A 48,139-nucleotide genomic window follows, 5' to 3' on the forward strand; every position below is an offset into this window, starting at 1 on the left:
CAACCGCGCGCCGCGCCGCCATGACGGCGACCGGCCGTTCAGCGCTCCGTCCGACGAGCGCCGCCCGCACCGGCACGGTGAGGGTGAGCGGCCGTTCGGGCGCTCGCAGGAGCCCCGCACGTTCAGCGACGATCGCCGGCGCGAGGGGCGCGGCGGCCGGGGCGGCTACCGCTCCGACGACCGCCCGCTGCGCCAGGACGACCGTGGCCCGCGTTACGGCTCCGACCGTGGCCGCCCGTTCTCGGGTGACCGCGACCGCGGCTACCGTTCCGACGACCGGCCCGCCGGTTACCGCTCCGACGACCGTCCTGGGGGCTACCGCTCCGGGCGTACCGACGAGCGCGGCAACGGCGGCTACCGCCGCAACTCCGGCCGCCGCTACGAGCGCTGACCGGTTGGGGTACCCGACCGGCCCCCGCCGCACCCCCGTGGTGCGGCGGGCGACGTGCTTTCCGCGTCCGCCCTTGAGGCCGCTGAGCAGGGCCGCTGGTGGCGCACGCCGCGCCGAGGAACGCGAGCAGGATGGCGCTGCCCGCCGGTTCGTCGGTTCGGGACGGGACGAAAGCAGCCGTCCGATGTGTCCGGACTCATGACCAGGTGATGACGGTCGTCTCGCGTGGCGGACGCCGGGCGGCGTCACCCCGTGACGCAGACTAGGCTTAGCAGGCACGCCAGCCGAACGACGAGAGAGACCATGAAGACCTTCGAAGAGCTGTTCGCCGAGCTGTCAGAGAAGGCCAGGACCCGGCCCGCGGGCTCGGGCACCGTGGCCGCGCTCGACGCCGGCGTCCATGCCATCGGCAAGAAGGTCGTCGAGGAGGCCGCCGAGAGCTGGATGGCGGCCGAATACGAGTCAGACGACAGGGCAGCGGAAGAGATCTCGCAGCTCCTCTACCACGTCCAGGTGCTCATGATCGCCAGAGGCATCGGCCTCGACCAGGTCTACAAGCATCTCTAGGGCGCCACGGCGCCCGGCCACCGCGGAGAGACCATGAGAGCGAGACACGTAAGGACCTGACATGCTGCGTCTGGCAGTACCGAACAAGGGCGCGCTCAGCGAGGGCGCCCAGAGCATGCTCAAAGAGGCCGGCTACCGGTCGCGCAGAGACAGCAAGGAGCTCGTCGTCGTCGACGAGGCCAACGGCTGCGAGCTGTTCTTCCTGCGTCCCCGAGACATCGCCGTCTACGTCGGCGAAGGCACCCTCGACGTCGGCATCACCGGCCGCGACATGCTGATCGACTCCGGCGCGCCGGTCGAGGAGATCATGCCGCTCGGCTTCGGCGGCTCCACCTTCCGGCTGGCCGCCGCGGCGGGGGCGATGACCTCGGTCGCCGACCTCGACGGCCGCCGCATCGCCACCGCCTATCCTGGCCTGCTCGACAAATATCTGTCCGACCAGGGCGTCGACGCCCGGGTCATCAAGCTCGACGGCGCCGTCGAGACCGCCATCAGGCTCGGCGTCGCCGACGCCATCGCCGACGTCGTCGAGACCGGCACCACGCTGCGCAACGTCGGGCTCGAGGTGTTCGGCGAGCCGATCATGCGTTCCGAGGCCGTGCTCATCAAGCGGCAGGGCGCGCCGGAGTCGCCCGGCGCGGGCCAGCTCGTCCGCCGCTTCCAGGGCGTCGTGCACGCCCGCGACTTCGTGATGATGGACTACGACATCCGCGCCGAGCGCATCGAGGAGGCCATCGCGCTCACCCCCGGCATGGAGGGGCCGACGGTCTCGCCGCTGCACCGCGAGGGCTGGGTCGCCGTGCGGGCCATGGTCCGCCGCAAGGGCCACCAGCAGGTGATGGACCAGCTCTGGGACATCGGCGCGCGGGCCATCCTGGTCACCGACATCTACGCCTGCCGCCTCTGATCTGACGAATGTCACGGCGAAGGCCGGAGGGAACGCACTGCTCGGCCCCTTGGCGCCCTTGGGCGGTGGGTCAGGTTCTGGCTGTCAGCTGTCTGATCAGGTCGGAGATGCGGACGATGCCCAGGCAGCGGTTCAGTTCGTCTGTTACCACCAGATCGTCGTAGACGCGGGTTGCGTCGCGGCCGGCGGCTTGCATGGCGGCGACGGCCGGAGTCGTGCGGGGGACCGTGCGTGGGGGGTCGGCCAGGCGGCGGGCGGGTTTGGAGCCGTGCAGGGCGTGGCCGTAGCGGGCGGCGATCGAGAGCAGGAAGCGGCTGCGGTCGAGGCTGCCCGTCGGGCGCTGGAACTCGTCCACCAGGATCACGCTGGTGATCGTCGGCTCATGGCCGAAGGCGGCCACCGCCTCCTCCGCCTTGGCCTCGGCGGGCAACGTCACTGCGGGCAGCAGCAGGTCCTGGACGCGGGGACCGAGCATCGCTGAGGTGGGGGGCTCGTCGGTGAGCGGTAGCGGGACACGTACCTTGCCGTCTGGGCCTGGAGCGAGCAGTGGGCCGTGCGCCAGCCGGACGCCCAGCCCGCGCATCACCGCCGCCTGCTGCTCCCGTTCCACGCCCGGCGCCATGACGTGTGCGCCGATGCCTCGTGCCAGCGTGACCACCGCCCGCGCCACCGCCGTCGCCCGGTGGTCCCCTGGGATGCGCGCCACCACCTCGGGGTCCAGGGCCAGCAGGTACGGGGCCGCGCCGGCCACCAGGTCCAGGCTCGGGCCCGCCGCGCCCATGTCCGCGAAGCCCAGCAGGTAGCCGATCGACCGCAGCCCGTCGATGCCCACCTTCAGCAGCGGCCGGTCCTGTTCGCGGCACGTACCGGTGAGGAGGAGGATCGCCTCGCGCGGATGCCGTCCCGCTCGCCGCAGCGCCTCGTGCAGCGGGGCCAGCGCGCCCGCGCCCGACAGCACCACCCCGATCGGCAGCTCCAGCACCATGGGCAGCGGCGTGGCGCGCAGGACACCGGAGGGGTCCACGACGGCGGAATGCGCGATGACGGCCCCGGTGTCGAGATCCACCAAGGGGCTGGTGAGCAGGGAGGACACGTAAGGAATGGTGGTCCTTTCGCAGCTCCCGCCAGAAGACCCGAAAAGGAGAATTCACCGGCATTTCGGTTGAGGTTCTCGGGGGCGGGGGAGAGCGACCGTCCCTCAAGGTCTCGCGGGTGGGAGCGCGAGGGACCGTTCCACGAGTCGGCGTCCCGCGCTGCTCCGGGTGGGGTGGTCGAGGGGATGGGGGTTGTTCGGTAAGGTTCGCGGCATGGGCGGGCGTCCGGCGAAGGGCGGCGGCCGGTGGGTCTGCGTGCCGCCGGAGCGCCTGCACCCGTGGATCGACGGGTTCGCCGGGCGCCATGGGCCCTTCTCGGCGAGCGGTGATGGCCGCGTCGTCCGGCTGGTGGCCGGCGATGGGGCGCTGGCCGAGTGCCAGGTGCCTTTTCCGCCCTTGGCGCCGCCTGGGCCGCCGCACGTCACTCGGCTGGTCGCCCATGCGCGGGCCGCGCGGCGGGTCGGAGTGTTCCTGGTGCGGCTCGGTGGGTACGCCGCCGGGGTCTTCCATGGGGACGAGCTGGTGGTGTCCAAGGTGGGGTCGCGGCTGGTGCAGGGGCGTACGGCGGCCGGGGGATGGTCGCAGCAGCGCTACGCCAGGCGGCGGGCGAACCAGGCGGCGCGGGTGTACGACGACGCCGTGGAGACGGCGGTGCGGGTGCTGACGCCGTGCCTGGGGGAGCTGGACGGGGTGGTGTTCGGCGGCGACAGGCGGGCCGTGGACGCGCTGCGGCAGGACCGGCGGCTCGCCCCGCTGCTGGCTCTGGAGCGGGAGCCGTTCCTGGTGGTGCCGGATCCGCGGCTGGCGGTGTTGCGGGAGGCGCCCGCGCAGTTCAGGGCCGTACGGATCCGCGTGGTCGATCCGGGGTGACCTCTCCATGGCTGAAGGCGGGGGTGTGGTCGGTGAGGTCCTTGACCGTCGGGTGCGGCGGTGGGTGCGGGGCCGCGTACCGACACCGTGACGATCTGCGCCGCGCCGGCGCGCGCGGCGAGGTCGATGACCGGACGGTACACTATACGGAATCGAATCGTCCACTTAGGAGCCGGTACGTGCGCGCCGACGCAAGACGGAACCTCGGCAAGATCATCACAGCCGCCGCCGAGGCCATCGCGGAGCGCGGCGTCAACGTCCCCATGGAGGTCATCGCCCGGCGCGCGGGCGTCGGCGTCGGCACCCTCTACCGGCGCTTCCCCGACCGCCACGCTTTGATCGCGGCCATCGGCGAGCACTACGTGCACACGATGACCGAGGCGCTCGACACCGCCACGGCGGACAACGGCGACGCGTGGAGCGCGATCCGCGCCTTCGTCTCATGGGCCTCCGAGCCGGGGCGCACCGCGCTGTCCACGACGCTCGCCGACCTGCCCGCCGAGGTGATCGTGGGGCGGGCCGAGTTCAGGCGGGCGCGGGAGGAGTGGGTGGAGCGGCTCGACCACCTCGTACGCCGGGCGCAGGCCGACGGCTCGATGCGGCCGGACGTCGGCGTGGACGACCTCGTCCACCTCCTGAACGTCTTCACCTGCCACCCCGACCATCTTCCGGCGCCCGTGGCCGCCGATCCGGGCCGGTACCTGGGGCTGATGCTCGACGGCATGAGGTCAGGCGTCCCGAACCCGTGAGCATGAAGCTCTTGAGACGATTCAATAGTTTGCCGCTATGATGAGCCGAGTTCTCGGTGAACCGCGTTCTGCGGCACACCGGACGACACCGGGTCACGCCTCTCGCCGGTGCGCCGCATCAGGCGGGCACCCAGGGGGCGCACCCGCACCTTCAGCAGCACGGCCTCGTGAGGATCGATGGCGACCACGAACATCAAGGAGGTCGCGCAGCTGGCGCGCGTCTCGGTCGGCACGGTGAGCAATGTGCTCAACCGCCCCGAGATCGTGTCCCCGGCCACCCGCGAACGCGTCTTCGAAGCGATCAAGAAACTCGGGTTCGTCCGCAACGAGGTGGCCCGCCACCTGCGGGCGGGCCGCAGCCGTACGGTCGGGCTGGTCGTCCTCGACGTCGCCAACCCGTTCTTCGTGGACGTCGCCACCGGCGCCGAGGCGGTCGCCGACGACCACGACACGATGGTGGTGCTCTGCAACAGCGCCGGCGACTCCGGCCGCGAGCGCCGCCACCTCGACCAGCTCGAACAGCAGCGGGTGATGGGCGTGCTCATCACGCCCGTCGAGGCCGAGCCGCCCTGGCTCGAAGAGCTCGTCGCCCGCGGCACGCCCGTCGTGCTCGTCGACAGTCCCGCCACCGGGCTGCAATGCTCGGTGGCCGTGGACGACCGGCTCGGCGGCCAGATCGCCGGCGCCCACCTCATCGAACGCGGGCACCGGCGCATCGTCTTCGTCGGCGGGCCGCCGAGCATCAAACAGGTGGCCGACCGGCAGGCCGGCGTGACCAGCGCCGTCGCCGCCGCCGGTGGGGCCGTCGAGCTGCTCACCGCCACCTCGCCCACCCTCACCGTGGCCGAGGGGCGGGCCATCGGCGAACGCGTCGCCGCCCTGCCCCCCTCCGAACGCCCCACCGCCGCCTTCTGCGCCAACGACATGATGGCGCTCGGGTTTCTGCAGGCCATGGCCTCTAACGGGCTGCGGGTGCCGGCCGACATGGCCATCATCGGCTACGACGACATCGACTTCGCCGCCGCGGCCGCCGTCCCCCTGTCCTCGGTCAGACAGCCCCGCGAGCTGCTCGGCCGCACCGCCATAGACCTGCTCCTGGAGGAGGTCTCGGAGCCCGAGGAACACCGCCACCGCCAGGTCATCTTCCAGCCCGACCTCGTCATCCGCGACTCCACCGCCCCCCACCGCCCCATCTGACCCGCGCCCCGCGCCCGCCCTTCGCGTCCGCGCCCTGTGCGCGTCCTTCGTGCTTCTCGCGCGTGATCTGGGTTGGTGCCCAGGCGCCGGGGGGATACGGGGCCGAAGTCGTGGGTGGCGGCTTCGGGGTGCGCCCTGAGCGGGCGGGTGAGCGGGGATGAACGATTCGGTCTCGGGGGTGCGGGTTGCAAGGGTTCGGGCCGGGCTGAGGATGGCTTCTGCCTGTGATTGGGAAATGTCGGATGTTTGCGTCATTGACTTTGAGTCGATTCAACACTAATTTCGCACCAACCGCCGTTCACTGCCTTGTAACTGGGCAGGAACCACGGTGCAACACTCCACCCCCGCATTCGTGCACGTGCCACGAGAAGGTGGTGCCGGATGAACCATCCCGCCATGTCGATCAGAATCCAAGCTGCCTGCTCAGAGCTCATCTGGGTGGTGCGGCTCAACCTGATGTGGCTCGTCTTCACCCTGGCGGGAGGCGTGGTGCTCGGGCTCGGGCCCGCCACCGTGGCCGCGTACACGCTGGCCCGGCGGCACGCAAGGAATGAATCGTTTCAGGCGTGGGTCGAATTCTGGGCCGCCTACCGGCGGGAGTTCGTCCGCGGCTCGCTGCTCGTCCTGCCGCCGGCGGTGCTCGCCGTCGTCCTGGTCGGCAACTACCTGTACTTCTCCGTCCTCGGCCAGGACGCGGGCGCGCTGCGGGTCACGACGTTCGTGGCGCTGCTGGCGCTGGCCGCCGTCGGGGCCTACGTCGGCCCGCTCTACACGCACTACGAGCTGCCGCTGTGGGCGTACATCCCGAAGGCGTCGCTGCTCGCGCTGACCCGGCCGGCCTCCACCGTGCTGCTGATGTTCGCGCTGTGGGCGATCGTCTACGCGACCTCGCAGTTCCCCGTCCTGGCGCCCCTGATCAGCATCGGCGCGTGGATCTCTGTCAACACCTGGCTCTGCCTGCGCTTCTTCGAGGAGAACGAGGCGCGCCTGCATTCGGAAGGAAACCCATGAGCGCATCCCGTAGTCGCTTCCTCGCTGGAGCGTTAGCGCTGACAACCGCCCTGGTGGCCTCCGCGTGCTCCGGCACCGGCGCCGGCGGCGGTGGAGGCCAGGCGGACGACGGCACGATCACGTTCATGACGCAGCTGTTCGGCACCGCCCCCGACCCCCAGGGTGAGCTGCACCAGGCGGTCGAGAAGTTCCTGGGCAAGAAGATCAAGGTCACCTGGGTGCCGAACGCCGAGTACTCGGAGAAGGTCAACGTCACCCTGGCCTCGGACAACCTGCCCGACGTCATGGTGGTCGACCCGAAGTCGCCGGCGTTCGGCAAGGCGGCGGAGGCCGGGGCGTTCTGGGACCTCACCGAGAAGATCAAGAACTATCCGAACCTCGTCGGTGACCCCAAGGTCCTGCTGAACTCCTCGATCAACGGCAAGGTGTACGGCATCTACCGCATCAGGCCGCAGCTCCGCTCCGCGGTGATGATCCGCAAGGACTGGCTGAAGAAGGTCGGCCTGGAGGCGCCCAAGACCACGGACGACCTCTACAAGATCGCCGAGGCGTTCACCAAGAAGGACCCGGACGGCAACGGCAAGGACGACACCTACGGCCTCATCATCCCGAAGTGGCCGGGCGTCACGTTCTCCGCCTCCAGCCCGTTCAACGTGATGGACGTCTGGTTCGGCGCACCGAACAACTGGGGCGAGCGCGACGGCAAGATCGTGCCGGAGTTCGACGTGCCCGAGTTCTTCGAGGCGAACCGCTTCATGAAGAAGATGATCGACGAGGGCCTGGTCAACCCGGACTGGAACACCCTCGACACCGCCAAGTGGAACGACCCGTTCGTCCAGGGCAAGGGCGGCATCATCATCGACGTCGACGTCCGCACGACGCAGCTGCTCGACCTGCTCAAGGAGCAGGACCCCGAGACGTACGGCGACAAGGTCCTGACGGTCGGCAACCTGGCCCGCCCCGACGGCAAGAAGTTCTCGCTGCCGTTCACCGGCTACAAGGACGTGCTGGCCATCTCCAAGCAGCGCATCCGCACCGAGGCCCAGCTGGACCAGCTGCTCACCACGCTGAACAAGCTGGCCACCAAGGAAGGCCAGGTGCTGCTGTCCAACGGCATCGAGGGCCGCAACTTCAAGGTCGAGGACGGCGTGGCCGTGCTCATCAACCAGGACGACCCGAAGGTCAAGCAGCTCCAGGACGACGTGGACAAGGCGTTCATCCAGCTCGGCACGCAGGCCAGCACGGGTGTCGGCGGCGTCGCCTACCCGCGGGTGCCGCCGGAGGAGCCATACCGCAAGGACCTCGAGGAGCGCGCGAAGCGCGTCGAGGAGGACCTGAAGACGGCCGTGTGGGACGTCAGCGCCCCGGTGGTCTCGCCGACGGCGGTGGAGAAGGGCGCGACGCTCAACCCGATCGTCACCGACGCCCGGGTCAAGTACCTCGCGGGCCAGATCAGCGAAGACCAGCTCAAGGCTGAGATCAAGCGCTGGTACGACAGCGGCGGCACGCAGATCGCCCAAGAGATCCAGGACCTGGTCTCCAAGCTCGGCCAGTGACGCAAGCAGGGAGGGGCCCGGCCGGGCCCCTCCCATGGAAAGGAGGCCGAGTGGCCACCGACCTGGCGACGCCACCGGTCAAGACGGCCAGGACGCCCGGGAGCCCGCCCGGCGTGGCCCGCCGGCTGTGGCGGTTCCGATGGTTGTACCTGATGCTCGTCCCCGGGCTGGTGTACTTCCTGGTCTTCAAGTACGTCCCGATGCGCGGCCTGCAGATCGCCTTCCAGGACTTCATCCCGTTCCTGGGCTACAACGGCAGTGAATGGGTGGGCTTCAAGCACTTCGCGGACCTGTTCACGGGGCCGGACTTCAACCGCCTGATGTACAACACGCTGTTCCTGGCGCTGCTGAACATCATCTTCGTCTTCCCGGCGCCGATCATCGTCGCGCTGATGCTGAACGAGCTGCGGATCAACATCCTCAAGCGTTCGGTGCAGTCGCTGATCTACATCCCGCACTTCCTGTCGTGGACGATCGTCGCGTCGCTGACGTACATCCTGTTCTCGGTGGACTACGGCGTGATCGCCGGCTGGATCCACGAGGTGGTCGGCGGCACCAAGGTCGACTATGTGGCGCAGCCCGAGTGGTTCAGGCCGGTCATCATCCTGCAGACGCTGTGGAAGACGACCGGGTGGACGACGATCATCTACCTGGCGGCGCTCGCGGGCGTGAACCACGACCTGTACGAGGCGGCCAGGATGGACGGCGCCGGCCGCTGGCGGCAGCTCTGGCACGTCACGCTGCCCGCCATCCGCCCGACCATCGTCGTCATGGCCATCCTCATGTCGGGCAACCTGCTCGACATGAGCTTCGAGCAGATCTGGCTCATGACCAACAACCTCAACCGCGCCACCGCCGACGTCTTCGACACCTTCGTCTACTACGTGGGCATCAACCAGGGCGCGTACAGCTACGCCACGGCCGTCGGCCTGTTCAAGGGCGTGGCGGGAGTCCTGCTGATCTTCGGTTCCAACTGGCTGGCCAAGCGCCTCGGCCAGCGGGGCCTGTTCTAGGAGCGCCGCATGTCCGTCAACCAGTACCGCTCCACGGGCAGCCGGATCTTCGACGCGATCAACATCATCCTGCTGACCGGGCTGGGTCTGATCACGCTCCTGCCGCTGCTGTACGTCCTCGCCGGCTCGTTCGCCTCGGAGTCGGAGATCGCCTCGCGGACGTTCTTCCTGTGGCCGCACAAGTTCGTCACCAGCACCTACGAGTACATCTTCGCCACCGACGTCTTCATCAGGGCACTGCTGACGACGGTCGGGGTGACGCTCGTCGGCACGGTCGTGCAGCTCATGCTGACGCTGACCATGGCGTACCCGCTGGCCAAGCGCTACCTGCCGGGCCGGGCGCTGGCGCTCAACCTGGTCATCTTCACGGTGGTGTTCAGCGGCGGCATCATTCCGACCTACCTGGTGGTCCGCGACCTGGGGCTGCTCAACAGCTACTGGGCGCTGATCCTGCCGCTCGCGATCAACCCGTTCTACCTGCTCATCGTCAAGAGCTTCTTCCAGGAGCTGCCGGAGGCGCTGGAGGAGGCGGCGCGCATCGACGGGTGCACCGAGATGGGCGTCTTCTTCAGGATCGTGCTGCCGCTGTCCAAGCCGATCATCGCCACGTTCTCGCTGTTCTACGCCGTGGGCATCTGGAACGACTACATGTCGCCGCTGCTCTACATCGACGACTCCAGCAAGTGGACGCTGCAGGTGCTGGTCCGCCAGCTCACCGGCGCGGACGCGCAGAACGCGCTGTCGGCCCTCGAGTCGGTCTTCTTCCCCACCCAGGGGCTGAAGTTCGCCGTCGTGGTCATCGCCACGCTGCCGATCCTGTGCTTCTACCCGTTCCTGCAGAAGCACTTCGTCAAGGGCGTGCTGATCGGGTCGGTCAAGGAATAGGGAAGGGAAGGACCTCACATGACCGAGCTGCGCTGGCTGGACCGGCCCGGCGACCAGGGAACGACCTGGGGAGTGCCCTGGCCGCGCGGCGCGGTCACGTCCGGCACGCCGTTCGCGCTGGCCGACGACCAGGGGCGCGCGGTGCCGGTGCAGAGCTGGGTGACCGCCACCTGGCCGGACGGCTCGATCAAGTGGTCGGCGCACACGATCGGGGCGGGAGAGTGCGCGCAGGCGTACCGGCTGGAGCAGGGACGCGAGCCGGCCGCCCCCGCGACACCCGTCACGGTCGCCCGCGAGGGCCGCGAGCTGGTGGTGAGCACCGGCGTGATCGCCTGGCGGATCGGCGGCGGCACGCTGGCCAGGTCGGTCACGCGCGCAGGCCGCGAGATCGCCAGGGACGTGCGCCTGGTCAGCCTGCGCCAGCGCGAGGCGGCGCCCGACGAGGGCGGCCACGTGGCCCGCGAGCGGGCGGCCGGCGTCGTCGAGAGCGTCACCGTCGAGCAGGACGGGCCGGTGCGCGCGGTCGTGCGGCTGGAGGGCAGGCACGGCGACTGGCTGCCGTTCACCGTGCGGCTCTACTTCCACGCCGGCGCCGAGCACGTACGGCTGATGCACACCTTCGTCTGGGACGGCGACCCCGACCACGACTTCCTGGCCGGGCTCGGGGTGCGCGCCGACGTGGTCATGCGCGACGAGCCGCACGACCGGCACGTCCGCCTGGCCGGCGCCACGGGCTTCCTCACCGAGGCGGTACGCGGGCTCACCGGCCTGCGCGTCGACCCGGGCGAGGCGGCCCGCCGCAACCAGGTCGAGGGCCGCCCCGCCGGGCCGCTCGCCCCCGGGGTGGCCACCCGGCTGCACCTCATCCCCACCTGGAGCGACTACACCCTCGACCAGGGCTCGGCCGACGGCTACACGCTGCGCAAGCGCACCAAGGACGGCCACGCCTGGGTGACGATCCCGTCGGGGACGCGCTCGGCCGGCTACGGCTACGTCGGCGGGGTGAGCGGCGGCCTCGGCTTCGGGCTGCGCGACTTCTGGCGCCTGCACCCCACCCGCCTCGACGTCAGGAACGCCGCCACCGATCTCGCCACCGCCACCGTCTGGCTCTGGTCGCCCTCCGCCCCGGCCATGGACCTGCGTTTCTACCACGACGGCATGGGCCAGGACACCTTCGCCGAGCAGCTCGAAGGGCTCGAGGTCACCTACGAGGACTATGAGCCCGGGTTCGGCGACCCGCGGGGCATCGCGCGTACGCATGAGCTGAGCCTGCGCTTCCACGAGAGCACGCCGGCCGCCGGGGAGCTGGCCGCGCACGCCGCCGCGATGAACGAGCCCGGCCTGCTGACCGCGAGCCCCGAGCGGATCCGCGAGGCGGGCGTGTTCGGCGTCTGGGAGCCGCCCGACCGCTCCACCCCCGCCCGCGCCGCCATCGAGGACCGCCTGGACTTCCTGTTCGACCTGTACGCCCGCGAACGCGAGCAGCGCCGCTGGTACGGCTTCTGGGACTACGGCGACGTCATGCACACCTACGACGCCGACCGGCACACCTGGCGTTACGACGTGGGCGGCTACGCCTGGGACAACTCCGAGCTGTCGCCCGATCTGTGGCTCTGGCTGCAGTATCTGCGCACCGGCAGGGCCGACGTCTTCCGCTTCGCCGAGGCGATGACCCGCCACACCGGCGAGGTGGACGTCTACCACCTCGGCAGGTGGCAGGGCATGGGCAGCAGGCACAACGTGCAGCACTGGGGCTGCAGCTGCAAGCAGGTGCGCATCTCCAACGCCGCCTACCGGCGCTTCCACTACTACCTGACCGCCGACGAGCGCACCGGCGACCTGCTGGACGAGCAGAGCGCGCCCGAGCGGACGTTCCTCGCCGTGGACCCGCTGCGCAAGGTGCGCGACGACGTCTACACGCCCGACCCTTCCGCCCTTTCCGTCGGGCTCGGCACCGACTGGGGCGCGCTCGCCGCCGCCTGGCTCACCCGCTGGGAGCGGCACGGCGACGAACGCGCCCGCGACCGGCTGCTCGGCACCATGGCCGGCATCGCCGCGATGCCGCGCCGTTTCCTGACCGGGGAGGGCCGGCTGGACCTGGAGACCGGCCGCTTCGACACCTCGCGCGACCAGATCTCGATCTCGCACCTGTCGTCGCTGTTCGGGCTGCCGGAGATCTGCGCCGAGCTGATCGGGCTCGGCCTGGACGTGCCCGGCTTCGAGGCGGCCTGGCTGGAGTACTGCCGCCTCTACCTCGCCACCCCCGAGCAGCAGGAGGCGGAGGTGGGCCGGCCGCTGACCGGGATCTCGCTGATCGAGGCGCACAGCAGGCTCACCGCGTACGCGGCGGCGCGCACGGGGGACGCGGGGCTCGCCGCCTGGGCGTGGCGCAAGTTCTTCACCGGCGAGGGCGACCAGCTCAACGACAACCCGCTGACCGAGCAGAAGGAGTGGGCGCTGACGACGGTGGACGGCCCGCGCGTGCCGCACGCGGTGCGCGAGGCGGCGTTCGTCAGCACCAACAGCGCGGCGCAGTACGGCCTGGCCGCGATCCACAACCTGGCCCTGATAGGGGAGCACCTGCCGGAGAAATAGCAGAGGTGGAGCCCCTGCTGGGGGCTCTACACTGATCGGTATGCATACTCCCGATTGACCGGCGTCGCACGCCCAATCCTCGTTTCCTAGCTCGGGAGTGTCCGGTCACATGATCATCGCCAATGATATCGAGCTGCGCGCGGGCGCGCGCCTGCTCATCGAAAAAGCCTCCTTCCGGGTCAACCCCGGTGACAAGATCGGGCTCGTCGGCCGCAACGGCGCGGGCAAGACCACGCTGACCAAAGTGCTGGCGGGCGAGGGGCTGCCCGCCGCAGGCACGGTGACGCGCACCGGCAGCGTGGGCTACCTCCCCCAGGACCCGCGCACCGGTGACCTGCAGGTGCTGGCCCGCGACCGCATCCTGTCGGCGCGCGGCCTCGACGAGGTCATCCGCGAGCTGCGCGAGGCGGAGCTGGCCATGTCCTCCGCCGACGACCGCACCAGGGAGAAGGCCGTGCGCCGCTACGGGCGGCTCGAAGACCAGATGCACGTGCTCGGCGGTTACGCGGCCGAGTCGGAGGCGGCCTCCATCGCCTCCAGCCTCGGTCTGCCCGACCGCGTGCTCGGTCAGCCGCTGCAAACGCTTTCCGGCGGTCAGCGGCGCCGGGTGGAATTGGCGCGAATTCTTTTCAGCGGGGCGGAAACTCTCCTTCTCGACGAGCCGACAAACCACCTAGATGCGGACTCAATCGGGTGGCTTCGTGATTTTTTGCGCAGTCATCAAGGTGGCTTGGTGATCATCAGTCACGACGTCGGCCTTCTTGAAGCCACGGTCAACAAGGTCCTCCACCTCGACGCCAACCGGGCCGCGATCGATCACTACAACGTCGGCTGGACGGCCTACCTCGCCCAGCGCGAGACCGACGAGAAGCGCAGGAAGCGCGAGCGCGCCAACGCCGAGAAACAGGCGGGCGCGCTGCTCGCGCAGGCCGACAAGATGCGCGCCAAGGCCACCAAGGCCAAGGCGGCCCAAGACATGATGCGCCGCGCGCACCGGCTGCTGGCGGGCACCGAGGAGGAGCGCAAGAACGACAAGGTGGCGAAGCTGCGCTTCCCCGACCCGCAGCCGTGCGGACGCACCCCGCTGACGGCGCAGGGGCTGTCGAAGTCGTACGGGTCGCTGGAGGTCTTCACCGACGTCGACGTGGCCATCGACCGAGGTCACAGGGTCGTCATCCTGGGCCTGAACGGCGCGGGCAAGACCACGCTGCTGCGCCTGCTGGGCGGCCTGGAAAAGCCCGACACCGGGGAGCTCAAGCCGGGGCACGGGCTCAAGATCGGTTATTACGCCCAGGAACACGAGACCCTTGACGCCGACCGTACGCTATTGGAGAACATGCGTTCGGCCGGTGGCGAGTTCACCGACACCGAGTTGCGCAAGGTGCTCGGATCGTTCCTGTTCACCGGCGACGACGTCGACAAGCCCGCCGGGGTGTTGTCCGGTGGCGAGAAGACCCGTCTCGCACTTGCGATCTTGGTGCTCTCCAGCGCTAATGTCCTGCTTCTCGACGAGCCCACGAACAACCTCGATCCTGTCAGCCGCGAGCAGGTTCTCAATGCTCTGAGGTCGTATTCAGGAGCAATCGTCCTAGTCACACACGACGAGGGTGCCGTTGACGCCCTGTCACCGGATAGGGTGATCTTGCTACCTGACGGAACTGAAGACGCATGGAGCGACGAATTTTCCGATCTTGTGGCACTCGCCTGATCTTAATTTGAGTGGGTACGGATCTTTTCCCGTGGAGTAGGTAGCCGATCCCGCTGAAATGACTGATCATGGCGGAGTAACGCTGCGGAAGTCCGGCACTACAGGAGGTACTCGTGGCCGAGACACTGAAGAAGGGCACCCGGGTCACCGGGGCCGACCGGGAAAAACTGGCCGGCGATCTCAAGAAGCGCTACGCCGCGGGTGAGAGCATCCGCGCCCTGGCCGCTTCGACCGGTCGGTCCTACGGGTTCATCCACCGCATCCTGAGCGAGTCCGGCGTGACTCTGCGCGGGCGCGGAGGGGCGACCCGAGGCAAGTCCAAGCGCTGACGGCCGCCTCGGAACGTGCGACCGCAGCCGCCCGTCCCAAGTCAGCCGGCGTCGCGCCCGAGCCAGAATCATATTCTGTAGGCTCGGGCGCGACGGTCAGCACTCCGGACATTCCGGAAGCGGAGGGAGCGGGCGATGGCGGAAGCGCAGGCGCGACAGCGCGGGGGGAATGCGGGTGACGGCTCCGCTGCGGCGGAGGACGGAGTCCGCTACGAGGTGGACGGTGAGATAGCGACGATCACGCTGGCCCGGCCGGACAAGCGCAACGCACAGACGTTCGCGACATGGTCGGCACTGGCTCGCATCGGCGAGAGCCTGCCCGAGCAGGTGCGCGTCGTCGTCGTGAAAGGTGAGGGACCGTCCTTCTCGGCAGGCATCGACCTGCGGATGTTCACACCTGAGGGGGTTCCTGGACAGGGCTCGTTCAGTACGGCGGTCAAGATCGGCGACGCCGGCTTCGAGCAGCGCATCAGACAGGCCCAAGCGGGGTTCCTGTGGTTGCGCCGCCCGGAGATCGTCTCCATCGCGGCGGTGCAGGGGCACGCGATCGGCGCGGGGTTCCAGCTCGCGCTCTCCTGCGACCTCCGGATCGTGGCCGAGGATGTCGCGTTCTGCATGAAAGAGCCCGCACTGGGACTGGTGCCCGACCTGACCGGGACGAAGCCCCTGGTCGACCTGGTCGGCCTGGCCAAGGCCATCGACATCTGCCTGACCGCCAGGACCGTGCACGCCGACGAGGCCATGCGCATCGGCCTCGCGGAGCAAGTGGTCGCCCGTGGCGACCTGGAGCAAGCGGTACAGGACAAGATCGCCCAGCTGCTGTCCACCAACAGGGACGCGGCCGCGGCGACGAAAAGGCTCCTCCAGGGCGCGAGCCACCGCACCCTGGAGGAGCAGAGTGTGGCCGAGGGCATCGAACAGGCCGCACGCATCAAGGCGCTCTTCGGCTGAAGCAGGCTCGGGAGCCGGACCCGCGATCGGGGTGGGGTCCGGCTGAGCCGGGGATCAGTGCCGGCTGAGCCGGTGATCAGGGTCGCCCCCGCTGACGTGCGTCGCCCGGCGGGGACGGCGGCGCCCCGGCGCGCTCTGAGCCGTTGTGAGGCGTTCTGAGGGGGCGAGGTGGCCCCGATGGTCCGGAGAGGCCGTCACGGGCGCTCAGCGGCACACAGAGCGGCGATCAGCCCCGGTTCACGGCGACCCGTCCAGGTTTGGATCCATCGGAAGGCGCGGGGAGGCGGGCCGGGGACTCGGGCAGTCGCGTCGCTGCTTCGCGCTCCGAAAAGCGCGGTGGTCGGGTTGCGCGGATCGCGAGGCGCGGGGGAGGGCCGGGCGGAGGCCCGGGTGCCGTGAGTGGGTTTCGGGGGTGGGTTTCGCGGTGAGCTGAGCGGGGAATCTCCGGGCGCCGCCGGAGCGCTGTCTTCCGCGGAAGAGGAGGGATCTGCCGGATGGCGATGATGGGTGGCGGCTTCGGGCCCCAGGTGTGGGCGTCCTTGCGGCGCGACGGCTCGGTCACCAAGCAGCGGCTGCGCCCCGGCATCGCGCGGCGCATCGCCGGCTACGCCCGTCCCTACACCCGGCAGATCGTCGCGTTCCTGCTGCTCGTCGTGGCCGGCGCGGTCATCGTGGTGGCCAACCCGCTGCTGATGAAGGCGATCATCGACGACGGCATCCTCGTCCAGCGCACCGGCGTGGTCATCTGGCTGGCGGTGGCGATCGCCGCGCTCGCGCTGGTCGACGCCGGGCTGACGCTGGTGCAGCGGTGGTTCTCCGCCCGCATCGGCGAGGGCCTCATCTACGACCTGCGCACCGAGGTGTTCGACCACGTGCAGCGCATGCCGGTGGCGTTCTTCATGCGCGCCCAGACCGGCGCGCTGGTCAGCCGGCTCAACACCGACGTGATCGGCGCCCAGCGCGCGCTGACCAGCACCCTGTCCTCGGTCGTCGCCAACGTGGTCAGCCTGATCCTGGTGCTGGGCGCGATGCTGGCGCTGTCGTGGCAGGTGACGCTGGTCGCGCTGGTGCTGCTGCCGATCTTCATCGTGCCCGCGAAATACGTCGGCCGCCGCATGTCGGCGCTGACCCGCGAGCAGATGCAGCTCGACGCCGAGATGAGCTCGGTCACCACCGAGCGTTTCAACGTGGCCGGCGCCACGGTCGCCAAGCTCTACGGCCGCCCCGAGGACGACGCCGCCATGTTCGGCGCCAGGGCCGCCAGGGTGCGCGACGTGGGCGTCACCGTCGCCATGTACGGCACGGTCTTCCGCGTCGCGCTCGGCCTCATCGCCGCCCTCGCCACCGCCCTGGTCTACGGCATCGGCGGAGTGCTGTCCGTCTCCGGCGCGTTCGAGCTCGGCACGCTGGTGGCGCTGGCCGCGCTGCTGATGCGCCTCTACGGCCCGCTGACCTCGCTGTCCAACGTGCACGTCGACGTGATGACCGCGCTGGTCAGCTTCGACCGCGTCTTCGAGATCCTCGACCTCAAGCCCATGGTGGCCGAGCGGCCGGATGCCGTGCGGGTGCCGGGCGGGCCGGTCACCATCGAGTTCGACGACGTGCACTTCCGCTACCCGGCCGCCGAGGACGTCTCGCTGGCCTCGCTGGAGTCGGTGGCCGGGCAGGACACCGGCCCCTCGCACCCGGTGCTCAAGGGCGTGTCGTTCACCGCCGAGCCCGGGCGGCTCATCGCCCTCGTCGGGCCGAGCGGCGCGGGCAAGACCACGATCACCTCGCTGGTGTCGCGGCTCTACGACGTCAACGAGGGCGCCGTACGCGTCAACGGCCTCGACGTACGCGACGCCACGCTCGCCTCGCTGCGTGACACCGTGGGCGTGGTGATGCAGGACCCCCACCTCTTCCACGACACGATCGAGGCCAACCTGCGTTACGCCAAGCCCGAGGCGAGCGAGGCGGAGATGTGGGAGGCGCTGCGGGCGGCGCAGATCGCCGACCTGGTCGCCGCCCTGCCCGACGGGCTGGAGACCGTGGTGGGCGATCGCGGCTACCGGCTGTCGGGCGGCGAGAAGCAGCGGCTCGCGCTGGCCAGGCTGCTGCTCAAGGCGCCGCGCGTGGTCGTGCTCGACGAGGCCACCGCGCACCTCGACTCCGAGTCGGAGGCGGCGGTGCAGGTGGCGCTGAAGACCGCGCTCGAAGGCCGCACCTCGCTGGTGATCGCGCACCGGCTGTCCACGATCAGGGAGGCCGACGAGATCCTCGTCGTCCAGGACGGCCGCATCGCCGAGCGGGGCAGGCACGAGACGCTGCTGGCCCGCGGCGGCCTCTACGCCGAGCTCTACCGCACCCAGTTCAGCTCCTCCGACAGCAACCCGGCCGCCTGACGCCTCTGGGGTCAGGAGGGCAGGTAGCCGAGGCGGGTGAGTTCCTTGGCGGCGACCTTTTCGACCAGCTCCAGGTGGTCGGGGGCGAGGGCGGTGCGCCAGGCGCCGACCTTCGGGACGGCGGGGTCGTACATGACGACCTTGGACACGCGCGTCTCCAGGAACTTCGCGAGCGTCGCGACCGCCTGCCGCGGCCTGCCGACCAGCTCCTCGTAGCGCAGCGTCAGCAGTTGCGTCGCGGGCAGGGTGCGGCGCAGCTCGGCGCTGACCCGGACCGCGCTGCGCCAGCGCAGCGCGCTCTTGCCCGCCGCCGGCATGGCCTTCCAGCGCTCCAGGTGCTCCTCCTTGGCGACGCCGAGGAACGCGCTGGGGAACTCGGTCCGCTCGGCCAGCATGGCCGGCCTGAACCAGGCCAGGCAGGCGGGGTCGGCCAGCATGCCGGCGACGGCGTCCCTGCCGTCGCGGATGAGCTGCACGAACCGGGCGTCGGGGAACGCCTGCAGCAGCACGGGAGCGCTGTAGAGCAGGTCGGGGCTGCCGTCTCCGAAGCGGGTGACGTCGGCGGCGCTGACGCATGGGCCCGCCCCGGTGACGCCGCCCGCGTCCCTGCACGGTTCGGCGCACTCGCCGCACGAGCGCGGCAGCACCTGCCACGACTCGGCCAGGGCGTCGCGCAGCACGCGGACGGAGCCGGGCGTCGCGGCGAGCGACGGCTTGCGGGCGAAGGCGTGGACCACGTGCGCCACGCTCGCGCGGCCCATCGTCACGTGGAAGCCGGGGGACCGTTTGAGGGCGCGGGCGAGCAGGTCTGCACCGGAATGCGGCGCTCCGAGCAGGAAGACCGGCCGGCGGACCTTGATGCCGTTGACCACGAGGATGTGGGGCGGAAGTCGCATACAGCAGCCAAGTGTGACACCGTTTGCCAGGTGAACGCGCCATCCTCAGTGTCGGTGCTCACCGGAGCGGGTGTGTCCACCGATTCCGGCATCCCCGACTTCCGGGGGCCGCAGGGCGTGTGGACGAAGAACCCGCGCGCCGAGGCCGACGCGACGATCGACCGCTATCTCGCCGACCCCGAGGTCAGGCGGGCGAGCTGGCGTTCCAGGCGCGATTCGCCGGCCTGGCGGGCGCAGCCGAACGCCGCCCACCAGGCGCTGGTCGAGCTCGAGCACGCCGGGCTGCTGCGCGCGCTCATCACGCAGAACATCGACGAGCTGCACCAGCGCGCCGGTTCGTCGCCGGAGAAGCTCATCGAGCTGCACGGCACCATGCGCCGCGCCGAGTGCCTCTCCTGTGACCTGATCACGCCGATGGAAGAAGTGCTGGCCAGGGTGGACGCGGGCGAGGACGACCCGCCGTGCCCGCGCTGCGGCGGCATCCAGAAGGCGAACACGATCTCGTTCGGGCAGTCGCTCAAGCCGGAGGTGCTGGGCGCGGCGCTCGACGCGGCCCGTACGTGCGAGCTGTTCCTCGCGGCCGGCACGTCGCTGACCGTGCACCCGGCCGCCGGGCTGTGCGGCGAGGCGCTCGACGCGGGCGCCCGGCTGGTGATCGTGAACGCCGAGCCGACCCCCTACGACCCCTTCGCCGACCGGGTCATCAACGAGCCGATCGGCCAGGCACTACCCGCGCTCGTCAAGGAGTTGATCGATGCGGCAAGGTGACACCGTCGCCATCGTCTCGCCGTCAGGACCGCCCGATCCGGAGCTGCTGCGCCGCGGCGTCGAGCGGCTGGAGGGCCTGGGCCTGAAGGTCGTGGTCGGGGCGCACGCGCTCGACCGGCAGGACCTCGACTACCTGGCGGGCGCCGACGCCGCCAGGGCGGCCGACCTGCAGGAAGCCTGGTGCGACCCGGCCGTCTCGGCGGTCTTCTGCTGCCGCGGCGGCTACGGCGCAGGCCGGCTGCTGGAACTGCTCGACTGGGACGCCATGCGGGCGGCAGGGCGGGCGGCAGGGCGGGCGGCAGGGCGGGCTGCGGGGCAGGCGGCAGGGCGGGCTGCCGGGCCCAAGACGCTGCTCGGGTCGAGCGACATCACGGCGCTGCACAACGCGTTCGCGATCGAGCTGGACGTGCCGACCCTGCACGGGCCGATGATCGCCTGCGACGTGATCGCCGGCGACGACGATGGGCCCGAGCCGCTGACCTGGGAGAGCCTGCGCGAGGCGCTGTTCGGGCCGGACGAGGCGGTGACGCCGGTCGCCGGCGACCGGGTGCTGGCGCCCGGGCGCGCGGAGGGCGTGGTACGCGGCGGTAATCTGTCGTTGCTCGCCTCGATGTGCGGCACCCGGTGGCAGCCGTCGTTCGCCGACGGGATCGCGTTCCTCGAGGACGTCGGGGAGGAGCCGTACCGCATCGACCGCATGCTCACGCAGCTGCTGCAGGCGGGCGCGTTCGACGGCGTGCGGGGCATCGCGCTCGGCTCGTGGGTGGGCTGCGGCGACCCCTACCCGGTGCTCGAAGACCGGCTGCGCCCGCTGGGAGTGCCCATTGTCGCCGGGTTGCCGGTGGGACACGGGACACCGCAGATGAGTGTGTGGTTTGGGGCACTTGGTGTTATCGATACCGAATCGTGCTCCCTGACTGGCTCGTGGGGAATCGGAGAGCAGGCAAGGTAGAGGGACGAATCCGACAGAAAGGGACACAGCGGCGTGAATTGGTACGAGCGTGACCGCGAGGCCCCGCGCCGTCCGGTCGAGGACGTCGATCTCGACTCGCTGCTGGCCCTCGTCGCGGAGTCCCTCGGATACTCCTTCGCCTTCTCCGGCGACGGCTCCCTCCTCACCCTTGACCGTGCCGGGCAGCCCACCCCCGAGCTGGTCGTCAGGCTGACCGGGCTGCGCCGCGAGGCCGCGCGCCGGGCCAGGGAGGACTGGCCGGTGCTGGTCTCCGAGCACCTGGCGCACGCCGTCGCCACCGCCGGCGAGCGCGTTGACGTGACCGACCTGGAGCAGGCCGGGCCGCTGCTGCGGATCAGGGTCGAGTCGGTGGACGCGGTGCCCGACCTGACCCGCGTCGTCGGCCGCCATCTCAACGCCGACCTGGTCGAGCTGCTCACCGTGGGCGCGCGGCTGGTCAGGCCGGAGGAGTCGGGCTGCTGGCCGGTCTCCGGCGGGCAGGCGCTCGACCGGGCGGTGGCCAACGTGCGCAGGCACGGCTCGCTGACGTCCGAGAACATCGCGCTGTCCGGCACCCCGATCATCCGGCTGACCGCCGAGAGCCCGTCGGCCGCCACCCACCTGCGCTGGCTGCAGGAGCACCTGACCGTGCCCGCCGACGGGGTGCTCGTGGTGCTGCCCGACCCGTACACGCTGCTCGTGCACCCCGTGGACGGGATCGGCGTGGTACGCGCGCTCGAACGGCTGCGCGTGCACGCCGTCCGCACCGACGGTCTCAGCCCGCAGGTCTACTGGTGGCACGACGGGCAGCTCACGCTGATCAGGGCCGACATCGTCGCCCAGGACGGGCAGACCAGGCTGGTCGTGGCGCCGCCGCCCGAGTTCGCGCGCGTGCTGGCCCGGCTCGCGGTCTGAGACCCGCGGTCTGACCCGCGGTCTCAGACCGGGCGCCGGGCCAGCGCTCAGCTCATGCCGACGTAGTCCCGCAGGTGGACGGCCGTGAGCGAGGTGCCGGTGGCGACCAGCTCGCCCGGCGTCCCGGCGAAGACCACCTGACCGCCGTCGTGACCGGCCCCGGGCCCGAGGTCCACGATCCAGTCGGCGTGCGCCATGACCGCCTGGTGGTGCTCGATCACGATGACCGAGTTGCCGTCGTCCACCAGCCGGTCGAGCAGCGACAGCAGCTGGTCGACGTCGGCCAGGTGCAGGCCGGTGGTGGGCTCGTCCAGCACGTACGTGGTGCCGTTCTTGGCCATGTTGATGGCCAGCTTGAGCCGCTGCCGCTCGCCGCCCGACAGCGTCGTGAGCGGCTGCCCCAGCCCGAGGTAGCCGAGCCCCACGGCCACCAGCCGGTCGAGGATGACGCCCGCCTGCCCCTTCGGGAAGAACGTCCTGGCCTCGGCGATCGGCATCTCCAGCACCTCGCTGATGTTCTTGCCGTGCAGCCGGTACGTCAGCACCTCCGGCGTGAACCGCCGGCCCTCGCACCGCTCGCACACCGAGGCCACCCCGGCCATCATCGCGAGGTCGGTGTAGATGAGGCCGATGCCCTTGCAGGCCGGGCAGGCGCCCTCGGAGTTGGCGCTGAACAGGCCCGGCTTGACCCCGTTGGCCTTGGCGAACGCCGCCCTGATCGGGTCGAGCACCCCGGTGTAGGTGGCCGGGTTGCTCCGGCGCGAGCCGCGGATCTGCGACTGGTCGGCCACCACCACGCCGTCGCGGCCCGCGACGTAGCCGTGGATGAGCGAGCTCTTGCCCGATCCGGCGACGCCGGTGACCACGGTGAGCACGCCGAGCGGGAGGTCCACGCTCACGTCGCGCAGGTTGTGCAGGGTGGCGTTCCTGATCGGCAGCTGCCCCGTGGGCTTGCGCACCTCCTCGCGCAGGCCCACCCGGTGGTCGAGGTAGCGGCCGGTGAGCGTGCCCGAGGCGCGCAGGCCCGCGAGGTCGCCCTGGTAGCAGATCTCGCCGCCGGCGGTGCCCGCCCCCGGGCCGAGGTCCACCACATGGTCGGCGATCGCGATCAGCTCGGGCTTGTGCTCGACGACGAGCACCGTGTTGCCCTTGTCGCGCAGTTGCAGCAGCAGGCTGTTCATCCGCTGGATGTCGTGCGGGTGCAGCCCGGCGGTCGGCTCGTCGAAGACGTACGTGACGTCGGTGAGGCTGGAGTTGAGGTGCCGCACCATCTTGACCCGCTGGGCCTCGCCGCCCGACAGCGTGCCGGACTCGCGGTCGAGGCTGAGGTAGCCGAGCCCGATGCCGACCAGGGAGTCGAGCGTGGACAGCAGCCCTTCGAGCACCGGCCCGACCGAGGGGTCGCCGATGCCGCGGACGAACGCCGCCAGGTCGTCGATCTGCATGGCCGACAGGTCGGTGATGCCGCGGCCCTGCACGCGGGCCGAGCGGGCGGCCTCGTTGAGGCGGGTGCCGCCGCACGAGGGGCAGGTCGCGAGCTTGATCGCCCGGTCGGCGAACGCGCGTGCCGCCGTCTGCATCGACTCGCGGTCCTTGCCGAGGTACGACTTGCGCACCTTCAGCATCAGGCCCTCGTAGGTGAAGTTGTTGGTGCCGTACTTCAGCTTGCTCGCCGGCTTGTACAGCAGGTCCTGCCACTGCTGTTCGGTGAAGTCCTTCAGCTTCGTGCCAGGGTCGAACAGCCCTGAGCCGGCCACGACCTGCCACTGCCAGCTCCCGACCGGGAAGCCGGGGATCTTGATGGCGCCGTCGTCGAGCGACAGCTCACGGTCGACCAGCTCGTCCACGTCGATCTCGGACGCCTTGCCGAGGCCCTCGCACTCGGGGCACATGCCCTCGGCCCGGTTGAAGCTGAAGGCGTAGGCGGGGCCGACGTACGGGCTGCCGATGCGGCTGAAGAGGATGCGCAGCATGGTGTGGGCGTCGGTGACGGTGCCCACGGTGGAGCGCGAGTTGGCCCCCATGCGCTCCTGGTCGACGATGATCGCCGCGCTGAGGTTGTGCAGCGCGTCGATGTCGGGCCGGCCGAGGCTCGGCATGAACGACTGGATGTACGCGGTGTACGTCTCGTCGATCAACCGGCGGGACTCCGCGGCGATCGTGTCGAAGACGAGCGAGGACTTCCCGGAACCGGACACGCCGGTGAACACGGTGAGCCGCCGCTTGGGGACGTCGAGGGAGACGCCCTTGAGGTTGTTCTCCCTGGCGCCGCGGACCTGGATGTGGTCGTGACTGTCCGCCGCCGTGTGATCAGCGCTGTGATCAGCGCTGATCACAGCGCTGGGGTCGATGCTTGCCTCGGGGAGCACGATATCCTTTCGTCATCGGCCGATTGTTTATGCTGTAAGGAAATTTGGCCGAGACAGCTTACACCGGCCCGCCGGTGCTCTCGTACGGGCCGGGTCTGGCAGGATTCGTGCGCTACGCCGAGAGCGGGTTGACGTGGCGGTGGTGCACCCCGATCACCGGGATCTCGTGCAGGCTGCCGGAGTACAGGAACTGCGTCATGCCGATGAGCAGCCGCCGCACGTCCTCCTGCGGGCGGACGACCAGGCGCAGGAACCGGCTCGTGGTGCCCAGCTTGTTGCCGCACTCGCGGACGTACACGCCGTGCTCGGTCAGCAGGTGGTCGCGCAGCGGCACCCCGTCGTGCCCCGGCGGCAGCTTGACCAGCAGGAAGTTGCCCTGCGAGGCGTACACCGACAGCCCCGGCATGGTGCTGAGCTGCTGGAACATCGCCCGCCTGTCGTTGCCCAGCCGCCTGAGGCTGTCCTGGTACTCGTTCATGAACTCCCGCATCATGAACACCACGACCTCGGCGAAGGAGTTCAGGTTCCACTTGGGCAGCGCGTCCCGTACGCGGGCGGCCAGCGCCGGGTTGGCCACCATGTAGCCGAAGCGGATGCCGTGCAGGCCGAAGTTCTTGCCCAGGCTGCGCAGCACGATCACGTTCGGCCGCACCGCCGCCTCCGCCGCCACCCCCGGGTACGGCTCGGCGTCCACGAACTCGCCGAACGACTCGTCCACGATCACCAGGTCGAGGTCGATGAGCTGGTCGAGCAGGTACAGGACCTGATGCTTGGGCAGGTAGCCGCCGTCGGGGTTGTTCGGGTTGCAGATCACCGCCACCCGTGAGCCGCGCATGCGGATGAACGACACGAAGTCGTCCACGTCGAGCGTGAAATTGCGGCTCTCCTGCAACGGGTACATGTCCACCCGCTTGCCGGTCTCCAGCGGCTGGTCGGTCCAGCGGCCGAAGGTGGGGATGGGCACCGCCAGGCTCTCGCGGACCAGCAGGTGGTCGATCCAGGTGATCAGCTCCGTGGAGCCGTTGCCCATCGCGACCGTCTTGGGGTGCAGACCGAGCGTGGCGCACAACTCCTCGGTGATCGTCCCTGCGTCGCTGGGATAGAACTTCAGGATCGTCTCCAGGTTCCTCCCGAGGTGCTCGAATATGTCCGGCGTGGGGAAGTACGGATTGCAGGGGATGCAGAAGTCCACCGGGGCGCGCTCTCCCGCCGAGCCGCGCATGAGTGAGAAGTACGACGGGCTGTGCGCTTGGGCCCGCAAGAGACTGAGCTCCACGACACCTCCATGGACCACGTGTCCGATGTGTGGAGGTACGCGCCGATAAGGGACGCGGTTCAGGGGGTTTCCCGGTGTGATCTTCTTCACGGCGGGATCGACGGCGGGCCCATCCGGCGCAGCGTCAGGACGGCGACGTCGTCGCGGACGTCGCCGCCCGTGAACTCCTGCAGGTCGGCGCCCAGCGCGCGGCCGAGCGGCGCGGGCGGGTCCGGCGCCCACGCGCGCAGCCGCTCCTCCAGCGGGTAGAACGCGCCGCGCGGGTCACGTGCCTCGGTCACCCCGTCGGTGCACAGCAGCAGCGTCGCGCCCAGCGGGAAGGCGAACCGCATGCCGTGGCGGGGCGTCGCCGTCAGCGACGCGAGCCCGAGCGGCAGAGCGGGCTCGCCCAGGTCCACCTGGTACGCCTCGCCGTCGTGCAGCACGAAAGGGGCGATGTGGCCGCAGTTGATCGCCTCCACCTCCGTGTCTCCGGCGATGTCCAGCACGAGGGCCGTGACCAGCCGCTCGGGCTCGCCGGTCATGGCGGCGAACACGTTCTGCCGCACCACCGTCGTCTCCAGGGCGGCCACGACGCCGGTCAGTGTGTCCTCGCGGTAGGCGGCCTCCCTGAACGAGCCCAGCACGGCCAGCGCCGTGCCGATCGCGGGCAGGCCCTTGCCCTGGACGTCCGCGATCAGCACCCGGGTGCCGTGGCGGGACACGGCGACGTCGTACACGTCGCCGCCGACCAGGGCGTCCTCCTCGATCGGGTGGTAGAGGCCGTCCACGGCGACCTCGGCCGTACGCAGGGGGAGCGGGCGCACGATGAGCCGCTGCAACGCCGAGGCCGCCGACCGCAGCCGGTGCACCTCCTCCTCACGGCGTACGCGGTAACGGCAGCCGAGCACGCTCACCACGCCGAAGATCGTGGTGAACCCGGCCGCGAGCAGCAGGTCGTCGAGCTGCGCGCTCAGGTAGGCGCCGGTGCCGACCTCCACCAGCACCACCCAGACGGACGCGGCGATCGTCTGCTTCACGTCGCCGAGGCCCGACATGATGGCCGGCAGGAAGATCAGCAGCGGGTACAGCCTGATGGCCGTGCCCGTGGTCAGGTCGAGTGCGATCACCACGGCGGTGACGAGGAACAGCCCCGCCAGGAACAGCGGCGTCCACAGCTGGCGCCCCCCGCTCGGCACCCGGCTCGCCCTGCTGCCGCGCCCGCCGCCGACCGGCCTCCCGCGCCTCCGCCGCGCCTGTCCCGTCATTGTCTCCCGCACCCCCCATGTCACCTTCTATCAGGCGGTTTCGCCTGCCCGGCCCGCGGCGCGCTTCCTTGACCCCACCTTGCCCCGCGCGGGTAAATGAGAGTTATTCGCACGGGCGTATTCACGCGTTTATCCGACCGGCCGCGTACGTTGTTCCGCGCCGCTCGCCCGCGTATTCAATGGCGGGAAAACGACGGCCTGGCAAGGCCGTCCTTAATGCTTTTCCGGGTCGTTTCAGGTGGTGGATGTGTGTGGATCGTTGACTCTGTGTGCGGGAAGGATAGGCCCAGCGGCTACGGAAAGTAAACAGTCGCGTCCTGTTTGGAGTGGTTTGCTGGCATTGTTGGGTATCTCCGGCGTGAGGGACGAGAGGGTGTCGCTGATTCTCATTTTCTTTTCCTGGCCAAACGCATTGACAGAAATAAATGATCTTGTAAGCATCTGAGTTGAGACGCGGTGCGGCGGTGAATTCATGTCAGGAAAGGGAGCGGTCCATATGGACATCGAGCACGACTGGACCCTGCTGCCGGCCGTGGTCGTCCGCAGCGCCGGATTTCCGTGGGAGCTGGTGCTGTCACTCGCCTACCTCAGGGCGGCGGAGGCGGCCGCGGTGGTCGTACAACTGGAGCGCAAGGCACTCGACCTGCTCGCCGACGCTCCCGCCCACGCGACAGGCCCCCGCCCGGCCGGCGCACCCGACCGCCGGGCGGGCACGGGTCCAGGAGCGGGTGCGGAGACGGGGCGGACATCGCGCGGGCTGCGGGGGCGCCTGCGCGACCTGCGGCCGTTGCCGTCCGGGGCCGTCGTCTCCGGCGCCGCCGGCGCGGGCAACTGGGTGCTGGCCTGGAACGAGGTCACCGGCATGCTGGAGCGCGCCAAGCTCACGCTCACCGCGCTCGTCGGCGGTGACGCCGCCCTCACCAGGGCGGCCGTGTCCCGGCTCACCGCCGACGAACGCTTCCTCGACGCGCTCGTCTGCTCCGCGCCCGCCCTCTACCGCGACCTGCGCCACGGCGCCAAGGGCGGCAGGACCCGCCGGGAGCTGGCCGCCCACCTGCAGCGGCTGGCCACCTCGTGCGAGACGGACGGCTGCTACGGCCCGCTCAACTACGGCGCCGTCCGGCCCGGCCCCTCCGGCCACACCTGGAAGGGGCACCGGGTCTACCGGCAGCGGGTGGCGTACCCGGCCGGGCGCGTGAACGAGGCGCTCCAGCAGCGCGTCCTCGCCGACCCCGCGCTGGTGCCCGGCCTGGTGCCGCGCCGCAGGACCCTGGTGGGCGAGGTACGCGAGGGGGCCGCCTTCAGTGGCCACTGCGACGGCGCCCGTACGCTCGCCGAGATCGCCGCCGCGACGGGCACCGGCATGGAACGCGCGGCCGCGGCGCTCACCGTCGCGGTCCGCCGCGGCCTGCTCACCCACGACCTGTGCCCGCCCGCCGGCGTCGCCGACCCCTTCGCCTGGCTCCGCGACCGCCTCACCACCCGCGGCATCCCCCTCGCCGACGGCGACGGTCCCACCCATGAGCTGCCCGCGGATGACGGCGACACCGCACCGCGCAGGGAGCGGGTGCAGCCGCCGGGGCCCTGCGAGTGCGGGCTGACGCCGCACCCCGCTCACCCGGACTCCTTTCCTCCCGGCAGGGCAGGGCGACGACCCTCCACCGTCCGTGACGACCTCACCGGGCACGGGGGTGCCGGTGAAGCCGAGGGCGGCTCCGAAGGTGGGCCCGCTGCCGCGCCTGGAGGCCGGATCCGGGGCGGGGTGGGGCGGGCGGAGGGCCTCGGGGGGAGGCCGGTGGGGGAGGCCGGGGGTGGAGCGTCGGGGGCGTCCAGGCGGGGGTTCGTGGCCCCCGCGGGCGTGCCCGTGCAGCGCGGGCCGAGGGGCGCCGGCCAGGCGTCCGGGCCCGAGCTGCCGGTGGGGCGGCGGGTCGGGGAGATCAGCGAGTTGCTCGCGCAATATCCCGCCGCCTCACCCGACGTGAAGCTCGCCGTGCAGCGCAGGATCGAGGCGCTGGCGGGCGCCGGCGGGCACCGCGACGGCCGGGTGACGGTGCACGAGGCCGCCGCCGGCACGCTGCGGGTCGGCGTCGGCGACGCGCTGGCCGCCGACCTGCGGGAGCGGGTGCCGAGGGTGCTCGACCTGCTGGCCGAGGAGGCCGAGCTGACCCGGCTGCGCACCAACCGGCTGCTGGCCGGGCGGCTCGGGCCCGGCACGTACGCGCTGTCGGACGCCCTGCGCATGACCGGCGACCTGGAGATCGACCACGGCGACCGGCTGCCCGCCCGCATCGCGGAGCTGGTCCGCGCCGCGAGGCCGGGCACCGCCGAGCTGAACCTCGCGGGCCTGCTCGACGAGCCCGCCCCGCCGGCCGCGCCCGTGCTGTGCTCGGCGGACGTGATGGTGGCCGCGCCGTCGCTGGAGGCGTACGAGCCGGGCGTCACCCCGCTGGTGCTCACCGCCCTGCACGACGGGGTGCTGCTCACGCCGTGGGCGCTGCAGTTCCACGACGACGAGGCCGCCTGCCTGGCCGAGCGCGACGCGCAGGTGCGGCGGGCGCTGTCGGGGTTCACGGTGCTGAACGTCGTCTCCCGCCCCGAGCGCGGCGTGCCCAGGCCGGAGCTGCCCGGCCCCGTGCTCGAGCTCGGCGGCGCGACGGCGGGCGAGGACCGGCGCAGGCTCGGCCTCGACGAGCTGTACGTGCACAGCGACGGCCACCGCGCCGTCCTGCACGCCAAGGGGTTCGAGGAGCCGCTGCTGTTCCACGACGGCGAGCACGACACGGCGCTGCACACGGCGCTCGCCCTGCCCAGGCTCCGGCTGCCGAGGCTCGGCGACCTGCCCCGCATGCCTAGGCTGACCTGGGACAACGTGGTCCTGGCCGGGCGGCGCTGGCACGTCAGCGGCGCCGCGTTCGAGGGGTTCGGGCAGGCGGGCGGCGACGGCGACCTGCTGGTGGCGATGGCCCGGCTGCGGGAGGCGTACGAGCTGCCCGTCGTGTTCTTCGCCGCCACCGCCCGCGAGCGCGTCTACGTCGACACCCGCTCGCCCGCCCTCCTCGAAGGGCTTGCCCGCCTGGCCGCGGGCGGCGGCGGCGTCACGGTGAGCGAGGTGCTGCCGGGCCCCGAGGGGTGCTGGCTGCGCGACGGCGAGCACCGGTTCGCGGCCGAGCTGCGCTGCGTCTACCTGCGCCCGGCCGGGGGAGAGCGCCGCCCCTCCGGTACGAGCGCCCGCCGCGCGCCCGCACCGGCCCCGAAGCCGGTCAAGCGCCTGTTCGGCAGGATGGCCGCGCACCCCTACCCCTGGCCCGGCGAGACCACCCGCCAGAGCCGCTGAGCCCCGCGCCCGGGATAAACCGGTTGCGCCCCGCCGGGCGCGCCTGGTGTACTCCCGGGCGTTGACCGCCCGTCGAAGGAGGAGGCCCACGATGCGCGAAGCGTCCGTGATCCCTCAGCTCACCGAATCCTCCGACGCAAAGGGCATGACGCTTCTTGACTCCCTCCGCACCCGGGAATCCCTCACCTGACACCTCTTCCGTCCTCCGCCTGCTCCTGCCGTCCTGGCGGGCCGCGCCCGCGCTGATCGGCGCGGTGTCCGCCGCGACCGCGCTGCCTCTGGCGGCGCCGCAGGTCACCCGGTGGTTCGTCGATGACGCGATGCGCGGCGCGAGCATCCGCCACCTCACGCTGATCGCCGCCGGCTACCTCGTGCTCGCCGTCGCCGGCCAGGCGGCGCGCACCATCACCGCGTGGCTCGCGGGCCGGCTCGCCTGGGACGGCTCCAACCGCCTGCGCGAACGCCTCACCGGCCACGCGCTCCACCTCGACCTGGCCTTCCACGGCCGGCACACGCCCGGCGAGCTGATCGAGCGGGTCGACGGCGACGTGGTGGCCGTCGCCGACTTCGTCGTCGCGTTCCTGCTCGACGTCGTGGCCGGCGTCCTGCTGCTGGCCGGCGTGGTCGTCGCCGTACTCCTCGTGGACTGGCGGATCGGGCTGGCGCTGCTGGCGTACTGCCTGGTCATCGGGTACGGCATGGCACGCGCCCAGCGGCTGGCCGTGCCGTCGGCGGCCCGGTCGCGGGCCGCGAGCGCCGCGCTGTTCGGCGCGCTGGAAGAGCGGCTGGCCGGCGCAGAGGACCTGCGGGCCAACGGCGCGGGCGCCCACACCGTACGCCGCTTCCACCAGGTCAGCGCGGCGCTGTTCCGCGCCGAGCACCGCGACGCCCGCATCGGCACCGTGCTGCTCGGGGGCACCTCCGTGGCCTTCGCCGCGGGCACCGCGATCATGCTGGGGCTGGCCGCCTGGACCATGCGGTCGGGGGCGCTCACGGTCGGCACCGCCGTGCTGCTCCTGCAGTACACGATGATGGTGCGGGCGCCGTTCGAGCGGCTGATCGACCAGATCAGGCAGTACCAGGCGGCGCTGGCGGGGGTGGCCCGCATCGCGGGGCTGCTGGCCGAGCGGCCGGCGCTCACGCCCGGCACCCGGCCGCTGCCTCCCACAGGGCCGCTCGGGCTGGACCTCGACGGCGTCGGCTTCACCTACCCCGGCGACGAGGAGCAGGTGCTGTCGGGGGTGCGGGTGCGCCTCGCGCCCGGCGAGACGCTCGGGCTGGTCGGGCGGACCGGCAGCGGCAAGACCACCCTGGCCAGGCTGGTGCTGCGGCTGCACGACCCCGTGCAGGGCGTCGTCCGGGTGGGCGGTGTCGATCTGCGCGAGGCCGAGCCGCACTCCTTGCGGCGCAGGGTCGGCGTCGTGACACAGGACGTGCAGCTGTTCCGGGCCGGCGTGCGCGACAACCTCACGTTGTTCCGGCCGTCACCTGGTGACGAGCGGCTGATGGAGGTGCTCGGCGAGGTCGGGCTCGGCGCGTGGGCGGCCTCCCTGCCCGGCGGGCTCGACGCCGAGCTGCCCGAGCTGTCGGCGGGGGAGGCGCAGCTGCTCGCGTTCGCCCGGGTGTTCCTGGCCGACCCCGGGCTGGTCGTGCTGGACGAGGCGTCCAGCCGGCTCGACCCGGCCACCGAGCGGCGGGCCGAGGCGGCCGTCGCTCGGCTCCTGGAGGGCAGGACCGGGGTGATCATCGCGCACCGGCTGTCGTCGCTGGCCCGCGTGGACACGATCGCCGTGCTCGACCACGGCAAGGTCGTCGAGTACGGCCCCCGCGCCCGCCTGGCCGCCGACCCGCACAGCCGCTTCGGCCACCTCCTCGACCTGGCGGGGGTGAGCCGATGAGGCGCGACACGGCGACGGCCGCCCGGCGTGGGCGCGCGCTGGGCGATCGGGCGGGGGCGCGCCGGTGAAACCCGTGACGGCGGTGGCCACGCGGCTGGCCACGTTCGACTTCCGGCGGTTCCTCGTCGGGGCGCTGCTGTGGCTGCCGGTGCACGTGATCCCGCTGGGCGGCGGGCTCGCCCTGCAGCGGGTGTTCGATGAGATGAGCGGGCAGCGGGCGGCCGGGCCGGCGAGCGTGCTGTGGTGGTGTGCGGCGTTCGTGGGCGTCGAGGTCGTACGGGGCGTGATGATCGTCCTCGCGTGGACGTACGGCGTCTACTGGTGGACGGCGGCGGCCACGCTCCTGCGCTCGAACGTGCTGCGCTCCCTGCTGACCGCGCGCGGACCCGCCGCCGCCCGGCTGCCGCACTCCTCGGGCGAGGCCGTGGCCCGCATGCGGGACGACGTGGCCGACGCCGTGGACTTCACCGACGAGAGCGTCAGCCTGTTCGGCACCGCGGTGTTCGCCGCCGTGGCGCTGCCGATCCTGGCCTGCGTCGATCCGCTGATCACGCTGGTGCTGGTCGTCCCGATGATCGCGGCCGGCGTGCTGAGCAGGACCATGCGGCAGGTGGTCGCCCGGCTGCACGCGCGGGCCAGGCGGCTCGGCGCGGCCGTGACGGCGTACGTGGGGGAGGTGTTCGGCGGCCTGCTCGCCATCAAGACGGCGGGAGCCGAGGCCGCGGTGCTCGACCGGCTGCGCGCCCACAACCGGCGCCGCCGCGACGCCGCGGTCAAGGACCGGCTGGCGACCGACCTGCTGGGCGCCGCCACCACCGCGTCCGTCGAGCTCGGCACCGGCCTGGTGCTGCTGCTCGCCGCGCCCGCCATGCGCGGCGGCGACTTCACCGTGGGCGACCTCGCGCTGTTCACCACCTACATCGGCTGGCTCACCGCTTTCCCGAGGTCGATCGGCGTGTTCCTCTCCCGGCTGCCGCAGGCCGCGGTCGCCACCGAGCGGCTGACCAGGCTCATGGCGCCGCACGAGGACGCCGCCGATCTGGTGCGCGGCTCCGAGGTGTGGCTGCGCGGCGACCCGCCGCCCGCGCCGCAGCCGCCGCCGCACGACGACCGGCTGCGGGTGCTGGAGGCGCGCGGACTGACCGTGCGCGGCGTGCTGCACGACGTCGGCCTGCGCGTCGAGCGCGGCTCCTTCACCGTCGTCACAGGAGCGGTCGGCGCGGGTAAGACCACCCTGGTACGCGCCCTGCTCGGCCTCCTGCGGGCCGACGCGGGGGAGATCACCTGGAACGGCGTCCAGGTCCGCGATCCGGGCACGTTCCTCGTCCCCGGCCGGGTCGCGTACGCGGGCCAGGTGCCGCGCCTGTTCTCCGCGACCCTGCGCGAGAACCTGCTGCTCGGCCGCGCCGCCGGCGACGAGGACGCGCGGCGGGCCCTGGAGCTGGCCGTGTTCGACCGGGACCTGGCCGAGCTGACCCGCGGCCTCGACACGGTCGTCGGGCCGCGCGGCACCCGGCTGTCGGGCGGGCAGGCCCAGCGCGTCACCGCCGCCCGCGCCCTCGTCCGCGACCCCGACCTGCTGGTGGTGGACGACCTGTCGTCCGCGCTCGACGTCGAGACCGAGCGGCTGCTGTGGGAGCGGATCGCCGGGCGCGGCCCGGAGACCGTGCTGGTCGTCTCGCACCGGCAGGCCGCGCTCGAACGCGCCGACCAGGTGATCGTCCTCGACCGGGGCCGCGTCGCCGGGCGGGGACGGCTGGCCGGCCTGCTGGAGAGCTGCCCGGAGATGCGCCGGCTGTGGCACGCCGAACTGGTGGCCGAGGCGGAGGAACGCGCGGACCTCGGCTTCGCCGAGGGCGGGGAGCCCGGGAACGTCGGCGGCGACCGGAGCCGTGGCCAGGCACGTGGCCAGGCACGTGGCGAGGCACGTGGAAAGGCTCGGCGGGACGAAGGGTGTGGAACGGAAGGCACCATAGAAGGGTGATATCGAGCACCACGAAGGTGGCGGAGCTGGCCGGGCTCGTCGCCCGGGGCGGGGTGGCCGTGCTCAGCGGGGCCGGACTGTCCACCGAGTCCGGCATCCCCGACTACCGGGGTCCGACAGGGCGGTCCAGGCGGGCCGAGCCGATGACGTACCAGAAGTTCGTCGGCAGCGCGCGGGCCCGGCAGCGTTACTGGGCGCGCAGCCACGTCGGGTGGCGGCACATCGGCGCGGCCCGACCCAACGCGGGGCACCGCGCGGTCGCCGCGCTGGAGCGGCGCGGCCTGCTGGCCGGCATCGTCACCCAGAACGTCGACGGCCTACACCAGGCGGCGGGCGCCCGCCAGGTGATCGAGCTGCACGGCGGGCTCGACCGCGTGGTCTGCCTGTCGTGCCGCGAGCGCACCCCGCGCGTCGAGCTGGAGCGCCGGCTGCGGGAGGCGAACCCGGGCTGGGAGGAGGCGGGCGCGGCTATCAACCCCGACGGCGACGCGGCGCTCACCGACGCGCAGATCGCCGGGTTCAACCTGGTCGACTGCACGGGGTGCGGCGGGGTGCTCAAGCCGGACGTGGTGTTCTTCGGCGAGAACGTGCCGAAGCCGCGGGTGGACGAGTGCTTCGCGGTGGTGGGCGGGGCGCGGGCGCTGCTCGTGCTCGGGTCGTCGCTGGCGATCAAGTCGGGGCTGCGCTTCGTCACCAGGGCGGCGGAGCTCGGCATCCCCATCGCCATCGTCAACCAGGGCCCGACCGGCGGTGACGGCGACGCCTCGCTCACGCTTGACGCGCCGCTCGGGCCGACGTTGACCGACCTCACGGCCCTGCTCGGGGCAGAATAGACCCATGCCTCCTCGTACGTGTCTCTGCGGCCTGCCCGCCTCCTACCAGGACTGCTGCGGCAGGCTGCACCGGGGTGAGGTGGCGGCCGCCACCGCCGAGCAGCTCATGCGCTCCCGCTTCAGTGCCTTCGGCGTGGGCGACGAGGCGTACCTGCTGCGCACCTGGCACCCATCCGACCGGCCGCAGCGCGCCGGCATCGACCGGCGGGTCAAGTGGGTGCGGCTGGAGGTGCTGGAGACCACCGGCGGCAGCGTCGTGCACACCGAGGGCACCGTCCGCTTCCGCGCCCACTACCTGGAGCGGGGGCGGCCGGGCGAGATGGAGGAGCACAGCCGCTTCGTCCGCCTGGACGGCCGCTGGGTCTACGCCGGCGTCGTCTGACCGTTCCCCTAGGCGGACTCGCGGATGACCAGTTCGGTGGGGAGGACCACCGGGTCGACGTGGCCGGCGCCGTCGATGAGGGCCAGCAGCAGGCGGAGCGTCTCCTGGGCCATCTCCGCCAGCGGCTGGCGGATGGTGGTCAGCGGCGGATGGGTCGAGACGGCCACCGAGGAGTCGTCGAAGCCGCCCACCGCGACGTCGTCGGGCACCCGGCGGCCGGCCGCGCGCAGCGCCGCGAGCGCGCCCGCCGCCATCAGGTCGGAGGCCACGAACACGGCGTCGATGTCGGGGGTGCGCTCCAGCAGCTCGGTCATGGCCCGCTCGCCGCTGGCCTGGGTCCAGTCGCCGTGGGCGATGAGCCGTGTGGTGGCCTTGCGGCCGAGCACGTCGGCGAAGCCCTCGAGCCGCTGGATGCCGCCCGGCGTGTCCATCGGCCCGGTGATCATGGCGATGCGCTTGCGGCCGAGGCCGACGAAGTATTCGGTCATCTGGCGGGCGCCGAGCCGGTCGTCGGCGGCGGCGTACGGGATGACGGTCTCGCGCCCGATGACCGGCCCGCACGAGACGGCGGGCGGGCCGGTGCGCAGCGCGTCGAGCAGCGGGTCGCCGGCGTGCGTCGAGACCAGCAGCACCCCGTCGGCGTGGCCGCCGCGCACGTAGCGCACCACCCGCTCGCGGTCGCCCTCGTCGCCGGCCAGCATCATCACCAGCGACAGGTCGCGCTCGGCCAGCATGCGGATGGCGACCCTGATGAGCGTGCTGTAGTTGGGGTCCTCGAACAGCTTCTCGTGCGGCTCCGACAGCACCATGACGACCGACCCCGTACGCTGCGTGACCAGGCTGCGGGCGGCCCTGTTGACGACGTAGCCGGTCTCGGAGATGGCCCGTTCGATGGCCACGCGCGCCGCCGGGCTCACGTATTTGTCCCCGTTGAGCAGGCGGGAGACCGTGCCGCGGGAGACTCCCGCGGCGGCGGCGACGTCGTGGATCGTAGGGCGTTTCATTTCACGGCTCCGGAGGACAGGTCGGTCTTCCAGTATCGCTGCATGGTGAGGAAGAGCGCGATCAGCGGCAGGATCGACAGGAACGCGCCCGTGAGGATCAGGTTGTAGAGGGCGGGCTGGTTGGCGCCGGCCGCGAGCAGCGTGTAGAGGCCCACCGTGAGCGGGAACTTGCCGTCGTCGCCGAGCATGATGAACGGCAGCAGGAAGTTGTTCCAGATCGCGACGAACTGGAACAGGAAGATCGTCACCATGCCGGGCACCATGAGCGGCAGCGCCACCCGCCGCATCAGCAGCCACTCGCCGGCCCCGTCGATGCGGCCGGCCTCCAGCAGCGAGTCGGGCACGGACGCGGTGGCGTAGACACGGGCCAGGTAGATGCCGTACGGGTTGAGGATCTGCGGCAGCAGCACCGCCCAGTGGCTGTCGGCCAGCCCGACCTTGGAGAAGAGCAGATACTGCGGCACCGCCAGCACCACGCTGGGCACGAGGATGCCGCCGATCAGCAGGTTGAAGATGAGGGTCCGGCCGGGAAAGCGGTATTTCGCCAGCGCGTACCCGGAGACGGCCGAGACGGCGGTGGACAGCAGCGCGCCGCCGCCCGCGTAGAGCAGCGTGTTGGCGGCCCACAGCCAGAACACGCCGTCGCGGTAGGCGAACAGCTCGCCCACGTTGTCGAGGAAGCCGGTGCCGAAGGACAGCGTGGAGGTGCTGAACAGCTCGCCCGGCGACTTGGTGGCCGCGATCAGCACCCACACCACGGGGAACAGGCAGTAGAGCGCGCCGACCAGCAGCAGCGCCGTCGGCACCAGCCCTGCTGCGCGGCCGGTACGCGGGCGGCGGTGCGAGACGGTGAGCGGAGCCATCAGCCCTCCCCGAAGGCGCGGTCGCGGACCACGCGCAGGAACCCGAAGGACAGCACGAGCGCGATCGCCGCGATGACGATCGAGGTGGCGGCGGCGGAGTACAGGTCGCCGGTGACGAACGCGTCGCGGTAGACCTTCATCAGCGGGCTCCACGTGGAGCTGATGGTGTTGGTCAGCGGGCGCAGCGCGGTCGGCTCGGTGAACACCTGGACGGTCGCGATGATCGAGAACACCGTGGTCAGGATGATCGCCGGGGTCAGCATGGGGATCTTCACTCGGATCGCGATCTGCAGCTCGGACGCGCCGTCGAGGCGGGCGGCCTCGTACAGGTCGCGGGGGATGGCGCGCAGCGTGGTGTAGAGGGCCAGCATGTTGAAGCCGGTGCCGCCCCACACCGCCACGTTCGCCATCGAGTACGTCACGGTCGTGGCGCTCAGGAAGTCCACGTCGAGGACGTCGCGGATCGGGCTGAGCGAGGGCAGGTAGAGGAAGCCCCACAGCAGCGTCGCGGCCACGCCCGGCACCGCGTACGGCAGGAAGATCGCGATGCGGGAGAAGCGGGCGAGCCGCACCCGCGCCGAGTCCAGCAGCAGCGCGAACAGCAGGGCCAGCCCCAGCATCACGACCAGCACCAGCGTGCCGTAGCCGAGCACGCGCAGCCACCCGGCCCACAGCTCGGCGTCGGCGAGGGCGGCGGCGAAGTTCTCGAACCCGGCGTACACCTCCCTGCGCGCCCCTTTGCCCAGCCCGAGCCCTGACACGCGGGTCCTGTGCAGGGCCAGGTAGACGGTGTAGCCGATCGGCACCGCGAGGAACAGCGTGAACAGCACCATCGCGGGGGCCAGGAACAGGTACGGCCACGGTCCCCGCTCGGGCCGCCTCATGGAAGGGCGAGTCATGACGCGAGCTGGAAGCCGGCCTTGCGCATGTCGGCGACCGTGGCCTCCGACATGCCGCGTACGGCGTCGGCGAACGGACTGCCGTTCTGCAGCGCCTTGCCGAAGCCGTCCCTGAACGCGTTGTACGCCACGCCCACGTTCGGCCCGAAGGTGAATCCGCGCGCCCCGGCGGAGACGGCGGCGGCCTGCTGCCAGAAGTCGGGCTGGTTGGAGAAGTAGCCGGGGGCGTCACCCAGCGCCGACTGGGCCTTGGTGGCGGCCGGATAGATGGCGGCCTCCTTGACCAGCAGGCCGATGGCCTCGGGGTCGGTGTTGAGCCAGGTGGCGAAGCGGGCGGCGGCCGCCTTGTGCGGCGACTTGGCCGCCACGGCGGTGGACGAGCCGCCCCAGAAGCCGCTGAAGCTCTCGCCGGCGTTCCACTGCGGCAGCGGCGCGACGGCCCACTTGCCCTTGCCCTTGGGCGCGTTGCTGGACAGCACGCCGGGCGCCCACACGGCCGACGGCCAGGTGAGCAGCCTGCCGTCGTTGAGCGCCTTGTTCCACTCGGGGGTGAAGTACGGCATGTCGTCGATGACGCCCTCCTTCACCAGGCCGCCCCAGTAGTCGGCGACCTTGGTGGTGGCCTCGTCGGCGATGTTCACCTTCCATGACTCGCCGCTGATCGACCACCACTGCGCGCCCGCCTGCTGCGCCAGACCTGTGAACGCTCCCGGATCGTTGCTGGAGAACGTGCCGAGGTACGCCTTCTGATCCTTCTTCCTGACCGTGCGGGCCGCCTCGCCGTACTCCTGCCAGGTCTTGGGCACCTCGATGCCGTACTCGTCGAAGAGGTCCTTGCGGTAGAAGAGCATCATCGGGCCGCTGTCCTGCGGGATGCCGTAGACCGCGTCGGTGCCGAGCGTCACCAGGCCCCACAGCCCGTCGGTGAACTCGCCCTTGATCGCCGCGGTCTCCGCCTTGAGGTCGGCCACCGCGTCGGCGGCGATGAACGACGGCAGGTGCTGGTACTCGGCCTGCACCACGTCCGGCGGGTTGCCGGCCTTGGCCGCCGTGAGGAACTTGGCCGCCGCGTCGTCGCCGCCCGCCTGCTTGCTGACCGTCACCTGGATGTCCGGGTTGGCGGCGTTCCAGACCTCGACGATCTTGTCCATGTTGGGGGCCCAGGTCCAGTACGTGAGCTTGACGGGCCCCTGGGCGGCGGTCGCCTGGCTCCGCGCCGCCCCGGGCGCTTCGGCGGGCTCGCCGGACGCGCAGCTCGCGAGTGTGGCCGTGAGTGCGACGGCCAGTGCTGCTCCAAGGCGGTGGGCGCGCATGCGTACCTCCAGAGGGTTCTGTGAACGTGCACAGAGTGGAACAGCCCGGAAATAGGCGTCAAGGGGTTGTTACATTCTCGTTGCGTGCCTGGAAATATTGGGCCCCCTAGGTGACTGTTCTTTCCTGGGCCGAGTGAGCTTTACTGTGCACGTTCACACAAAAGTCTGCGGGGGGAACGGATGTATCCGGAGCGTCCAGCCGGGGTCGCCTTCGGCGGCGACTACAACCCGGAGCAGTGGCCGCGCGAGGTGCTGGAGGAGGACGTGGCGCTCATGCGCGAGGCCGGGGTCACCCTGGTCAGCCTGGGCATGTTCTCGTGGGCGCTGATGGAGCCCGAGGAGGGGCGCTTCACGTTCGGCTGGCTCGACGAGATCATCGACCGGCTGCACGCGGCCGGCGTCGCGGTCGATCTGGCCACCCCGACCGCCGCGCCGCCCGCCTGGTTCGTCGCCCGCCACCCCGACGTGCTGCCGGTCAGCAGGGAGGGCGTGCGGATCGGGTTCGGCGGGCGGCAGAGCGCCTGCTCCAGCGCCCCCGCCTTCCGCGCGGCCACCGCCCGGCTGGTGCGCGCGCTGGGCGAGCACTACCGCGACCACCCCGCCGTGGTCATGTGGCACGTGCACAACGAGTACGGCGCCCCGCTCGGCGAGTGCTACTGCGAGCACAGCGTGGCCGCCTGGCGGGAGTGGCTGCGGCACACCTACCGCGACCTCGCCACGCTCAACGACGCCTGGGGCACCACGTTCTGGGGCCAGACCTACACCGACTGGTCGCAGATCGACGCGCCCCGCGCCAACCACACGTCGGTCAACCCGGCCCAGCGCCTCGACTACGCCCGCTTCAGCGACGGCGAGCACCGCGCGCACTACGCGCTGCAGCGCGACATCCTGCGCGAGGTGACCCCGCACCTGCCGGTCACCACCAACTTCGCCGGCACCGTCAACTGCAAGTCCACCGACCTGTGGCAGTGGGCCCGCGAGCTCGACGTCGTCGCCAACGACCACTATCTGCAGGCCGAGCGGCCCGACAACCACATCGACCTCGCCATGTCGGCCGACCTCGCCCGGTCCGTGGCGGGCGGTGAGCCGTGGATGCTCATGGAGCACTCGGCGGGCGCGGTCAACTGGCAGCCGCGCAACCTCGCCAAGCGGCCCGGCGAGATGCGCCGCAACAGCCTCGCGCACGTGGCGCGCGGCTCCGACAGCGTGCTGTTCTTCCAGTTCAGGGCCTCGCGGTTCGGGGCCGAGAAGTTCCACTCCGGGATGGTGCCGCACGCCGGGACCGACTCAGAGCAGTGGCGCGAGGTGGTGCGGCTGGGCTCCGACCTGCGGCGGCTGGCCGGGGTGCGGGGGAGCCGGGTGCGGGCCGAGGTGGCGCTGGTGTGGGACTGGGAGTCGTACTGGGCGCTGGAGCTGGACTGGCGGCCTTCGGTCGACCTGGGGTTCAGGGAGCGGATGGACGCCTTCTACGAGGCGTTGTGGCGGGAGCACGTCACGGTGGACTTCGCCCACCCTTCCGCCGATATTTCGGGATACCGGGTGGTGGTGGCGCCCAGCTCGTACCTGCTGACCGAAGCCTCCGCCAAGAACCTCCACCGGTACGTGGAGTCCGGCGGGAACCTGCTCGTGTCGTACTTCTCCGGCATCGTGGACGAGCACGACACCATCCACCCCGGCGCCCACCCCGGGGCGCTGCGCGAGCTGCTCGGCCTGTCGGTCGAGGAGTTCCACCCGCTGCGCGAACACGAGACGGTGAGGCTCATCGACGGCCTCGCCGAGGAGGACGCGCGCGTCTGGTCGGAGCGGGTGCGCCTGGCGGGGGCCAGGGCCGTGCGGCGCTTCGGCGCGGGGCCCGACGCTGGACATCCCGCCTTCACCCGCCACGACCTCGGCGCCGGCACCGCCTGGTACCTCGCGACGGCCCCCGTCACCGGCCTGCCCGGCCTGCTCGGCCAGGTGCTGGACCACGCCGGGGTGACCCGGCCGCGCGGCCTGCCCGACACGCTCGAACTCGTGCGCAGGGGCCGCCACCTGTTCCTGATCAACCACGGCGACCGGCCCGTGACGGTCGAGGGGGTGAGCGGCGTGAGCGTGTTCGACGGCGTACGGCACGACGGGCCGGTCACCGTCGCGGCCGGGGCGGTCACCGTCATCGAAGAAACCCAGGAAACCCAGGAAACCCAGGAAGCCCTGGAAGCCAGGGAAACCCCGAACCCCAGGAGACCGTGATGAGACGCATCCTCACCGCCCTGCTGTTACTCGGCGCCCTCGTCGTCGCCCAGCCCGCCCACGCCGCGAAGGGCCCGGGACGACCGGCGATCAGGGGCGCGGACGTCTCCAGCCTGGCCAAGTCGGAGGCGCTCGGCGGCGTCTACCGCGACGCGAGCGGGCGGGCCGGCGACGCGCTGCGCATCCTCGCGCAGGGCGGGCTCAACTCCATCCGGCTGAAGGTCTGGGTGAACCCGGCCGACGGCTACAACACCAAGACGCAGGTGCTCGCCGTCGCCAGGCGCGCCAAGGCGCTCGGCATGAGCCTGCTCGTCGACTTCCACTACTCCGACAGCTGGGCCGACCCCGGCAAGCAGGTCAAGCCCGCCGCCTGGCAGTCGCTCTCGTTCGAGCAGCTGAAGCAGGCGGTGTACGCCCACACCTACGACGTGCTCGACGCCCTTCGCCGCCAGGGCACCACGGCCGACCTGGTGCAGGTCGGCAACGAGATCAACGGCGGCCTGCTGTGGCCCGACGGCTCCAACTCCAGCTGGCCGAACACCGCCGCCCTGCTGAACGCCGGCTACGACGCCGTCAAGGCGGTCTCGGGCAGCACGAAGGTCGTGCTGCACCTGGCCGACGGCGGCGACAACGGCCTCTACCGCTGGTGGTTCGACAACGCCGACGCGCACGGCATCCGCTACGACGTGATCGGGCTGTCGTACTACGCCTACTGGCACGGCACGCTGGACGCCTTCCGGGCCAACATCAACGACGTCGCCACCCGGTACGCCAAGCCGGTGCTGGTCGTCGAGACCGCGTACCCGTTCACGACGGCCGACGCCGACGGCTGGCCCAACATCATCACGGCCGCCGAGCCGTACCCCGGCTACCGGGCCACGCCGCAGGGCCAGTCGGCGATGCTGGCGAAGGTCGCCGAGATCGTGCGGAACGTCCCGAACGGCCGCGGGCTCGGCCTCTACACCTGGGAGGCCACCTGGACCGGCGTGCGCGGCAACGGCTGGGATCCGGCCGACCCGTCGTCCGGCAACGGCTGGGAGAACCAGGCGCTGTTCGACTACGCGGGCCGCGCGCTCCCGGCCTTGACGGCGCTCGGCCGCGGCTGACCGCACGGGGCCGGGCGGGTCCGGGCGGGCCGGGCCGGGCCAGGCCGGGCGGGGTCCGCGGCCTCCGGGATGGGCATGATGAAGCGCATGACGATCTCAGCAGACGAGCTGCTCACCACGACCCGCAGCGTCCGCAGGCGCCTCGACCTCACCCGTGAGGTCCCGCTCGACCTGGTCAAGGAGTGCCTGGAGATCGCGCTCCAGGCGCCCACCGGGAGCAACGCGCAGGGCTGGCACTGGGTGGTGGTCACCGACGAGGACAAGCGCAAGACCATCGGCGACTACTACGGGCGCTCGTTCCGCCGCTACTACGAGTCGAGTGCCTCGGCTGGGCGGCTGTACGAGGACGACCCGGCCAGGGCGGCCACCCAGCAGCGGGTCTCGGCCAGCGCGGCCTACCTGGCCGAGCACATGGGCGAGGTGCCGGTGCTGGTGCTGGGCTGCCTGACCGTGCCGGCCCTGCCCCAGGGCAACCAGGCCGGGCTGTGGGGCTCGCTGCTGCCCGCGGCCTGGAGCTACATGCTGGCCGCCCGCGCCCGCGGCCTGGGCACCGCGTGGACGTCGCTGCACCTGGCGTACGAGGCCGAGATCGCCGAGCTGCTCGGCATCCCGGGCGACGTGCGCCAGGGCGTGCTGATCCCGACCGCGTACTACACGGGGGAGACGTTCGGGCGGGCGAAGCGCCAGCCGCTGGACGAGGTGCTACACACCGACCAATGGTGACCATTCACCGCAAACGCGATATTTCCCGGATTGCCGGTCCATGCCGGGTGCTCCACCTTAGGATCATCGCCGTACCCCCCTTGACGATCATCCACGAGGAGCCGACAGTGCCCGAGAGCGAGCGGGAAAGCGCGCCCAGCGGGATCGACACCAGCAAGCCCAGCGTCGCCCGCGTCTACGACTACATGCTCGGCGGCAAGGACAACTACGAGATCGACCGCCAGGTGGCCGCCGCCGCGCTGCGGGTCGCGCCCGACGCGCCGCAGGCGGCGATGGCCAACCGGGAGTTCCTGCGGCGCACCGTGCGCTACCTCGCCGCCGAGGCCGGTCTCCGCCAGTTCCTGGACATCGGCTCCGGCCTGCCCACCCAGGGCAACGTGCACGAGGTGGCCCAGTCGGTGACGCCGGGAGCCCACGTCGTGTACGTCGACCACGACCCCATCGTGCTCGCCCACGGCCGCGCGCTGCTGGCCGTGGACGAGACCACCACGATCGTGGACGCCGACGCCCGCGAGCCGGAGAAGGTGATGGACGACCCGAGGACGCAGGCCCTCATCGACTTCTCCGAGCCGGTCGGGCTGCTGCTCTTCGCCATCCTCCACCACCTCAAGGACGAGGAGAACCCCGGAGGCGTCGCCGCCCGCTACATCAGCAGGCTCGCCCCCGGCAGCCACGTGGTGATCTCCCACTTCCACAATCCGGGCGCGGCGCTGCCCGAGGTGTCGGAGCAGGCGAGCAGCGCCGAGAAGATCTTCAACGAGAACCTCGGCACCGGCCGCTGGCGTACCAGGGACGAGATCCTCGCCTACTTCGACGGGCTGGAGCTGGTGGAGCCCGGCCTGGTGCCGCTGCCCGAGTGGCGCCCGGAGACCGGGGACCACCAGGCGACGCCGGGGATCACGTACCACACCTTCGTCGGCGGCGTGGCACGCAAGCCCTGAGCCTCCCGGACGTCAGCCGACCGGCAGCTTGCCGGAGGTGACCACGTCGCGGTACCAGTGGGCGCTGTCCTTCCAGGTGCGCTCCATCGTCTCGCGGTCCACCCGGACGATGCCGAACCGCTTGGCGTAGCCGTGCGCCCACTCGAAGTTGTCCATGAGCGACCACACGAAGTAGCCGCGCACGTCCGCGCCCTGCGCGATGGCCTCGCTGACCGCCGTCAGGTGGCGGTGCAGGTAGTCGACGCGGTCCTGGTCGCGGACGCGCCCGTCGGGGGAGACCGGGTCGGGGAAGGCCGCGCCGTTCTCCGTGATCATGGTGGGCAGGTCCGGGTAGTCGCGGTGCAGGCGCAGCAGCAGCTCGGTCAGGCCGGTCTCGTCGATGTTCCAGCCCATCTCCGTGTACGGGCCCGGCTGACGGACGAACTCCACGCTCTCGCAGGCGATCCACGGCGAGGCGGCGCCGTCCTGGTGGCCGTCGGCGGTCTCCTTGGGGCCGCTGCCGTCCCAGTGGCGTACCAGCGTGGGGTTGTAGTAGTTGACGCCGAGCACGTCGAGCGGCTGGCAGGCGGTGGCCTCGTCGCCGTCGCGCACGAACGACCAGTCGGTCACCCCGGCGGTGTCGGCGAGCAGGTCGGCCGGGTAGGCGCCCTCCAGCATCGGGCCGAGGAAGGCCCGGTTGGCCAGGGCGTCCGCACGGCGCACCGCGTCGGCGTCGGCCTCCGACACGCCGCGGACGTGGTGCAGGTTGAGCGTGACCGACATCTGCGCGTCCTTGGCCGCGGTCGAGCGCAGCGCCTGCACGGCCAGGCCGTGGCCGAGGTTGAGGTGGTGCACGGCGGCCAGCGCGGCGGCCGGCTCGGTGCGCGCCGGGGCGTGCACGCCGGAGGCGTAGCCGAGGTAGGCCGAGCACCACGGCTCGTTCAGCGTGATCCAGGTGTGCACGCGGTCGCCGAGCGCCTCGCCCATGAGCCTGGCGTACTCGCCGAAGCGCTCCGCGGTGTCGCGGTGCGGCCAGCCGCCCGCGTCCTCCAGCTCCTGCGGCAGGTCCCAGTGGTAGAGGGTGGCGACCGGCGCGATGCCCCTGCTCAGCAGGCCGTCCACGAGCCGCTGGTAGAAGTCGAGCCCGGCGGCGTTGACCGGGCCGGTCCCGCCGGGCTGCACGCGCGGCCAGGAGATGGAGAAGCGGTAGGCGCCGACGCGCAGCGCGGCCAGCAGGTCGAGGTCCTCCTCCAGGCGGTGGTAGTGGTCGCAGGCCACGTCGCCGGTGTCGCCGCCCGCCACCAGGCCGGGCGTGTGGGAGAAGGTGTCCCAGATGGACGGGCCGCGGCCGTCCTCGTTCCAGGCTCCTTCGACCTGGTAGGCGGCCGTGGCGGTGCCCCACACAAAGTTGTCGGGAAAGACGGTCATGTCACTCCTTGGGGTATTTAATGGTGAATTCAGGGTGAAAGTCAGGCAGTAACCAGGGCGGCGACCTCGCGCGGCGCCAGCGTGATCGCGCCCTCGGCGGGCGCGCCGGTCAGGAGGTCGTCGGCGCGGCCCGGCAGCTCCACCCGTACCTCCCGCGTCCCGTGGTTGAGCACGAACAGCACCTCGCCGCGGCGCACCGCCTCCACGCCGGGCGGCAGATCGGGCAGCTCGCCCGCCACGCCCGCGTCGGCCAGCACGCGCTCGGCCAGCGTCCCCAGGGCGGCCGGCTCGGGCATGGTGCCGACGTACCAGGCCAGGCCGTCGCCGTGCCGGTGCCGGGTGATCGCGGGGTGCCCGGCCAGGTCGCCGTCGGCGAACTCGGCCACCACCTCGGCGTCCTCGGCGGCCAGCAGCTCGGTCCACGTGTCGGCGGCGAACCCGTCCTCGCCGCCGCCCCACCTGCACCGTACGGGCCCGCCCACGGGCAGCCACTCCTCGCCGGAGACGCCCAGCACCTCGCGCAGCGGCGCGGGGAAGCGCCCGGTGCGCACGTGCGAGCGCGGGTCCACGATCCCCGAGAACGGTCCCACCACGAGCACTCCGCCGCTTCGCGCGTACGCGTCCAGCCAGGCCGCCTGCTCGTCGCTGACGAGGAACAGGTTCGGCACCACGACCAGCGCGTAGCCGTCCAGGTCCGCGCCGGGCGGCACCACGTCCACGGCGACGCCGCGCTCGAAGAACGGCACGTAGTAGTTGAGGAGCTGCTCGTCGGCGTTCAGCCGGTCGCTGGGCCGCCCGCGATCCTCCAGCGCCCACCAGCTGTCCCAGCCGAACACCATCGCCACCCGCGCCGGCACCTCGGTGCCCGCCACCCGGGAGAGCCCGCGCAGCTCCTGACCGTGCGCGCGCACGGCGGCGTGCAGCCGCGTCTCAGGACCGGCGTGCGGCACCATCGCCGCGTGGAAGCGCTCGGCGCCGAAGCGGGAGGCCCGCCACTGGAAGTAGCACAGCCCGTCCGCGCCGCGCGCGAGCGCCTGCAGCGACTCCAGGCGGAACTGCCCCGGCGGCTTGGGCAGGTTGTGCGGCCGCCAGTTGACGGCGTTGGTGGCCTGCTCCATCAGCAGCCACGGCCGGCCCTTGGCCAGGCCGCGCATCAGGTCGTGGGTGAGCGCCGTCCGCGCCGGGGTGAGCGGGTCGCCCGGGTCGGGGTAGCAGTCGTTGGCGACCACGTCCTCCTCCGCGGCCCAGGCCCAGGCGTCGACCGGCTTGAAGAAGCCCATGAAGTTCGTGGTGACCGGCACCTCGGGGGTGCGGGCGCGCAGCACGTCCCGCTGGGCGCGGAAGTGCGCGAGCATCTGGTCGTTGCAGAAGCGCCGCCAGTCGAGCCGCTGGCCCGGATTGATGATGTACGGGGCGGTGCGCGGCGGCAGGACCTCCTCCCAGTCGCCGTAGCCCTGGCTCCAGAACGTCGTGCCCCACGCCTCGTTGAGCGTCTCCAGGTCGCCGTGCCGCTCGCGCAGCCAGCGGCGGAACGCGGCGGCCGACTCGTCGCAGTGGCAGAACTGGCCGTACTCGTTGCCCACGTGCCACATCGCCAGCGCGGGATGGCCGGCGTAGCGGTCGGCGAGGGCGGTCACGATGTCGAGGGAGCGCTCCCAATAAACGGACGAAGAAGGACAGAACTGGTTGCGCGCGCCGTACCAGAGCGTGGTGCCCGACTCGTCCACCGGTAGCGTCTCCGGCCAGCGGTGGCCCAGCCAGGGCGGCGGCGAGGCCGTCGGCGTGGCCAGGTCGACGGCGATGTCGTGCCCGGCCATCAGGCCGAGCAGCCGGTCCAGCCAGCCGAAGTCGTGCTTGCCCGGCTCCGGCTCCAGCCGCGCCCAGCTGAACACGCCGACCGTGACCAGGTTGACCCCGGCCTCGCGCATCAGCGCGGCGTCCTGTGCCCACACCTCCTCCGGCCACTGCTCGGGGTTGTAGTCCCCGCCGAACAGCAGTCCCCTCGTCTGCGTGAGGGTGTGCATTCCGAGCTTCACGAAGCGGCTCCCGTACGTGGTGGTGCTGAACTGTCGCCGGTCACCAGCCGGCAGGGCACCAGCCGCTGCCGGGGCGGCCCGCCGCCGCCCAACCGGTCGATGAGCATGCGGGCACCCAGCCTGCCCAGCTCCGCGCTGGGCGGTTCGAGCGTGGTCAGCCTGGGGTGGAACATCTCCGCGACCCGCGCGGACGACAGCACGAGCAGCAGCGTCAGGTCGTCGGGAACGCGCAGGCCGCGCCGCGCCGCGGCGGCCAGCACGCCGGCCGCCGCGCGGTCGTCCATCACGGCCAGCGCGGTCACGTCGGGGCGGGCGTCGAGCAGGGCGTCCAGCGCCCGCGTGCCCTCCTCGGGCGAGCCCGCGTGGCCGCCGTCCACGTACGCCAGACCCGCCTCGCGGGCGGCGGCGGCCAGCGCGGCCGAGGCGCGGACGGCGGGGCCGTACCCGGCCGCGAACGCGGCGGCGGGCAGGGTGACGAAGGCCAGCACCCGGTCACCGTGTGGTCGTCGGTGGCCTCGATCTCCTCGATGCCGGTGAGCAGCGGGGTCAGCGAGCCC

39 protein-coding genes (1 of these 39 running past the window's edge) are annotated in these 48,139 nt (G+C 71.6%); 27 read left to right on the top strand and 12 right to left on the bottom strand.

Translation table 11 applies throughout. From position 1 onward, the window contains the following. The 3 genes from ABZW11_RS25950 to hisG form a co-directional block, all read left to right on the top strand. Positions 1-391, top strand: the 3' portion of a protein-coding gene (locus ABZW11_RS25950; protein WP_355421880.1) for a DEAD/DEAH box helicase. The gene continues 1,427 nt to the left of window position 1, outside the view; only the last 391 of its 1,818 coding nucleotides appear in the window; its start codon lies off the left edge, out of view; it ends in the stop codon at positions 389-391. Between the two features lie 303 nt (positions 392-694). Next, positions 695-958, top strand: a complete 264-nt coding sequence (locus ABZW11_RS25955; RefSeq protein WP_345386086.1) for a phosphoribosyl-ATP diphosphatase — start codon at positions 695-697, stop codon at positions 956-958. Positions 959-1,019: 61 nt separating this feature from the next. Continuing rightward, a complete protein-coding gene (hisG, locus tag ABZW11_RS25960) occupies positions 1,020-1,865 on the top strand; it encodes an ATP phosphoribosyltransferase (protein ID WP_355421883.1) in 846 nt (281 codons plus the stop codon). A 70-nt stretch (positions 1,866-1,935) separates the two neighbouring features. Here hisG and ABZW11_RS25965 read toward each other — a convergent pair whose 3' ends face one another. Beyond that, positions 1,936-2,958 carry an EAL domain-containing protein gene (locus ABZW11_RS25965; RefSeq protein WP_355421886.1) on the bottom strand — a complete coding sequence of 341 codons (1,023 nt, stop codon included), beginning with the start codon at positions 2,956-2,958 and terminating at the stop codon, positions 1,936-1,938. 214 nt (positions 2,959-3,172) lie between these two features. Between ABZW11_RS25965 and ABZW11_RS25970 the strand changes: the two genes are divergently transcribed. The 12 genes from ABZW11_RS25970 (at position 3,173) to ABZW11_RS26025 (ending at position 18,207) form a co-directional block, all read left to right on the top strand. Then, positions 3,173-3,829: an acVLRF1 family peptidyl-tRNA hydrolase gene (locus tag ABZW11_RS25970; RefSeq protein WP_355421889.1), complete on the top strand. Its 657-nt coding sequence runs from the start codon at positions 3,173-3,175 to the stop codon at positions 3,827-3,829. Positions 3,830-4,008: 179 nt separating this feature from the next. Continuing rightward, a complete protein-coding gene (locus tag ABZW11_RS25975) occupies positions 4,009-4,578 on the top strand; it encodes a TetR/AcrR family transcriptional regulator (RefSeq protein WP_355421891.1) in 570 nt (189 codons plus the stop codon). Between the two features lie 177 nt (positions 4,579-4,755). Next, complete coding sequence (locus ABZW11_RS25980; RefSeq protein ID WP_355421894.1) at positions 4,756-5,775, top strand: LacI family DNA-binding transcriptional regulator; 1,020 nt, start codon at positions 4,756-4,758, stop codon at positions 5,773-5,775. Positions 5,776-6,171: 396 nt separating this feature from the next. Next, a complete protein-coding gene (locus ABZW11_RS25985) occupies positions 6,172-6,786 on the top strand; it encodes a DUF624 domain-containing protein (RefSeq protein WP_355421897.1) in 615 nt (204 codons plus the stop codon). Further along, positions 6,783-8,342: an extracellular solute-binding protein gene (locus ABZW11_RS25990; RefSeq protein WP_355421900.1), complete on the top strand. Its 1,560-nt coding sequence runs from the start codon at positions 6,783-6,785 to the stop codon at positions 8,340-8,342. The genes ABZW11_RS25985 and ABZW11_RS25990 overlap by 4 nt, the downstream gene beginning before the upstream one ends. Positions 8,343-8,392: 50 nt before the next feature. Next, positions 8,393-9,355, top strand: coding sequence for an ABC transporter permease subunit (locus ABZW11_RS25995; protein ID WP_355421903.1), 963 nt, complete (start codon positions 8,393-8,395; stop codon positions 9,353-9,355). 9 nt (positions 9,356-9,364) lie between these two features. Next, positions 9,365-10,240 (top strand): carbohydrate ABC transporter permease, encoded by an 876-nt coding sequence (locus tag ABZW11_RS26000; RefSeq protein ID WP_355421906.1) that lies wholly within the window; start codon positions 9,365-9,367, stop codon positions 10,238-10,240. A gap of 18 nt (positions 10,241-10,258) precedes the next feature. Continuing rightward, a complete protein-coding gene (locus ABZW11_RS26005; RefSeq protein WP_355421909.1) occupies positions 10,259-12,835 on the top strand; it encodes a Tat pathway signal sequence domain protein in 2,577 nt (858 codons plus the stop codon). 109 nt (positions 12,836-12,944) lie between these two features. Then, a complete protein-coding gene (gene abc-f / locus ABZW11_RS26010) occupies positions 12,945-14,543 on the top strand; it encodes a ribosomal protection-like ABC-F family protein (protein ID WP_355421911.1) in 1,599 nt (532 codons plus the stop codon). Positions 14,544-14,656: 113 nt separating this feature from the next. Continuing rightward, entirely contained in the window at positions 14,657-14,872 is a 216-nt protein-coding gene (locus ABZW11_RS26015) for a helix-turn-helix domain-containing protein (RefSeq protein WP_020547488.1), read from the top strand. Positions 14,873-15,007: 135 nt separating this feature from the next. Continuing rightward, entirely contained in the window at positions 15,008-15,823 is an 816-nt protein-coding gene (locus ABZW11_RS26020; RefSeq protein WP_355421913.1) for an enoyl-CoA hydratase/isomerase family protein, read from the top strand. A gap of 494 nt (positions 15,824-16,317) precedes the next feature. Then, positions 16,318-18,207 (top strand): ABC transporter ATP-binding protein, encoded by a 1,890-nt coding sequence (locus ABZW11_RS26025; protein WP_355421916.1) that lies wholly within the window; start codon positions 16,318-16,320, stop codon positions 18,205-18,207. 11 nt (positions 18,208-18,218) lie between these two features. On the opposite strand, the gene ABZW11_RS26030 is transcribed toward ABZW11_RS26025, so the two are convergent. Further along, on the bottom strand, positions 18,219-19,103 hold the full coding sequence (locus ABZW11_RS26030) for a sulfotransferase (RefSeq protein WP_355421918.1): 885 nt from the start codon (positions 19,101-19,103) through the stop codon (positions 18,219-18,221). Between the two features lie 30 nt (positions 19,104-19,133). Between ABZW11_RS26030 and ABZW11_RS26035 the strand changes: the two genes are divergently transcribed. The 3 genes from ABZW11_RS26035 to ABZW11_RS26045 are packed head-to-tail and all read left to right on the top strand — an operon-like array spanning position 19,134 to position 21,738. Continuing rightward, positions 19,134-19,871 carry a Sir2 family NAD-dependent protein deacetylase gene (locus ABZW11_RS26035; RefSeq protein WP_355421921.1) on the top strand — a complete coding sequence of 246 codons (738 nt, stop codon included), beginning with the start codon at positions 19,134-19,136 and terminating at the stop codon, positions 19,869-19,871. Continuing rightward, positions 19,858-20,823, top strand: a complete 966-nt coding sequence (locus ABZW11_RS26040; protein ID WP_355421924.1) for an LD-carboxypeptidase — start codon at positions 19,858-19,860, stop codon at positions 20,821-20,823. Before ABZW11_RS26035 ends, ABZW11_RS26040 begins: the two co-directional genes overlap by 14 nt. Positions 20,824-20,856: 33 nt before the next feature. Further along, positions 20,857-21,738: a hypothetical protein gene (locus ABZW11_RS26045; protein WP_355421926.1), complete on the top strand. Its 882-nt coding sequence runs from the start codon at positions 20,857-20,859 to the stop codon at positions 21,736-21,738. 47 nt (positions 21,739-21,785) lie between these two features. Here the strand turns inward: ABZW11_RS26045 and ABZW11_RS26050 are convergent, their stop codons facing one another. The 3 genes from ABZW11_RS26050 to ABZW11_RS26060 form a co-directional block, all read right to left on the bottom strand. Continuing rightward, the gene (locus ABZW11_RS26050) at positions 21,786-24,074 is read right to left on the bottom strand and encodes an excinuclease ABC subunit UvrA (protein WP_355421994.1); all 2,289 of its coding nucleotides are present in this window, start codon (positions 24,072-24,074) and stop codon (positions 21,786-21,788) included. A gap of 145 nt (positions 24,075-24,219) precedes the next feature. Then, a complete protein-coding gene (locus ABZW11_RS26055; protein ID WP_355421928.1) occupies positions 24,220-25,383 on the bottom strand; it encodes a histidinol-phosphate transaminase in 1,164 nt (387 codons plus the stop codon). An 86-nt stretch (positions 25,384-25,469) separates the two neighbouring features. Continuing rightward, a complete protein-coding gene (locus ABZW11_RS26060) occupies positions 25,470-26,642 on the bottom strand; it encodes a PP2C family protein-serine/threonine phosphatase (RefSeq protein ID WP_355421931.1) in 1,173 nt (390 codons plus the stop codon). A gap of 484 nt (positions 26,643-27,126) precedes the next feature. Between ABZW11_RS26060 and ABZW11_RS26065 the strand changes: the two genes are divergently transcribed. The 5 genes from ABZW11_RS26065 (at position 27,127) to ABZW11_RS26085 (ending at position 35,061) form a co-directional block, all read left to right on the top strand. Continuing rightward, on the top strand, positions 27,127-29,964 hold the full coding sequence (locus tag ABZW11_RS26065) for a lantibiotic dehydratase (protein ID WP_355421934.1): 2,838 nt from the start codon (positions 27,127-27,129) through the stop codon (positions 29,962-29,964). Between the two features lie 155 nt (positions 29,965-30,119). Then, positions 30,120-31,862: an ABC transporter ATP-binding protein gene (locus ABZW11_RS26070; RefSeq protein WP_355421937.1), complete on the top strand. Its 1,743-nt coding sequence runs from the start codon at positions 30,120-30,122 to the stop codon at positions 31,860-31,862. A gap of 64 nt (positions 31,863-31,926) precedes the next feature. After that, on the top strand, positions 31,927-33,846 hold the full coding sequence (locus ABZW11_RS26075; RefSeq protein ID WP_355421940.1) for an ABC transporter ATP-binding protein: 1,920 nt from the start codon (positions 31,927-31,929) through the stop codon (positions 33,844-33,846). After that, a complete protein-coding gene (locus tag ABZW11_RS26080; RefSeq protein WP_355421943.1) occupies positions 33,843-34,679 on the top strand; it encodes an NAD-dependent protein deacetylase in 837 nt (278 codons plus the stop codon). The genes ABZW11_RS26075 and ABZW11_RS26080 overlap by 4 nt, the downstream gene beginning before the upstream one ends. A 4-nt stretch (positions 34,680-34,683) precedes the next feature. Beyond that, entirely contained in the window at positions 34,684-35,061 is a 378-nt protein-coding gene (locus ABZW11_RS26085) for a YchJ family metal-binding protein (RefSeq protein WP_355421946.1), read from the top strand. 8 nt (positions 35,062-35,069) lie between these two features. Here the strand turns inward: ABZW11_RS26085 and ABZW11_RS26090 are convergent, their stop codons facing one another. Genes ABZW11_RS26090 through ABZW11_RS26105 form a run of 4 tightly spaced genes read right to left on the bottom strand, consistent with a single transcriptional unit; the run spans position 35,070 to position 39,140 of the window. Then, complete coding sequence (locus ABZW11_RS26090; protein ID WP_355421949.1) at positions 35,070-36,065, bottom strand: LacI family DNA-binding transcriptional regulator; 996 nt, start codon at positions 36,063-36,065, stop codon at positions 35,070-35,072. Then, positions 36,062-36,928, bottom strand: coding sequence for a carbohydrate ABC transporter permease (locus ABZW11_RS26095; protein WP_355421952.1), 867 nt, complete (start codon positions 36,926-36,928; stop codon positions 36,062-36,064). Before ABZW11_RS26095 ends, ABZW11_RS26090 begins: the two co-directional genes overlap by 4 nt. Continuing rightward, a complete protein-coding gene (locus ABZW11_RS26100) occupies positions 36,928-37,812 on the bottom strand; it encodes a sugar ABC transporter permease (protein ID WP_355421955.1) in 885 nt (294 codons plus the stop codon). Before ABZW11_RS26100 ends, ABZW11_RS26095 begins: the two co-directional genes overlap by 1 nt. An 11-nt stretch (positions 37,813-37,823) precedes the next feature. Then, positions 37,824-39,140 (bottom strand): sugar ABC transporter substrate-binding protein, encoded by a 1,317-nt coding sequence (locus tag ABZW11_RS26105; protein WP_355421958.1) that lies wholly within the window; start codon positions 39,138-39,140, stop codon positions 37,824-37,826. Positions 39,141-39,320: 180 nt separating this feature from the next. On the opposite strand from ABZW11_RS26105, the gene ABZW11_RS26110 reads away from it, so the two are divergent. The 4 genes from ABZW11_RS26110 (at position 39,321) to ABZW11_RS26125 (ending at position 44,139) form a co-directional block, all read left to right on the top strand. After that, positions 39,321-41,369, top strand: a complete 2,049-nt coding sequence (locus ABZW11_RS26110; RefSeq protein WP_355421961.1) for a beta-galactosidase — start codon at positions 39,321-39,323, stop codon at positions 41,367-41,369. Further along, positions 41,369-42,475, top strand: a complete 1,107-nt coding sequence (locus tag ABZW11_RS26115; protein ID WP_355421964.1) for an arabinogalactan endo-1,4-beta-galactosidase — start codon at positions 41,369-41,371, stop codon at positions 42,473-42,475. Before ABZW11_RS26110 ends, ABZW11_RS26115 begins: the two co-directional genes overlap by 1 nt. An 87-nt stretch (positions 42,476-42,562) precedes the next feature. Continuing rightward, positions 42,563-43,198, top strand: coding sequence for a nitroreductase family protein (locus tag ABZW11_RS26120; protein ID WP_355421967.1), 636 nt, complete (start codon positions 42,563-42,565; stop codon positions 43,196-43,198). A gap of 80 nt (positions 43,199-43,278) precedes the next feature. Continuing rightward, complete coding sequence (locus tag ABZW11_RS26125; RefSeq protein WP_355421970.1) at positions 43,279-44,139, top strand: SAM-dependent methyltransferase; 861 nt, start codon at positions 43,279-43,281, stop codon at positions 44,137-44,139. Positions 44,140-44,151: 12 nt separating this feature from the next. Here ABZW11_RS26125 and ABZW11_RS26130 read toward each other — a convergent pair whose 3' ends face one another. The 3 genes from ABZW11_RS26130 to ABZW11_RS26140 are packed head-to-tail and all read right to left on the bottom strand — an operon-like array spanning position 44,152 to position 48,070. Then, on the bottom strand, positions 44,152-45,546 hold the full coding sequence (locus ABZW11_RS26130; protein ID WP_355421973.1) for a GH1 family beta-glucosidase: 1,395 nt from the start codon (positions 45,544-45,546) through the stop codon (positions 44,152-44,154). A gap of 41 nt (positions 45,547-45,587) precedes the next feature. After that, on the bottom strand, positions 45,588-47,582 hold the full coding sequence (locus ABZW11_RS26135; RefSeq protein WP_355421976.1) for a beta-galactosidase: 1,995 nt from the start codon (positions 47,580-47,582) through the stop codon (positions 45,588-45,590). After that, entirely contained in the window at positions 47,579-48,070 is a 492-nt protein-coding gene (locus ABZW11_RS26140) for a substrate-binding domain-containing protein (protein ID WP_355421979.1), read from the bottom strand. The genes ABZW11_RS26135 and ABZW11_RS26140 overlap by 4 nt, the downstream gene beginning before the upstream one ends. Positions 48,071-48,139: the final 69 nt, after the last annotated feature.

The organism is Nonomuraea sp. NPDC004580, from assembly GCF_040609855.1.
Lineage (GTDB): Bacteria > Actinomycetota > Actinomycetes > Streptosporangiales > Streptosporangiaceae > Nonomuraea > Nonomuraea salmonea.

What these genes read in the sequence shown, in the direction of transcription:
- ABZW11_RS25955 (WP_345386086.1), top strand. Translation starts at nt 695, where the DNA reads ATGAAGACCTTCGAAGAGCTGTTCGCCGAGCTGTCAGAGAAGGCCAGG.
- hisG (WP_355421883.1), top strand. Translation starts at nt 1,020, where the DNA reads ATGCTGCGTCTGGCAGTACCGAACAAGGGCGCGCTCAGCGAGGGCGCC.
- ABZW11_RS25970 (WP_355421889.1), top strand. Translation starts at nt 3,173, where the DNA reads ATGGGCGGGCGTCCGGCGAAGGGCGGCGGCCGGTGGGTCTGCGTGCCG.
- ABZW11_RS25980 (WP_355421894.1), top strand. Translation starts at nt 4,756, where the DNA reads ATGGCGACCACGAACATCAAGGAGGTCGCGCAGCTGGCGCGCGTCTCG.
- ABZW11_RS25985 (WP_355421897.1), top strand. Translation starts at nt 6,172, where the DNA reads ATGTCGATCAGAATCCAAGCTGCCTGCTCAGAGCTCATCTGGGTGGTG.
- ABZW11_RS25990 (WP_355421900.1), top strand. Translation starts at nt 6,783, where the DNA reads ATGAGCGCATCCCGTAGTCGCTTCCTCGCTGGAGCGTTAGCGCTGACA.
- ABZW11_RS26000 (WP_355421906.1), top strand. Translation starts at nt 9,365, where the DNA reads ATGTCCGTCAACCAGTACCGCTCCACGGGCAGCCGGATCTTCGACGCG.
- ABZW11_RS26005 (WP_355421909.1), top strand. Translation starts at nt 10,259, where the DNA reads ATGACCGAGCTGCGCTGGCTGGACCGGCCCGGCGACCAGGGAACGACC.
- abc-f (WP_355421911.1), top strand. Translation starts at nt 12,945, where the DNA reads ATGATCATCGCCAATGATATCGAGCTGCGCGCGGGCGCGCGCCTGCTC.
- ABZW11_RS26020 (WP_355421913.1), top strand. Translation starts at nt 15,008, where the DNA reads ATGGCGGAAGCGCAGGCGCGACAGCGCGGGGGGAATGCGGGTGACGGC.
- ABZW11_RS26025 (WP_355421916.1), top strand. Translation starts at nt 16,318, where the DNA reads ATGGCGATGATGGGTGGCGGCTTCGGGCCCCAGGTGTGGGCGTCCTTG.
- ABZW11_RS26030 (WP_355421918.1), bottom strand. Translation starts at nt 19,103, where the DNA reads ATGCGACTTCCGCCCCACATCCTCGTGGTCAACGGCATCAAGGTCCGC.
- ABZW11_RS26040 (WP_355421924.1), top strand. Translation starts at nt 19,858, where the DNA reads ATGCGGCAAGGTGACACCGTCGCCATCGTCTCGCCGTCAGGACCGCCC.
- ABZW11_RS26065 (WP_355421934.1), top strand. Translation starts at nt 27,127, where the DNA reads ATGGACATCGAGCACGACTGGACCCTGCTGCCGGCCGTGGTCGTCCGC.
- ABZW11_RS26085 (WP_355421946.1), top strand. Translation starts at nt 34,684, where the DNA reads ATGCCTCCTCGTACGTGTCTCTGCGGCCTGCCCGCCTCCTACCAGGAC.
- ABZW11_RS26090 (WP_355421949.1), bottom strand. Translation starts at nt 36,065, where the DNA reads ATGAAACGCCCTACGATCCACGACGTCGCCGCCGCCGCGGGAGTCTCC.
- ABZW11_RS26095 (WP_355421952.1), bottom strand. Translation starts at nt 36,928, where the DNA reads ATGGCTCCGCTCACCGTCTCGCACCGCCGCCCGCGTACCGGCCGCGCA.
- ABZW11_RS26100 (WP_355421955.1), bottom strand. Translation starts at nt 37,812, where the DNA reads ATGAGGCGGCCCGAGCGGGGACCGTGGCCGTACCTGTTCCTGGCCCCC.
- ABZW11_RS26105 (WP_355421958.1), bottom strand. Translation starts at nt 39,140, where the DNA reads ATGCGCGCCCACCGCCTTGGAGCAGCACTGGCCGTCGCACTCACGGCC.
- ABZW11_RS26110 (WP_355421961.1), top strand. Translation starts at nt 39,321, where the DNA reads ATGTATCCGGAGCGTCCAGCCGGGGTCGCCTTCGGCGGCGACTACAAC.
- ABZW11_RS26115 (WP_355421964.1), top strand. Translation starts at nt 41,369, where the DNA reads ATGAGACGCATCCTCACCGCCCTGCTGTTACTCGGCGCCCTCGTCGTC.
- ABZW11_RS26120 (WP_355421967.1), top strand. Translation starts at nt 42,563, where the DNA reads ATGACGATCTCAGCAGACGAGCTGCTCACCACGACCCGCAGCGTCCGC.
- ABZW11_RS26130 (WP_355421973.1), bottom strand. Translation starts at nt 45,546, where the DNA reads ATGACCGTCTTTCCCGACAACTTTGTGTGGGGCACCGCCACGGCCGCC.